General features: G+C 60.6%; 62 protein-coding genes (2 of these 62 running past the window's edge). 24 read left to right on the top strand and 38 right to left on the bottom strand.

Features of this window, described 5'->3' with window-relative positions; translation table 11 throughout:
• Nucleotides 1–628 carry the 3' portion of a CaiB/BaiF CoA transferase family protein gene (locus V7756_RS07810; RefSeq protein ID WP_335609591.1) on the top strand. 569 nt of this gene lie to the left of the window's left edge, so only the last 628 of its 1,197 coding nucleotides appear in the window; the start codon falls outside the window, past its left edge; it ends in the stop codon at nt 626–628.
• A gap of 432 nt (nt 629–1,060) precedes the next feature.
• Here V7756_RS07810 and V7756_RS07815 read toward each other — a convergent pair whose 3' ends face one another.
• The 6 genes from V7756_RS07815 to V7756_RS07840 all read right to left on the bottom strand — a co-directional run bounded on the left by V7756_RS07815 (nt 1,061) and on the right by V7756_RS07840 (nt 8,644).
• Entirely contained in the window at nt 1,061–2,266 is a 1,206-nt protein-coding gene (locus tag V7756_RS07815) for a pyridoxal phosphate-dependent aminotransferase (RefSeq protein ID WP_335609592.1), read from the bottom strand.
• A 16-nt stretch (nt 2,267–2,282) separates the two neighbouring features.
• Complete coding sequence (locus tag V7756_RS07820) at nt 2,283–3,692, bottom strand: amidase (RefSeq protein ID WP_335609593.1); 1,410 nt, start codon at nt 3,690–3,692, stop codon at nt 2,283–2,285.
• A 59-nt stretch (nt 3,693–3,751) separates the two neighbouring features.
• Nucleotides 3,752–4,702 carry a D-2-hydroxyacid dehydrogenase gene (locus tag V7756_RS07825; RefSeq protein ID WP_335609594.1) on the bottom strand — a complete coding sequence of 317 codons (951 nt, stop codon included), beginning with the start codon at nt 4,700–4,702 and terminating at the stop codon, nt 3,752–3,754.
• Entirely contained in the window at nt 4,699–5,952 is a 1,254-nt protein-coding gene (locus V7756_RS07830; RefSeq protein ID WP_335609595.1) for an aspartate aminotransferase family protein, read from the bottom strand. Before V7756_RS07830 ends, V7756_RS07825 begins: the two co-directional genes overlap by 4 nt.
• Nucleotides 5,953–6,042: 90 nt before the next feature.
• Nucleotides 6,043–7,179, bottom strand: coding sequence for an isocitrate/isopropylmalate dehydrogenase family protein (locus tag V7756_RS07835; protein WP_335609596.1), 1,137 nt, complete (start codon nt 7,177–7,179; stop codon nt 6,043–6,045).
• Between the two features lie 4 nt (nt 7,180–7,183).
• On the bottom strand, nt 7,184–8,644 hold the full coding sequence (locus V7756_RS07840; RefSeq protein ID WP_335609597.1) for an NAD-dependent succinate-semialdehyde dehydrogenase: 1,461 nt from the start codon (nt 8,642–8,644) through the stop codon (nt 7,184–7,186).
• A 482-nt stretch (nt 8,645–9,126) separates the two neighbouring features.
• Between V7756_RS07840 and V7756_RS07845 the strand changes: the two genes are divergently transcribed.
• The 6 genes from V7756_RS07845 (at nt 9,127) to V7756_RS07870 (ending at nt 15,778) form a co-directional block, all read left to right on the top strand.
• Nucleotides 9,127–10,671, top strand: coding sequence for a glucan biosynthesis protein (locus tag V7756_RS07845; RefSeq protein ID WP_335609598.1), 1,545 nt, complete (start codon nt 9,127–9,129; stop codon nt 10,669–10,671).
• 10 nt (nt 10,672–10,681) lie between these two features.
• Nucleotides 10,682–10,930 carry a hypothetical protein gene (locus V7756_RS07850; RefSeq protein ID WP_335609599.1) on the top strand — a complete coding sequence of 83 codons (249 nt, stop codon included), beginning with the start codon at nt 10,682–10,684 and terminating at the stop codon, nt 10,928–10,930.
• Nucleotides 10,930–13,053 (top strand): glucans biosynthesis glucosyltransferase MdoH, encoded by a 2,124-nt coding sequence (mdoH, locus tag V7756_RS07855; RefSeq protein WP_335609600.1) that lies wholly within the window; start codon nt 10,930–10,932, stop codon nt 13,051–13,053. The genes V7756_RS07850 and mdoH overlap by 1 nt, the downstream gene beginning before the upstream one ends.
• A 188-nt stretch (nt 13,054–13,241) precedes the next feature.
• On the top strand, nt 13,242–13,571 hold the full coding sequence (locus tag V7756_RS07860) for a hypothetical protein (RefSeq protein WP_335609601.1): 330 nt from the start codon (nt 13,242–13,244) through the stop codon (nt 13,569–13,571).
• A gap of 305 nt (nt 13,572–13,876) precedes the next feature.
• Nucleotides 13,877–14,206 carry a hypothetical protein gene (locus tag V7756_RS07865; RefSeq protein ID WP_335609602.1) on the top strand — a complete coding sequence of 110 codons (330 nt, stop codon included), beginning with the start codon at nt 13,877–13,879 and terminating at the stop codon, nt 14,204–14,206.
• Between the two features lie 258 nt (nt 14,207–14,464).
• Nucleotides 14,465–15,778, top strand: a complete 1,314-nt coding sequence (locus V7756_RS07870) for a sensor histidine kinase (protein WP_335609603.1) — start codon at nt 14,465–14,467, stop codon at nt 15,776–15,778.
• A 1-nt stretch (nt 15,779) separates the two neighbouring features.
• On the opposite strand, the gene V7756_RS07875 is transcribed toward V7756_RS07870, so the two are convergent.
• Nucleotides 15,780–16,436 (bottom strand): YoaK family protein, encoded by a 657-nt coding sequence (locus tag V7756_RS07875; protein ID WP_335609604.1) that lies wholly within the window; start codon nt 16,434–16,436, stop codon nt 15,780–15,782.
• A 143-nt stretch (nt 16,437–16,579) separates the two neighbouring features.
• Here V7756_RS07875 and V7756_RS07880 point away from each other — a divergent pair, with 143 nt between their 5' ends.
• Nucleotides 16,580–17,296 (top strand): YebC/PmpR family DNA-binding transcriptional regulator, encoded by a 717-nt coding sequence (locus tag V7756_RS07880; protein WP_335609605.1) that lies wholly within the window; start codon nt 16,580–16,582, stop codon nt 17,294–17,296.
• A 64-nt stretch (nt 17,297–17,360) separates the two neighbouring features.
• On the opposite strand, the gene V7756_RS07885 is transcribed toward V7756_RS07880, so the two are convergent.
• From V7756_RS07885 to V7756_RS07895, 3 genes are read right to left on the bottom strand one after another with little or no spacing between them, the layout of a single operon-like run.
• Nucleotides 17,361–17,981 carry a rod shape-determining protein gene (locus V7756_RS07885; protein WP_335609606.1) on the bottom strand — a complete coding sequence of 207 codons (621 nt, stop codon included), beginning with the start codon at nt 17,979–17,981 and terminating at the stop codon, nt 17,361–17,363.
• Between the two features lie 7 nt (nt 17,982–17,988).
• Nucleotides 17,989–19,065, bottom strand: a complete 1,077-nt coding sequence (locus V7756_RS07890) for a mechanosensitive ion channel domain-containing protein (protein ID WP_335609607.1) — start codon at nt 19,063–19,065, stop codon at nt 17,989–17,991.
• Nucleotides 19,066–19,075: 10 nt separating this feature from the next.
• Nucleotides 19,076–19,861, bottom strand: a complete 786-nt coding sequence (locus V7756_RS07895) for a helix-turn-helix domain-containing protein (protein WP_335609672.1) — start codon at nt 19,859–19,861, stop codon at nt 19,076–19,078.
• Nucleotides 19,862–20,019: 158 nt separating this feature from the next.
• Between V7756_RS07895 and V7756_RS07900 the strand changes: the two genes are divergently transcribed.
• From V7756_RS07900 to ypfJ, 5 genes are all read left to right on the top strand, one after another.
• A complete protein-coding gene (locus V7756_RS07900; protein WP_335609608.1) occupies nt 20,020–20,289 on the top strand; it encodes a YiaA/YiaB family inner membrane protein in 270 nt (89 codons plus the stop codon).
• A gap of 5 nt (nt 20,290–20,294) precedes the next feature.
• Nucleotides 20,295–20,993, top strand: coding sequence for a PspA/IM30 family protein (locus tag V7756_RS07905; protein ID WP_335609609.1), 699 nt, complete (start codon nt 20,295–20,297; stop codon nt 20,991–20,993).
• 133 nt (nt 20,994–21,126) lie between these two features.
• Nucleotides 21,127–22,548, top strand: a complete 1,422-nt coding sequence (locus tag V7756_RS07910; RefSeq protein WP_335609610.1) for an MATE family efflux transporter — start codon at nt 21,127–21,129, stop codon at nt 22,546–22,548.
• A 43-nt stretch (nt 22,549–22,591) separates the two neighbouring features.
• Nucleotides 22,592–23,428, top strand: coding sequence for a CHAD domain-containing protein (locus tag V7756_RS07915; protein ID WP_335609611.1), 837 nt, complete (start codon nt 22,592–22,594; stop codon nt 23,426–23,428).
• A 92-nt stretch (nt 23,429–23,520) separates the two neighbouring features.
• The gene (gene ypfJ, locus V7756_RS07920; RefSeq protein WP_335609612.1) at nt 23,521–24,429 is read left to right on the top strand and encodes a KPN_02809 family neutral zinc metallopeptidase; all 909 of its coding nucleotides are present in this window, start codon (nt 23,521–23,523) and stop codon (nt 24,427–24,429) included.
• 3 nt (nt 24,430–24,432) lie between these two features.
• Here ypfJ and V7756_RS07925 read toward each other — a convergent pair whose 3' ends face one another.
• The gene (locus tag V7756_RS07925; RefSeq protein WP_335609613.1) at nt 24,433–25,308 is read right to left on the bottom strand and encodes an EamA family transporter; all 876 of its coding nucleotides are present in this window, start codon (nt 25,306–25,308) and stop codon (nt 24,433–24,435) included.
• 149 nt (nt 25,309–25,457) lie between these two features.
• Between V7756_RS07925 and V7756_RS07930 the strand changes: the two genes are divergently transcribed.
• Both V7756_RS07930 and V7756_RS07935 read left to right on the top strand, forming a co-directional pair.
• Complete coding sequence (locus V7756_RS07930; protein ID WP_335609614.1) at nt 25,458–25,925, top strand: MarR family winged helix-turn-helix transcriptional regulator; 468 nt, start codon at nt 25,458–25,460, stop codon at nt 25,923–25,925.
• A 156-nt stretch (nt 25,926–26,081) separates the two neighbouring features.
• On the top strand, nt 26,082–26,507 hold the full coding sequence (locus V7756_RS07935) for an organic hydroperoxide resistance protein (protein WP_335609615.1): 426 nt from the start codon (nt 26,082–26,084) through the stop codon (nt 26,505–26,507).
• Nucleotides 26,508–26,596: 89 nt separating this feature from the next.
• On the opposite strand, the gene V7756_RS07940 is transcribed toward V7756_RS07935, so the two are convergent.
• The 3 genes from V7756_RS07940 to coxB are packed head-to-tail and all read right to left on the bottom strand — an operon-like array spanning nt 26,597 to nt 30,094.
• Nucleotides 26,597–26,950 carry a hypothetical protein gene (locus tag V7756_RS07940; protein ID WP_335609616.1) on the bottom strand — a complete coding sequence of 118 codons (354 nt, stop codon included), beginning with the start codon at nt 26,948–26,950 and terminating at the stop codon, nt 26,597–26,599.
• Nucleotides 26,950–29,466: a cytochrome c oxidase subunit I gene (gene ctaD / locus V7756_RS07945; protein WP_335609617.1), complete on the bottom strand. Its 2,517-nt coding sequence runs from the start codon at nt 29,464–29,466 to the stop codon at nt 26,950–26,952. Before ctaD ends, V7756_RS07940 begins: the two co-directional genes overlap by 1 nt.
• Entirely contained in the window at nt 29,459–30,094 is a 636-nt protein-coding gene (coxB, locus tag V7756_RS07950) for a cytochrome c oxidase subunit II (RefSeq protein ID WP_335609618.1), read from the bottom strand. Before coxB ends, ctaD begins: the two co-directional genes overlap by 8 nt.
• A 106-nt stretch (nt 30,095–30,200) precedes the next feature.
• Here coxB and V7756_RS07955 point away from each other — a divergent pair, with 106 nt between their 5' ends.
• Entirely contained in the window at nt 30,201–30,707 is a 507-nt protein-coding gene (locus V7756_RS07955; protein WP_335609619.1) for a DUF2231 domain-containing protein, read from the top strand.
• 5 nt (nt 30,708–30,712) lie between these two features.
• On the opposite strand, the gene V7756_RS07960 is transcribed toward V7756_RS07955, so the two are convergent.
• From V7756_RS07960 to ffh, 11 genes are all read right to left on the bottom strand, one after another.
• A complete protein-coding gene (locus V7756_RS07960; protein WP_335609620.1) occupies nt 30,713–31,147 on the bottom strand; it encodes a CopD family protein in 435 nt (144 codons plus the stop codon).
• 66 nt (nt 31,148–31,213) lie between these two features.
• Nucleotides 31,214–31,798 (bottom strand): exopolysaccharide biosynthesis protein, encoded by a 585-nt coding sequence (locus V7756_RS07965; protein WP_335609621.1) that lies wholly within the window; start codon nt 31,796–31,798, stop codon nt 31,214–31,216.
• Nucleotides 31,799–31,840: 42 nt separating this feature from the next.
• On the bottom strand, nt 31,841–33,250 hold the full coding sequence (gene thrC / locus V7756_RS07970; protein ID WP_335609622.1) for a threonine synthase: 1,410 nt from the start codon (nt 33,248–33,250) through the stop codon (nt 31,841–31,843).
• Between the two features lie 102 nt (nt 33,251–33,352).
• Nucleotides 33,353–34,657, bottom strand: coding sequence for a homoserine dehydrogenase (locus V7756_RS07975; RefSeq protein ID WP_335609623.1), 1,305 nt, complete (start codon nt 34,655–34,657; stop codon nt 33,353–33,355).
• A 98-nt stretch (nt 34,658–34,755) separates the two neighbouring features.
• On the bottom strand, nt 34,756–35,478 hold the full coding sequence (dsbC, locus tag V7756_RS07980; RefSeq protein WP_335609624.1) for a bifunctional protein-disulfide isomerase/oxidoreductase DsbC: 723 nt from the start codon (nt 35,476–35,478) through the stop codon (nt 34,756–34,758).
• Between the two features lie 312 nt (nt 35,479–35,790).
• Nucleotides 35,791–36,711, bottom strand: coding sequence for a site-specific tyrosine recombinase XerD (gene xerD, locus V7756_RS07985; protein ID WP_335609625.1), 921 nt, complete (start codon nt 36,709–36,711; stop codon nt 35,791–35,793).
• 93 nt (nt 36,712–36,804) lie between these two features.
• The gene (gene rplS, locus V7756_RS07990) at nt 36,805–37,152 is read right to left on the bottom strand and encodes a 50S ribosomal protein L19 (RefSeq protein WP_088273285.1); all 348 of its coding nucleotides are present in this window, start codon (nt 37,150–37,152) and stop codon (nt 36,805–36,807) included.
• 34 nt (nt 37,153–37,186) lie between these two features.
• Complete coding sequence (gene trmD, locus V7756_RS07995) at nt 37,187–37,936, bottom strand: tRNA (guanosine(37)-N1)-methyltransferase TrmD (protein WP_335609626.1); 750 nt, start codon at nt 37,934–37,936, stop codon at nt 37,187–37,189.
• Nucleotides 37,937–37,939: 3 nt separating this feature from the next.
• Entirely contained in the window at nt 37,940–38,482 is a 543-nt protein-coding gene (rimM, locus tag V7756_RS08000) for a ribosome maturation factor RimM (protein ID WP_335609627.1), read from the bottom strand.
• A gap of 2 nt (nt 38,483–38,484) precedes the next feature.
• Nucleotides 38,485–38,733: a 30S ribosomal protein S16 gene (rpsP, locus tag V7756_RS08005; RefSeq protein ID WP_092287943.1), complete on the bottom strand. Its 249-nt coding sequence runs from the start codon at nt 38,731–38,733 to the stop codon at nt 38,485–38,487.
• 150 nt (nt 38,734–38,883) lie between these two features.
• Nucleotides 38,884–40,296 (bottom strand): signal recognition particle protein, encoded by a 1,413-nt coding sequence (gene ffh / locus V7756_RS08010; protein WP_335609628.1) that lies wholly within the window; start codon nt 40,294–40,296, stop codon nt 38,884–38,886.
• A gap of 152 nt (nt 40,297–40,448) precedes the next feature.
• Here ffh and V7756_RS08015 point away from each other — a divergent pair, with 152 nt between their 5' ends.
• Together V7756_RS08015 and V7756_RS08020 are read left to right on the top strand one after the other, a co-directional pair.
• Entirely contained in the window at nt 40,449–41,249 is an 801-nt protein-coding gene (locus V7756_RS08015) for a cytochrome C assembly family protein (RefSeq protein ID WP_442908973.1), read from the top strand.
• A gap of 35 nt (nt 41,250–41,284) precedes the next feature.
• Nucleotides 41,285–42,610: an HlyC/CorC family transporter gene (locus V7756_RS08020; RefSeq protein WP_335609629.1), complete on the top strand. Its 1,326-nt coding sequence runs from the start codon at nt 41,285–41,287 to the stop codon at nt 42,608–42,610.
• Here the strand turns inward: V7756_RS08020 and V7756_RS08025 are convergent.
• From V7756_RS08025 to V7756_RS08045, 5 genes are read right to left on the bottom strand one after another with little or no spacing between them, the layout of a single operon-like run.
• Nucleotides 42,544–43,266 carry an SGNH/GDSL hydrolase family protein gene (locus V7756_RS08025; RefSeq protein WP_335609630.1) on the bottom strand — a complete coding sequence of 241 codons (723 nt, stop codon included), beginning with the start codon at nt 43,264–43,266 and terminating at the stop codon, nt 42,544–42,546. The two genes, V7756_RS08020 and V7756_RS08025, sit on opposite strands and share 67 nt — an antisense overlap.
• A gap of 35 nt (nt 43,267–43,301) precedes the next feature.
• Nucleotides 43,302–44,486 carry a formate-dependent phosphoribosylglycinamide formyltransferase gene (gene purT / locus V7756_RS08030; protein ID WP_335609631.1) on the bottom strand — a complete coding sequence of 395 codons (1,185 nt, stop codon included), beginning with the start codon at nt 44,484–44,486 and terminating at the stop codon, nt 43,302–43,304.
• Entirely contained in the window at nt 44,483–44,701 is a 219-nt protein-coding gene (locus V7756_RS08035; protein WP_335609632.1) for a DUF1289 domain-containing protein, read from the bottom strand. Before V7756_RS08035 ends, purT begins: the two co-directional genes overlap by 4 nt.
• Nucleotides 44,701–45,225: a gamma carbonic anhydrase family protein gene (locus V7756_RS08040; protein ID WP_335609633.1), complete on the bottom strand. Its 525-nt coding sequence runs from the start codon at nt 45,223–45,225 to the stop codon at nt 44,701–44,703. Before V7756_RS08040 ends, V7756_RS08035 begins: the two co-directional genes overlap by 1 nt.
• A gap of 11 nt (nt 45,226–45,236) precedes the next feature.
• Entirely contained in the window at nt 45,237–45,830 is a 594-nt protein-coding gene (locus V7756_RS08045) for an NUDIX hydrolase (protein WP_335609634.1), read from the bottom strand.
• Between the two features lie 222 nt (nt 45,831–46,052).
• Here V7756_RS08045 and V7756_RS08050 point away from each other — a divergent pair, with 222 nt between their 5' ends.
• The gene (locus tag V7756_RS08050) at nt 46,053–46,604 is read left to right on the top strand and encodes an NUDIX hydrolase (protein ID WP_335609635.1); all 552 of its coding nucleotides are present in this window, start codon (nt 46,053–46,055) and stop codon (nt 46,602–46,604) included.
• Nucleotides 46,601–47,089 carry a L,D-transpeptidase family protein gene (locus V7756_RS08055; protein ID WP_335609636.1) on the top strand — a complete coding sequence of 163 codons (489 nt, stop codon included), beginning with the start codon at nt 46,601–46,603 and terminating at the stop codon, nt 47,087–47,089. Before V7756_RS08050 ends, V7756_RS08055 begins: the two co-directional genes overlap by 4 nt.
• Nucleotides 47,090–47,114: 25 nt before the next feature.
• Here V7756_RS08055 and V7756_RS08060 read toward each other — a convergent pair whose 3' ends face one another.
• Complete coding sequence (locus tag V7756_RS08060; RefSeq protein ID WP_335609637.1) at nt 47,115–47,438, bottom strand: YqfO family protein; 324 nt, start codon at nt 47,436–47,438, stop codon at nt 47,115–47,117.
• 110 nt (nt 47,439–47,548) lie between these two features.
• Here V7756_RS08060 and V7756_RS08065 point away from each other — a divergent pair, with 110 nt between their 5' ends.
• The gene (locus tag V7756_RS08065) at nt 47,549–47,875 is read left to right on the top strand and encodes a hypothetical protein (RefSeq protein WP_335609638.1); all 327 of its coding nucleotides are present in this window, start codon (nt 47,549–47,551) and stop codon (nt 47,873–47,875) included.
• A gap of 15 nt (nt 47,876–47,890) precedes the next feature.
• On the opposite strand, the gene V7756_RS08070 is transcribed toward V7756_RS08065, so the two are convergent.
• The gene (locus V7756_RS08070; protein ID WP_335609639.1) at nt 47,891–48,526 is read right to left on the bottom strand and encodes a TetR/AcrR family transcriptional regulator; all 636 of its coding nucleotides are present in this window, start codon (nt 48,524–48,526) and stop codon (nt 47,891–47,893) included.
• 75 nt (nt 48,527–48,601) lie between these two features.
• Here V7756_RS08070 and V7756_RS08075 point away from each other — a divergent pair, with 75 nt between their 5' ends.
• The 3 genes from V7756_RS08075 (at nt 48,602) to V7756_RS08085 (ending at nt 51,124) form a co-directional block, all read left to right on the top strand.
• The gene (locus tag V7756_RS08075; protein ID WP_335609640.1) at nt 48,602–49,708 is read left to right on the top strand and encodes a DUF2855 family protein; all 1,107 of its coding nucleotides are present in this window, start codon (nt 48,602–48,604) and stop codon (nt 49,706–49,708) included.
• Between the two features lie 156 nt (nt 49,709–49,864).
• On the top strand, nt 49,865–50,863 hold the full coding sequence (locus V7756_RS08080) for a hypothetical protein (RefSeq protein ID WP_335609641.1): 999 nt from the start codon (nt 49,865–49,867) through the stop codon (nt 50,861–50,863).
• 39 nt (nt 50,864–50,902) lie between these two features.
• Nucleotides 50,903–51,124, top strand: coding sequence for a putative hemolysin (locus tag V7756_RS08085; RefSeq protein ID WP_335609642.1), 222 nt, complete (start codon nt 50,903–50,905; stop codon nt 51,122–51,124).
• A gap of 7 nt (nt 51,125–51,131) precedes the next feature.
• Here V7756_RS08085 and V7756_RS08090 read toward each other — a convergent pair whose 3' ends face one another.
• The 6 genes from V7756_RS08090 to V7756_RS08115 all read right to left on the bottom strand — a co-directional run.
• Entirely contained in the window at nt 51,132–52,328 is a 1,197-nt protein-coding gene (locus tag V7756_RS08090; protein ID WP_335609643.1) for a BamA/TamA family outer membrane protein, read from the bottom strand.
• 100 nt (nt 52,329–52,428) lie between these two features.
• Complete coding sequence (locus V7756_RS08095; RefSeq protein ID WP_335609644.1) at nt 52,429–52,785, bottom strand: DMT family protein; 357 nt, start codon at nt 52,783–52,785, stop codon at nt 52,429–52,431.
• Between the two features lie 152 nt (nt 52,786–52,937).
• A complete protein-coding gene (locus tag V7756_RS08100) occupies nt 52,938–53,387 on the bottom strand; it encodes an SRPBCC family protein (protein ID WP_335609645.1) in 450 nt (149 codons plus the stop codon).
• A 111-nt stretch (nt 53,388–53,498) separates the two neighbouring features.
• Complete coding sequence (locus V7756_RS08105; protein ID WP_335609646.1) at nt 53,499–53,831, bottom strand: YnfA family protein; 333 nt, start codon at nt 53,829–53,831, stop codon at nt 53,499–53,501.
• 91 nt (nt 53,832–53,922) lie between these two features.
• Nucleotides 53,923–54,807 (bottom strand): DNA ligase, encoded by an 885-nt coding sequence (locus V7756_RS08110; protein WP_335609647.1) that lies wholly within the window; start codon nt 54,805–54,807, stop codon nt 53,923–53,925.
• 139 nt (nt 54,808–54,946) lie between these two features.
• On the bottom strand, nt 54,947–55,139 hold the end of the coding sequence (locus V7756_RS08115) for a helix-turn-helix domain-containing protein (protein ID WP_335609648.1). 278 nt of this gene lie beyond the right edge of the window; 193 of the gene's 471 nt are visible here — the last part of the coding sequence; its start codon lies off the right edge, out of view; the stop codon is at nt 54,947–54,949.

The raw sequence follows: 55,139 nt of genomic DNA on the forward strand, positions 1-55,139 counted from the left end.
CAATCAGGGCAAGGGCCAGGTAGTGGATGTAGCCTTGTACGAAGCAGTGTTCGCGATAATGGAAAGCATGGTGCCGGAGTTCGACGTCATGGGCTTTGTACGCGAGCGCAGCGGCAACATCATGCCAGGCATTACCCCCTCTTCCATTCACACCTGCAACGACGGCAAGGCGGTGCAGATCGGCGCCAACGGCGATGCCATTTTCCAACGCTTCATGCGCGCTATCGGACGCGATGATCTGGCCGAGGATCCGAGCCTTGCCGACAATGCCGGGCGCGATGCGAGGCGTGACGAACTCTATGCATTGATCGACAGCTGGGCTGCGCGTCGCACCCAAGCCCAGGTGCTGGCGACACTCAACAGCGCCGAGGTCCCGGCCAGCAAGATCTACTCGGCCGCCGATATGTTCAGCGACCCACAATATCTGGCCCGAGAGATGTTCTTGAACGCTACACTACCCGACGGCAAGCCTTTCAAGATGCCAGGCATAGTACCCAAACTGACCGAAACCCCCGGCGACGTGAAATGGACAGGGCCAGCACTGGGAGAGCACACGCAAGCGCTGCTGACGCAGCTTGGCTATGGCAGCGAGGCGATTGAGAAATTACGAAAACAGGGGGTCGTTTAACGGCAACTTATCGCATTGTCTGCAATAAAACATGGCGACCAAAGAGGGGGAAAACAAGACATCATATAAGGCAGCCAAAACCTGCCTGGGGCAAAAGCACGAAAAACTCTTTGATAGATTATCGGCTTGATCAATTATTGGCGGTAACGTCGCACAAGCGCGGCGCACCGCCAATTTAACCTGCACTGGAGCTGATATCAGCCCCTGCCAGGCTTAACGAAAGCCGAGAAATGACAGAATAGCCAAAACGATTACAACGGCACCTACGATATACACAATATTGTTCATCAGGTTTCCTCCTTTGGATGAAGTAGCCGCGATCTATCAAGTATCACGGCCACACTCTTGGGACCCCCGGATATACAAAAGGTTAACTTTTTATCAGCACTTTTATTAAACAGCGCACAAAACTACCTTTGAAAATGGCCGGCATCAGCCGAAGTCCTGCTTCGCCATCCAGGGAATAATGCGCTCGAACGCCTCTTCGATGTTCGCCAGCGAGGTGGAATAACTCAGGCGCAGTGCGTTATTGCAGCTGTTGCCAAAGGTTTCGCCCGGGATGGTGCAAACTCCGGTTTCCTTCAACAGACGCAGCGCCACGTTGGTTCCATTGACCCCTTCGGGCAAGGCAGGGAAAAGGTAGAAGGCGCCCTCCGGCTTGTAGCCGGTGAGGTGCGGCGTCTGTTCCACCAGCTCCACCAGCCGGTCCCGCCGCCGCGTGTATTCGGCCAGCATATGGTCGGTAAACTCGGTGCCGCCGCGCAGCGCCGCCACCCCGGCCCACTGGAAGGGCGTGTTGGCCACCGTGGTGGTGAACATGTGATAACGCCGCAGCTTCTTGATCGCCGCCTGACTGGCAATCAGCCAGCCGATACGCATGCCGGCCATGCTGTAGGTCTTGGAGAAGCTGCTGACCACCATGACGTGATCCAGGTCGCTGCAGCACGACAGCACCGAGGGGTACTCCTTGCCGTCGTAGATCAGGTGATCGTACACCTCGTCGCTGATCACATGAATGCCGCGATAGGCCGCCTCCTCCAGAATGGCTTCCAGGGTTTCGCGCGGATACAGGGTGCCGGTCGGGTTACTGGGTGAGTTGAGCACGATGGCATGGGTATGCGGCTCGATAGCGTCTATCACTTCTTGCGGGTCGAGCTGGTGGTTGTTCTCCGCTCGCGTTGGTATCTCGGTTACCTCGCCGCCGTTCATGCGAATCAAAGGCGCATACAGCATGAAGGCAGGGTCCGGCACTATGAAGTGCCGGCCTGGCGCGGCTACTGCCGTCAGTGCCAGATAGATCGCCTCGGTGGCGCCCGTGGTGACGAGAATGTTCTCGGTGCTGAGCGGGCGCTGATAACGGTTGCTGTAATAGGTAGCCAACGACTCCAGCAGCTCCGGCAAGCCGGCATCCATGGTGTAGCCGGTTTGTCCGGCCTGCAGCGCCTCGACGGCGGCATCCACCACATTGTTGGGCGCTGGCAGATCGGGCTGGCCGATCGACAGGTGAATCACATCTTCCAGGCTCGAGGCCAGGTTGACCATCTTGCGAATACCAGGAATCGGGATGGTCAGCAGCGCCGGATTCCAGATCGGATCCTCGGATTCATACAGATCTACATCACTTGTTCCAAGTGCCATGACGACTCTCCCCTGCTCAGGCGGTAAACAGCTCCGGACGGCGCTCGGTCAGTGGCGCGGCCTGCTGATAGGCATACCCGGCCTGCAACACCAGGGCATCGTTGAAGCGTGCGCCCACCAGTTGCACGCCAATCGGCAGCCCCTTGCTGTCAAATCCGCAGGGCACCGACAGGCCCGGCTGGCCGGTCATGTTGAAGGGGTAGGTGAAAGGCGTCCAGGTGGGCCAGCGGGTGCTGGGCCAGTCTTCCGGCACCTCGCGCCCGGTCTTGAAGGCGGTAATCGGCAGCGTTGGCGTGAGCAGCAGGTCGTACTTCTGGTGAAAGCCCGCCATACGCTCGCGCAGCGCCATCGACTCGTTCACCGCGCCCATGTAATCGAGCATGCTCAGGCGCGATGCTTTTTCCGCCACCTTGATCAGCTCCGGGTCCATCTGCGCACGCTTCTTCGCACCCAGATCGCGAATGGCATTGGCCGCGCCGCCGTAGAACAGATGCCCGAAAGCCGCCAGTGGATCGCTGAATCCGGGATCAACCCGCACCACCTCAGCACCAAGCGACTCGAAAACCCGCGCCGCTTCTGCCACCGCCGCCTCCACTTCCTTGTCCACGTCCACATAGCCCAGGTTGGGGCTGTAGGCGATTTTCAGGCCCTTCACGCCATCCTTGAGCTTGGCCAGATAGTCGATATTGCGCCGTGGCACAGCATTGGTGTCACGGTGATCGGCTTCACAAAGCACGTTCATCATCAAGGCGCAGTCTTCTACCGTCCAGGTCATGGGACCGGCGTGGGCCAGTGTGCCGAAGGGGCTGGAGGGCCAATGCGGTACTTCACCGAATGACGGCTTGAGGCCAACGATGCCGCAGAAAGCAGCAGGAATACGGATAGAGCCGCCAGCATCGGTACCCAGCGCGATGGGCGCCATGCCCAGAGCCACGGCCACACCACTGCCACCGCTGGAGCCACCCGAGGTGGTTTCAGGATTCCAGGGGTTATTGGTCACACCGGTGACCGGGTTGTCGGTTACACCTTTCCAGCCAAGTTCGGGAGTGGTGGTCTTGCCGATAGGCACATAACCGTGACGTGCGAGTGCGGCGGTACAGGGGGCAGATTTGCCCATAGTGCTTTGCGGGTCGACGGTGTGCGAGCCCTTGATGGTGGGCCACATGGGCGTGAGGAAGACATCCTTGACCGCCACCGGCACGCCATCAAGCAGGCCATTTGCTTCACCGCGCTGATAACGCTGTTCCGCCTCGCGGGCAAACTCCAGCGTGGTATCACGATCCACCAGGCAAAAACCGTTGGTCTGTTTATCCACCCTGTCGATCTGATCCAGCATCGCCGTGGCGACCTCAACCGGAGACAACTGCTTGTCGGCAAAATGTTCCCTGAGTTGTACTGCTGTCATTTTTAGAATGTCCTGGGACATGTCCGCCTCCTTAGGTGGAAGAACGACTGTAGATAAATGAAATTCCCGCTAACGCCCTGTCAGCCTCTCTTCTTCTCAACCTGATTAAACAGGCTCTGATCAGCCAGCCAACGCTCGAGATTGGCCCTGAACTGTTCTCCCAGCGCCCGACGCCAGCCGATAAAGTCGCCCGACATGTGCGCCGAAATCATTACATTGGGCATGGCCCATAACGGGTGGCCTTCAGGCAAAGGTTCCGGGTCGACCACGTCCAGCGCGGCCCCGGCCAGCTCGCCGCTGTTGAGCGCGCTGACCAGATCATCGGTCACCACCACCGCGCCGCGCCCCACATTGATCAACACCGCGTGGCGTGGCATCAGCGCCAGCCGCTTGGCATTGATCAGTTGTTCGGTTGCCGGGGTGAGAGGCGCGGTGATGATTACGAAATCGGCATGCGGCAGCTCTGCGTCCAACGCTTCATTGGCGACGATCTGCTTGAAATGCGGCGCTTGGCGGGCGCTACGGGCCACGCCGGTGACCTCCAGCCCCAGGGCGTCGAGTAGTCGCGCCACCTCACCGCCAATGGAACCGGCGCCGATGATCAGCGCCCGCTTGCCCTTGATCAGCTCGGTCTCGCGGTGCTGCCATTGTTGCGCCCGCTGGTGCCGCAGATTGCCGAGGGTATCCTTGGCAAACAGCAGCACAGCGCCGAGCACGTACTCGGCAATACCCAGATCGAAGACGCCACGGGCGTTGGTCAATAGCACCTCGCTGTCGACCAGAGCCGGAAACAGGAGTGCATCCACGCCGGCACTGGTCGCGTGCACCCATTTGATCTGGTGCTGCGCGGGCCAACAGCGCTCCAGTAGGCCGGTACGAAAATCGGTGACCACCAGAATATCGGTGTGCGGCAGGTACTCACGCAGCTCGGCTTCCGCACTGACCGTGGTCAGTTCCACACCGTCAGGCAGGGCTTCCAGGCCTGGCAAGGGCGACTCACCCGGTGCCACCAGCACCAGTATCCTGGTCACCCTGCTACCTCCTGCAACGCATTGGCGAAGCGCGACACGGCGTCGTCAATTTCGCTCTCCGAGACCGTCAGCGGCGGCAACCAGCGCACTATCTGGCCATCGGTGCCGCAGCGCAGCAGCAACAAGCCATGGGCTTCAGCGGCCTCACTCAACTGCGCTGCCAGATCGGCGCGCGGGGTGCGATAGTCATCGGCGATCTCCATCCCCAGCATCAAGCCCTTGCCGCGAATGGTGTCGATGCAGCTGTAACGCTGTTGCAGTTCACTGAGTTGATTGAGCAGGCGCTCGCCCTGCTGCGCCGCATTAGCCACCAGGTGCTGCTCGTCGATCACCTTGAGCGTGGCGAGCGCCGCGGCACAGGCCACTGCATTGGCCCCGTAGGTGCCGCCCTGGGAGCCCGGCATGCCCTTGCCCATCAGCTCCGCCGAAGCGGCAATGGCCGAGAGCGGAAAACCGCTGGCCAGGCCCTTGGCGGTGATCACAACGTCGGGCTGCACAGCGAAGTGATCGTGGCTCCAGAACTTGCCGGTACGCCCGTAACCGGCCTGAATCTCGTCGCAGATCAGCAGAATGCCGTGCTGCTTGCAGCGTTCGGCCAGCCCTTGCATGAAAGTTTTATTGGCTGGGTAATAGCCAAACTCGCCCTGTACCGGCTCGATGATCATGGCCGCAGTATCACTGGGGGCCGATTGGGTCTTGAAGATGTGATCCAGCTCGCGCAGGGCAAACTCGGTCGCCTCTTCCTCGCTCCAGCCATAGCGATAGCCGTGCGGGAACGGCGACACTACCACCCCCGCCATCATCGGATGAAAGCCGGTGCGTACCTTGGTGCCCGAGGTGGTGAGCGAGGCCGCGGCCATGGTACGACCATGAAAGCCGCCGTCAAAGACGATGATATTGGCTCGACCGGTCGCATGCCGGGCCAGGCGCAGCGCGGTTTCTACTGCCTCGGAGCCGGAGTTGGCAAAAGCCACGGAATCGATGGGGCCGGGCATGCGCTCGGCGAGCTTGTCAGAGAGTTCGAGCATGGGTTGGTGCGCGACCGTGGTGTACTGGGCATGCACAATCTTGCCCACTTGCTCGCGCGCGGCGGCCACCACCTGCGGGTGACAGTGACCGGTACTGGTAACGCCAATACCGGAGGTGAAGTCGAGGTAGCGCTTGCCATTCACATCAAACAACCAGCTGCCTTCGCCGCGTTCTACCAATACCTTGCTGGCCTGTTTCAGCAGCGGTGACAAATGACTCATAGCCTGTCTCCTGTCCTTTCAGCGGGCGTCGCGCCCGTCACGTGATAGGTCAGCGGCTCGCGGGCGAGCCGTGACACTGCAGAAGGGGGGTTACAGCCCGGAAATAATTCCGGCAGTAACCGCCTGACAAGTTCGCTGAGCCCCTGCGGCGGTCACCAGATCCTTGGCAACCGCCATGCGCAGGCGCTCGGCAGCTTGTGCGCAACCCACCCAGTCCAACATCATGGCTGTGGTGAGCAACATGGCAGCAGGATTCGCTTTCCCCTGGCCGGCGATATCCGGCGCGCTACCATGCGTTGGTTCAAACAGCGCGGGCATGTCCCGGCTGTCTGGATTGATATTGCAGGACGGTGCCAGCCCGAGCCCACCCGAGAGTACGGCGGCCAGATCCGTCAGTATGTCGCCATGCAAGTTGCTCGCCACCACCACGTCGAAGGTCCAGGGCGCCTGTACAAACTTCATACAGGCGGCATCAACCAGCTCATGCTGTACGCCTATTTCCGGGAACTCGCTGGCCACCTCGGCAAACACCTCGGTGTACATATCGCCCCAGAATGGCTGCGCGTTGCGCTTGGTGATCAGGCAAACCTGTGCACCAGCAGAGCCCTTCTGGGCGCAGAAAAATGCCTTACTGCCTTGCGGGCGGGCATCCAGTCGGGCCTGGGCGCGGCGGAAGGCGTGGCGAATCAACCGCTCGGTGCCGTGGCGGGTGAAGACCTCAAGCTGAGTGGCCACTTCCTGCGGCGTGCCGCGGTTCAAGCGGCCACCCTGATTGACGTATTCGCCCTCGCTGTTCTCGCGAATCACCAGCATATCGACCTCGGCCGCGCGCGGGTCGGCCAGATACTGCGGCGCCCCCGGCAGCAACCGCGCAGGGCGCTCGCAGGCCCACAGCTGCAGGCCCTTGCGGAAGGACAGCAGCGGCGCCAGCGAGACGCTGTCGGGCAGGCGATAGCGCTGCGCGTCGCTGATTGGCCCGGGGTCGCCCAGAGCGCCAAGCAGTAGCGCGTCGTAACGCTGTACCTGCTCAAGCGCGTCGGCCGGCATCATTTCGCCGTGTTCTTGATGCCAGGCGGTGCTGGGCCACTCAAGGGTTTCCCACTCCAGCGGCAACGGTTCGATGTCATGCAGCGCCTGCAGCACCGATTCCGCGGCTGCCATGACTTCATGGCCGATGCCGTCACCGGGCATCAACGCGATTTTTCTGGTTGCGGCCTGTTCAGCCATCAGATTACTCCGCGCCCATGCAGAGATACTTGATCTCCATGTATTCTTCGATGCCGTGGCTGGAACCCTCGCGGCCCAGACCGGATTCCTTCACTCCGCCAAAGGGCGCGGCAGCGTTGGAGACCGCGCCCTCGTTGACGCCGATAATGCCGGCCTCCAGCTCGTCGGCCACGCGCCACACGCGATGGATATTGGTGCTGTAGAAATAAGCCGCCAGACCGAAGGGCGTGTCGTTGGCAATCTCGATGGCCTCTTCCTCGGTTTCGAACTTGATCACCGCCGCCAGAGGGCCAAAGGTTTCGTCTTCACACAGCTGCATGTCGCGGGTGACGCCAGTGATCAGCACCGGCTCGACAAAGTTGCCGTGGTCGCCTTCTGGCGCAGCACCGGCCACATGCTTGGCGCCCTTGCTCAGCGCGTCGTTGAAATGTTCCTGCACCTTCTTCACCGCCGCGCGGTTGATCAGCGCAGACTGGGTCACACCCTCCTCGAAGCCGTCCCCCAACTTGAGCTTGCCCATGGCCTCGGCCAGCTTCTCGACAAAGCGGTCGTGAATGCCGGCCTGCACCAGAAAGCGGTTGGCGCACACGCAGGTCTGCCCGGTGTTGCGGAACTTGCAGATCATCGCGCCTTCCACCGCGCGCTCCACATCGGCATCGTCAAAGACGATAAAGGGCGCGTTGCCGCCCAGCTCCAGCGAGACCTTCTGAATGTGCTCGGCGCACTGCGCCATCAACTGACTACCAACGCTGGTCGAGCCGGTAAAGCTCAGTTTGCGCACCGTGGCACTGCCGGTCAGCACGTCGCTGATCACCGAAGCCTTGCCCGTCACCACGTTGAACACGCCTGCGGGTATGCCGGCCTCGTCTGCCAGTTCTGCCAATGCCAGCGCGGTATAAGGCGTGGCGCTGGCCGGCTTGACGATCATCGAGCAGCCGGCGGCCAAGGCCGCGCCCGCCTTGCGAGTAATCATCGCGGCGGGGAAATTCCACGGCGTGATGGCGGCGGTAACACCAATCGGCTGCTTGGTCACGACGATATGCTGGCCGGGCTTGGCGCCGGGAATGGTCTCGCCATACACGCGGCGTGCCTCTTCGGCGAACCAGCGAATGAAGGACGCGGCATAATCCACCTCACCACGCGATTCGGTGAGCGGTTTGCCCTGCTCCAGCGTCATCAGGCTGGCGATGTCTTCCTTGTGCTCCAGCATCAAGTCATGCCAGCGCATCAGCAAATCGGCCCGCTCCAGTGCGGTCTTCTTGCGCCACAGCTTGAAGCCGGCATCGGCCTGCCTGATGGCATCCTGCAGCTCGGCCTCACTCAATACCGGCACAGTACCCAGAATCTCGCCATTGGCCGGGTTATCAACCTCGATGCTGCTGCCATCGCTGGCGCCTACCCACTGGCCGCCGACATAGCATTGCTGACGAAACAAACGTGAGGTTTTCAGACGAGATACCGACATGGACTAACTCCTCGAAACAGTCTTTGGCAGGGTCCAGACTGCAGCGCTTGTTGCGAAGCGGCATTGGCAGGTCTGAACCCGAATTGATCAACAGGGCGCCGTCTCGCAGCGCAGAGCACGCCCGCCAGGGGCATCGAACATTGTTACCACACCAGCCTAGGCAGATTTGCCTGGGGAAGCAAACCCTTGCCCGATGCCGGCAACCCTGCCAAGGCCCCGCGCCCCTGAGACGGCGGTGGCCCTCCGTTCGCCAATGGACAGCACTGACTGGCTGGATGGCTGGATGGCTGGATGGCTGGCGTGAAAGATGACGCGCGCGCACCCCGCTTGTCTGCGAACTACCGCACGGATAGCGTCATGGCGCACTTACAGAGCAGTGCCTCAGGGAACTGTCGTCAGGTTTCAGAGCCTAAGCAGGAAGTTACTCATCGCAAGCCGTAATAACCCGCACGGCCAACAATTCATCCGCAAGGAGTTATTAGATGATCAAAGGGATTTCACTGTGCGCCGGCTTGCTCGGCCTGTGGCTGCCCCTGCACGCCAGCGCCGCCACTTTCGGCTTCGCTGACGTTGTCGACAAGGCCAAAACCCTGGCCGAAACCCCCTATCAGGCGCCACGCCCGGTGCCAAAGTTTCTCCAGGACCTGAGCTTTCACGACTACCAGGGGATACGCTTCAAACCGGAAAACAGCCTCTGGCATGAGAGCAACTCGTCATTCCAGGTAATGCCAGTGCCGCCGGGGCTGTTTTACAAGCACCCGGTGCAGGTTCACATCATTGATGCCCAGGGTGTACACCCGCTCAAGTTCGAAAAGAACCAGTTCACCTATCCCAATAGCGAGGTCGAGCGTCTGGTACCGGCTGACCTGGGCTACGCTGGCTTCAAGCTGACCTTCCCGCTGAAGCAGGATGACGTACAGAACCAGTTTCTGGTGTTTGCCGGCGCCAGCTATTTCCGCGCGGTCGGCCGTGACAACAACTTTGGCATTTCCGGCCGCGGCCTGGCCGTCAACACTGGCTTGCCGGGTGGTGAAGAGTTTCCTGATTTCGTCGAATTCTGGCTGGAACGACCCAAACCCGATGCCAAGAGTCTGACCTTTTACGGCCTGCTCAACGGCAAGAGTCTCGCCGGCGCTTACCGCTTTACCGTGGTACCTGGCGAGGAAACCGTGCTGCAGGTGCAGTCGCAACTGTTCCCGCGTCAGTCAGTGGAGCTGCTCGGCGTAGCGCCGCTTACCAGCATGTTCTACTACGGCGAGAACACCAATCGCCCCGAGGGCGAATGGCGCCCGCAGGTGCACGACTCCGATGGACTGCTGATTCACGACGCCCCCTCCGATGAGTGGCTCTGGCGCCCTTTGCGCAATCCCGAAGCACTGCAGATGGACTATTTCGCCACCGAGAACGTACGCGGCTTTGGGCTGTTGCAGCGCGATACCAGCTTCGACAACTACATGGATCTGGAAGCGCGCTATGACGGCCGCCCCAGTGCCTGGGTCGCCCCTGAAGGCGACTGGGGTAAAGGCAACGTGGTGCTGGTGCAGATTCCTACCCCGGATGAAACCAACGACAACATAGTGGCGTTCTGGAAGCCAGAGGCCCCGGTCAATGAGAGGCAGCCGCTCAAGTATGACTACAAGGTACATTTCGGTGGCCCCGACATTGCCCGCTCGCCTCTGGGGCGCACGCAGGCAAGCTATCTGGGTGACGGCATGCGCATCGGCGGCGGCAACGAAGAAGGCGCGGTGCGGCTGATCATCGACTTTGCCGGCGGCCCGCTGGACGGCCTCAAACCCGATGCAGCGGTGTTGGGAGAGGTAAGCATGCAGCAGGACGGCGAGCTGATCGAACACTTTGTCGAGTACGTGGCGCCGCTCAAGCGCTGGCGCCTGTCGATACTGGCGCGTCCAGCCGCAGACCGACCACTGAGTCTGCGGGCCTTCCTCAAGGACGAACAGCAGACCCTGACCGAAACCTGGCAGTATGAACTTCCGCCGAGCCATCACCTGCTCGGCCGGGCCAGGTAGGCCGGCGCACATGCAACAGCCCGCCAGCGAGATCCTCCTGCAGCGCATCCTGGCCTATTGGGCCTGGAGCGGCGAGCAGCTCGACCCAGTCACTGAAGAAAAGGCGCTGCGCATAGTGGCGCAAGCACTGCACCAGCCAGCGGCGGAACGACTGGCGTTCTGCCTGCAGGCGCTGCAAGCGGAGCTGCCCGGACGGGCACCGCTGGCACCCGCTGGCCCGGCGCTGCAGCGCGGCAGCATGCATTACGGGGACTACTGATGAATCGTCCCGTTACCCTGCCCCCTGAGATGCTCGGCCTACGGCGGCCGCGCTGGCGTCTTGCGGCAACACTGCGCCGCGCCTTGCTGGCTGCTGTGGTGCTGCTACAAACTCTGGTGGCTACCTATTTCATGTTGTCGGTTCTGCCCTATCACGGTGGCAACCTGGTGGAGGCCGGCATGGCTGCGGTCTTTGCGCTGCTGTTTGCCTGGATCACGGTGGGCTTCTGGATCGGGGTGACGGGTTTTGTGCTGCGCCGTTTCGGCGGCGACCGGCTGAGCCTGATGCGCCAACAAGATGAGGTCAGCCTGCAGTCCACTCCACTCGCCCGCACAGCGGTGGTAATGCCGATCTACCATGAACCGGTCGGGCGCAGTCTGCAGGGCCTCAAAAGCGTCATTCTAAGCCTGCAGGGCACCGGCAAGCTGGCGTACTTCGACTTTTTCATTCTCTCCGATAGCCGTGACCCCGACGTGTGGCTGGCGGAACAGGCTGCCTGGGATGCGCTGCGCGATGAGCTGGGTCTGCAAGGCCAGCTTTTCTATCGCCGTCGTCCCCTTAACCTGAATCATAAAAGCGGCAACATTGCCGACTTTCTGCGCCGTTGGGGCCGGGCCTACGATTACATGGTGGTACTCGATGCCGACAGCCTGATGGCGGGCGAGACCTTGGTGCGCATGGTGCAGTTGATGCAGCGGCATCCACAGGTCGGGATTCTGCAATCCAGCCCAAGCCTGGTTAACGCTCGCTCGCTGTTCGCTCGTCTGCAGCAGTTTTCCAACCAGCTTTATGGCCCGCTGTTCACTACCGGGCTGGCGGCCATCCAACTTGGGCATGCGGCCTTCTGGGGGCACAACGCCATATTGCGCGTGCAGCCCTTCATGCAGCATTGCGGTTTGCGCAAGCTGCCGGGCTGGGGCCTGTTCAAGGGGCCGGTACTCAGCCACGACTTTGCCGAAGCCGCTTATATGGGCCGCGCTGGACTGGAAGTCTGGCTGGAGCCGGAGCTGACGCACAGTTATGAAGAGTCGCCGCCCACCCTGTCTGACGAGCTTACCCGTGACCGACGCTGGGCCAAGGGCAATCTCCAGCATCTGTGGCTGATGCTGTTCAGCCGACGTCTGCGCCTGGCCCACCGCATGGCCTTTCTCAACGGTATCATGGGTTACGTCGCGTCACCGCTGTGGTTCACCTTTCTGGTGCTGACCACCATCGAAGTGGCGCGACTGATCCTCTGGCCGATCAATTATTTCCCCGAGCAGAACCAATTGGTCCCGCTATGGCCTGAATGGCATCCGCAGCGCGCCGTGTGGATGGTGAGCATCACCCTTGCGCTGCTGTTTCTACCCAAGTTTCTGGCCATCCTTGACGTACTCTTGCGTGGTCGACGCCAGGAATACGGCGGCGCTATCCGCTTGTTCTTCAGTGTGCTGCTGGAAATGTTCATCTCGGCTCTGCTGGCTCCCATTCGCATGCTGGCGCACTGTCGCTACGTATTGGAGGCGCTGTTCAACGTCAACTTGCGTTGGGCTGGGCAGAATCGCAGCGGTGAAACCAGTTGGCTGGTCGCCGTACTCAATCAGGGCATAGGCAGCCTGTTGGCGCTTGGCTGGGCAGGTTTTGCCCTGTGGCTGGAGCCGATGTTCTTTTTCTGGTCGCTGCCCGTCGCCATTCCCCTGATTCTCGCTGCGCCCATCTTCGTACTGTTGAGCAAGGTGGGCTGGGGCGAAACTCTGATGCGGCGGCGCTGGCTGCAGATCCCCGAGGAGACCCGGAGCTCGACCTTGCTGGATGATGTAGAGCGTCCCAGCCGGGTCACGGCCATCGAACAGCACAGCGCCTTCAATGACGCCATCGTTCATCCCTATACCAACCGGCTGCAGGTACAGCTGGCGCACGCGCCGCGCGCGCGGCGCCAACAACGCGAACTGCAGCAACTCGCCCGGCGTTGTCTGCAGGAAGGCCCAGAGTCGCTTTCTGCGGCCGAGCGCAACCTGCTGGCCGGTGATGCGGTCAGCCTGCAGTGGCTGCATGCGCAGGTGTGGCAGGCGGAACCGCAGAGCATCTGGGGGCGCCTGTTGCACCAGCGCATTGGCGCCGACAGGACGTCCGCCACGCGGTAAGACCTGCACCGATTGCCAAGCAAAACGGGCTTTTCCTATAATCCTCGTCAGCCTCGTATTCGAGGCTTGCTACCTCGTCCTGAACCGCCCGCGCCTGACGCGGCACCGGTGAGGGTCTGGGTGTCCCGCCACATTTCGGCAATTACGATGGATTATGGCAGCGCACCGACGCCGCCAAGGAGAAAAGCATGATCAAACGCGTAATGGCGTTGTTCGCAGTCAGCTTTCTGTTCAGCACCACTGCGGCCGCATTCAACGGCTATGTTGAAGTCACCAACGATACGGGATTCGACATTCACTATCTGTACGTCAGCCCGGCTCACGCCGGCGACTGGGAAGAAGATGTGCTGGATGAAGACATACTTCCCGATGGCCATACCGTGCGGGTAACCGTGCGCAAGGCCAAAGGCTCGGTCTACGACATCCGCGCCGAAGACGAAGACGGCGACACCTACACGCTCTGGGATGTGGATATTGCCAAGCGAGACGTGACTTTCACCCTCGACGACATCGACTGAGCCAACCCGCCGAGCCCGACCCTGGCTCGGCGGGCCTACCCGTGATCGCGCACACTGAACAGCTGTGCTCCACTCATCCAACCAGCGCTAATGTATGGAAGCTGCGCCTTACATTGCGCAGTAAAAACCAATTCCCTATACTTTTCTGGCACCTCGCCATCATGGCTGGTGTGCTTACTCCCTCTTAGCTTGTACGTACTTGTCTATAAAGGAAGGTACCCAAGCCTTGGAAGCAGGCTTTTAAACCCCCATGTACAGTGTGGACTCTAGTTGAGCCCAGTTTTGCTGTCGCCAAGGAGAAAGGCATGATTAAACGTGTATTGGCACTATTTGCAGTTGCCTGTCTGTTCAGCACCACCGCAGCAGCTTTCAACGGCTACGTCGAAGTAACAAACCGCACCGGTTACGATATTCACTACCTCTATGTCAGCCCAGCCAAGGCGGGTGACTGGGAAGAAGACGTACTGGATCAGGATATTCTCTCGAACGGTCAGACAGTGCGGGTTACCGTGCGTCAAGCCGCTGGTTCTGTTTATGACATCCGCGCAGAAGACGAGGACGGCGATACCTATACGCTCTGGAACGTAGATATAGCCAAGCATGACATCGTGTTTAGTGAGCAAGACATGGACTGAAGCACCCGCCGAGCCTTGCCCTGGCTCGGCTCCCTGCACACCGTAATTCAGTTGCGCCACGCAACTCTTCCACTCTCCTCGCCACACTGTTCACCACCGATTTCAACTGTACCCCTGAGTTTTAATCCGACCAGCATCTACCCGCACCGCTGAACTCCAGCGCGGCATTGGCCTCAAATGCTTTATGTTTCATCCGCGCAAGGCGATTTGCACGCTCCATTTCTGAAGCCTTGCTGCCCCCATTGTCAGGACACCGGCTTGCCCCAGAAAAAAGCACCCACCAAACGCCACATCAGCTTGAAACTCTTTATCGTTCTGGCGTTTGTGTCACTCGGCGCGCTGTTGGTGGTGGGGAACGCCATGCTGTCGCTCAGTTATTTTGTTACCGGGATGGACAGCTCCATCGGTAGACAGATGGACAAGGTCGTCGAGAATTATCTACGCGACCCGGCAATGGCCACGCAGCTGTTCGACGACTATCCGATCACCAGCAGCTGGAGCGAGCAGCCTCAGGTAGTGCAGGCGGCCTTTTCCCAGCCACCTGAACGCGAGGGCATGATCCACAAGGCAATGCAGCAGCAAAGCCTTATTCACCGCCCGAGTGCCATCTATTTCGCGCTGCGCTTTACCACTCCCAGCGGAGACCGCTTTATGAGCCACCAGGTGGTTCCTGGCACTGGCCCGCAACTCCTCACCCAACAGCGCAGCAGTCTGCGTACCCTGCTGTGGATCAGTGCCGGCAGCGCCCTGCTGTTGGGTCTGGCCATCTGGCTGGTCATGCGCCGCGTTTCCCGGCCAATTGGCGCGCTGGGCAAATGGGCGCGCGGGCTGAACCAGCATTCTCTGCAAGAGCCAGCGCCCGATTTCAACTACCCCGAACTCAATGACTTTGCCGAGCTGGTGCGTAACAGCCTGACCAGCGCGCAGCGGGGGCTGGAACGCGAACAACGTTTTTTGCGCCACACCAGCCGTGAACTCCGCGGCCCGCTCAACGAAGTACGGGACAATGTCGAGCTGCTGAGCCGCTTGCAGGCCGCCGCTGAACAGCAGGTCGACCTGCGACAGTTGCAGGCGCTCGAACGCATCGAGCGCGCCAGCGAGACCATGCAGCAACTCACCGAAACCCTGCAGTGGCTGAGCCAGGAGCGCATTGATCAGCTGCCCGCCCGCCCCATGCAGCTGGATGAGCTCTTGCATGAGCTGGTGGATCAGATGCGTTATCTGCTGCGCGGCAAGGATGTGGATGTGCAACTCAAGACCGATGTCTACAGCATGATTCTGGCCGAAGCGCCAGCGCGTGTGGTGCTGGGCAATTTGATCCGCAATGCCTTCCAGCACAGCAATGAGGGCGAGGTGAAAATACTGCAGTTGCACAATTGCGTGCGCGTCAGCAGCCGGGCGCCGGATGTGGATGCGCAGGAGGATGCCGGCTATGTACCCGGTTTGCAGTTGACCGCCCAGCTTGCCGGCAAGCTCGGCTGGCGTTACCTGAGCACCCGCAAAGATCGGCGGCACCTGGCCGAACTCTGGTTACAGCCGCCACACGCGGACGCAGCGGCACGCCGCGGATGATTCAGGCGCCGCGCAGGTAACGCTGATACAACAGCGCCATCAGCGCAGTCAGCATGGCCGGCAGCACCAGCGCCTGAAAATGCAGCGCCGCAAAGGCCAGCGCGCCCACACCGCCGCCACTGATGAATCCGCCAATCAATAAGGTAAACAGCAGCAGCTTGCGCCGGTCCAGCGTCTCTCCGCGCAGGCGCGCGCCCAGCATCAGGCCCAGGTCGGTAAACAGACCAGTTACGTGGGTAGTACGAATGATGGCGCCGCTGAAGGTGGTCACCATAGCGTTCTGCAGACCACAGGCGGCGGACGCCAGGTAGTGTCCTGTTACGCTGTTGTACTGCAGCGCCAGCATGGCCAGCAGCAAAAGCGCCGTTTCTACCAGCAAGGCGAGGCCATAGCGACGCCCCGGCTGGAGCGCGCTGCTGGTAATCAAAAAACCGCTGAATATCGCGCCCAGCACAAAGCTGAGCAACACCAGCAGCAGGTGCGTCACCGCGCCAATATTCAGTTGTGCCAGCCCCAAACCCAGCAGGGTCGAGGTACCGCTGAGGTGCGATACCGCCTGATGGCTGAAGCCCAGCAGACCAACGGCGTTGACGCTGCCCGCCGCAAAGGCCAGCGCAAAGGCGCCTCCTTCTACCCAAGGCGGCAATCTGGAAATCATTCACTCCCTCCCCCGCAAAGCCCCATCTTATGCCAGCCTCGCACTTGCCGGCGCTTTCTTTTGCCAACCGTCGCCAGACGTGGATATCTGGCGGCCACTGCGGTTAGAATCGCTGTTTTTCGCCAATCGACAGGATCATAAAAATGGGTCGCGCCTATCAAAACCGCAAAGAGTCCATGGCCAAGACGGCTGATGCCAAAACCAAGGTCTACAGCAAATACGCGCGTGAAATTTATGTCACCGCCAAGTCCGGTGGCTTTGACCCCGACGGCAACCTGGCCCTGCGCGGCCTGATTGACCGGGCCAAGAAGGATCAGGTACCCAGCCACGTGATCGACAAAGCCCTCGATAAAGCCAAGGGCGGCGGCGGTGAAGACTTTTCCAAAGCCCGTTACGAAGGCTTTGGACCCGGCAACTGCATGGTGATTGTCGACTGCCTGACCGACAACCCCAACCGCACCTTCGCCGATGTACGTAACTGCTTCACCAAGACCAAAAGCAAGATCGGTACTGAGGGCAGTGTCAGCCACATGTTCGATCATTGCGCGATCCTGGCATTCAAGGGCGATGATGAAGAAGCCACGCTGGAAGCCCTGATGATGGCCGACGTGGACGTCACCGACATTGAGAACGAAGACGGCCTGATCACCGTATTCACCCCCAGCACCGAGTACTTCAAGGCCAAGCAGGCGCTGACCGATGCCTTTGGTGAAGTGGACTTCGAAGTCGACCTGATTCAGTTCCTGCCGCAGACCACCACCGAGATCAGTGGTGACGACGTGGCCATGTTCGAGAAGTTTACCGACATGCTCAACGAGCTGGACGACGTTCAGAACATCTACCACAACGCCGAGTTCTGAGTTGCCGGGCGCTGCCCTGCAGCGCCCGGATCTGCGGGCAAGCGGGTCGCACGCCAGCCAAGCGCTAGGCCTGCGCCCGCAACCACACCAGCAAGCCCATCACCATCAGCGACATCAGCAGCAACGCCCCGCTCTTCAACCCGCTGTTTCCCGGTGCAGCCTTGGCCACCCCTTCCTGTTGCGCCTTGAGCGCGGCAAAGTCCAGCTGCGTGCCGGTCAAGGTCGGGCCGCTGTAGACGCACACATCGTGTGCGCCAGCGCCGAGCGCCAACTCGCGAAACACTCTGTCTTCCACCTGCGTGAGACCGCCTTCCAGCTTTTCCAACGGATGCATGATCAACCGCGGCGATGCGCTCAGACGCCGTGCGCCAAGCCGCTTTCGCAGCACAGCCTGCAGGTATTTTTCTGCCAGGCTGAAGTCTGCAATCAGCATTCTTGGATGATCGAAAGGATTGACCACCTGCAACCCGACGCTGGGCGCCATGGTCTGGGCCTCGCGGCCGACGGCAATTACCTTTTTTCCGCCTCTGGCATCGGTTTGCAGCGCCAAGACGGGCACGTCATCCCATTGTTCTGCGCTGGCGGCATCGGTAAGGCGCACGCGCTTACTGCTTATCTGCAGGTAGAGAGTGGGCGCGAGCTTGCTCTGCAACTGCCTTAGCATCCGTTCGGTCCTGTTGAGCATAGGGTCATCATTGGTCGGCTGCGCCGCGACTTTTTAGCGGTTCCGCTTCTGCCTTTTCCAGCTGTTTGCGTTGCTCACGCAATTGCTCAAGTTGCTCTTTCAGGCGCTGCTTCTGCTCGCCGTCGGCCTCCTTGGCCCGCAGTTCCAGCTCCTGCGCTTGCTCGGACAGCTCGGCCTTGCGCTGCTGCAACTGGTGCGCCAGCTCAGCCTTGTCGAACAACACTTTTTCGGCGACCTTCTCCGGCTCGGCAGCAGGCCGGGTAGCGGGTCGGCGCGAAGGCTCGGGCACAAAGCTGTAATCTGCCGGTACCGGGCGCTGGTTCATGATAGTGGCCGACATGATTTCGATACCGGCGCCGTGCAGCTGATCCAGAATCGCCTTGTGCAGATTGGAGCGCGCGGTGATAAGACCCTTGGCCTCGGGCAGCACGCCCGACACCCGGTAGGTGATGGCGAAGTTGCCCAACTCGAGTATCTGCACAAAGGCGTCGTCCAGCTTGCTGCCGCGTGCGGCGTTTATCAGCAGCGGCTCCACCTGCGCGTGGCTCACGTCATAACCCAGCGACAGCGACGCCGACACCAGCGCGCCGGCACTGCGCAGCGCCGAGACCGGATTAGTGGTCAGATAGGTGTTCGGCAAGGCGATAAGCTCACCGGTTTCCGATTGTATCTCGGTATCGAACAGGCCCCGCTCGGCGACGCGGCCAAAGTGCGCGCCCACCGAAATGAAGTCGCCAATGACAAAGGGCTTGGTAATGCGCAGCAGAATTCCAGCCGCCAGATTGGCGAAGATGTTGCTGGAGGAGAAGGCGAACACCCCTGAGATGAGCAAGCCGAGCAAGGCGATGATCTGATTGCGCGAGCCCTCGCTGACCGGCAGCGCAAGAATCACCGCCACCATACCGGCAAGCGTCAGGCCCAGCATGACCAACTGACGCGAGAACAGCTTTTCGTTGCCCAGGCCAGCGTGGCGGCGGATCAGCATATAGTGCGCACACCAGAGCACCAACCCCACCACCAGCAGTGTTTCCAGCAGCGGAATCACGCTGGCAAAGGCGCTGAACACATCCTGAAAAATACCCACTATGACTCCATTATCCGTTTGCGGTGTCTGCCACCCTGGCGTGTCCAGGATAGAACTTCAGCGCGTCTGCGCGCCGATACTGCTGGAATACTGCCACTTCCCAGGGTCTGATGGCCAATATCATGCTCACCCCGAAGCGCTGCTCCAGTGGCAAAGCCAGGTCTTCCTGGTGGCTGTGACGGAACTCCAGCGCCAGCCGCCGCAGCTTCTGCTGCATGGCTTCGTTGCTGCGTGGCGACAACATGCCGTTGAGAAACAGGCGTAGTTCGCCCGGCCGATTGAAGTGGCACTGAAAGAAGTCGGCCTGCACCTGCGACTCGAAAAAGCGCTGGATGGGGCCGTTCTTCTGCCAGTTGAAATCATGGGTGATCAGCGGCTTGATGCGGTTGCCCGGCAATAGCTCGATCAAGCCCATGCGATCAAGCCGGGCCAGTTTGCTGATGGCTTCAGGCTCGCTCAGGGCGTAATTTTCCAGCATCTGCGCCAGACTCCAGCGGTTCAGCGCGCAGATGGCGACCAGCAGCAGCTTGCTGTCGGACACCAGCTCCTGCTCCTGTTCGACGGCCAGCGCATCAATGCGCATCTCGTGCTCCAGGCGGCGCACCAGGTCGCTGATCTCGACCCCCAACAAGGCACACACGCGATCCAGGCGCTGCAAGGAAAACTGCCGCTCGGCGAACAGCCGCTTCACGCTGGCCTCCGACAACGCCAGCGCCTGCGCCACCTGCAGGTAAGTCACGCCCTGCTCCTTCAGCAGCTTCTTCAACACATCAACAATTGCCGTGGTCTGCGCCATACCCACCCTGCCCCTCCCGCAAAAAGTATCACTCAGTAATACCCATGGAGCCCGCGAATGCAACTTTTGCGTTTTCCCTCGCCAGCCGGTAGCGAATACCGCAGATTGCGCTGCAACGGCGCTCGCGCCGCAACATCAAACACTGCGAGGTAAACACAATGGAAAACGAGATCAACAGCAACTCCAGCGGCTGGATATTCTTCGTCAAGGTGTCCTTTGCCGTGGCCCTGTTGGCCACCGGCGCCGGAGTGATGTTCTCCCCGACCGATCTGCTGGTTAAAGGCTATATGGCGGTGTGCGCGCTCTTTCTGGTGAGCACCACCATCACCCTGTCCAAGACGCTGCGCGACGAACACGAGGGCAAGCGCATCTACAACCGCATTTCCGACGCCCGTGCCCAACAACTGCTGAAAGAATATACGGAGTAATCACCATGACGATCTGGCGAAAAGTCGGCACTCTGTTCCGTGCCAGCGCGCAAGAACCTTTAGAGCATCTGGTCGATGCCAACGCCCTGCGCATCATGGAGCAGGAGCTACGCGATACCGAACAGGCCATGTTGCGCGCCAAACGCGAGCTGGCCTGCCTGATGGCCACCGGCAAGGAACTGCAGCGCAGCAATCAGCAACTGGGCGAAGAGCTGGCCCAGCGCGAAGAACAGGCCAGTCAGGCACTGGAGAAAGGCGAAGCGGGCCTGGCCTACGAACTCGCCGAGTGGATAGCCGCGCACGAAAACCAGCTGCAGCAGCAGCGCCAGCACGCCGAGCACCTGGCACGTCAGGAAGCCAATCTGCGCCAGCACCTGCGCGACGCCGCGCGCAGTCACCAGCAGTACCGCCGCGAATGGCAACTGGCCCGGGCCAACCGCAACGCCGAACAGGTGCTGCGCAATCTTGGCGGTCATACCCAGGGGCTGCACGCCCAGCTGGGCGACCTGGCCAGCTCGCTGGAGCGCATTCGCCAGCAGCAACACCGCTTCAGCGATGTCGATAGCGCCATGCGCGAATTGCAGCACGAAGACGACGGTAGCGCCCTGGATCAACGGCTGCAGCGGGCCGGTATCAGAAGCGGCGCGAGCGACGCCAGTCAGGTACTGGCCAGACTGCGCAGCCGGCAGCGCACACCGGGATAGCGCCGGCGACTGGGCGGGGCTGTTCGTGCGCTGAGCCAGGCCGGCCGCTGCGCAGTCTGCAACCAAACAGCTATGCTGTAGTCCATCGGTGGCAGGTTTCCATCGCCTGCCTGCAACCCGCCCAGAGGACCGCATGCCCAGCAATCGTCAGCAACTCTTTCTCACCGGCTCGATTCCGCGCGCTCTACTGACGCTGGCCGTGCCGATCATGCTCGCCAACATCCTGCAGTCGGGCTACCAGTTGACCGACGCCTTCTGGGTCGGGCGACTGGGCGCCGATGCTGTGGCAGCGGTGTCCATCAGCATGCCGGTGACCTTTCTGGTGATCGCCATGGGCTCGGGGCTGGCAATGGCTGGCGCCACCCTGACCGCACAATACATGGGTGCCGGGCGCCCCGACCTGGTCAACCATGTGGCGGCGCAGACCATGCTGATGGTCACCATCACCTCGATTGTGCTGGGCGCCATCGGCTTTGCGCTGGCCCCGCATCTGCTGCGTCTGCTGGGGGTGACCGAAGCTGTCTATACCGGTGCGCTGGGCTTCATGCGGGTGTCGTTCATCGGCGTGATCTTCGTGTTCATCTACATCATGTTCCAGTCGCTGATGCGTGGCGTGGGTCAGACCAGAGTGCCGCTGCTGATCGTGCTCGGCACGGTGATTCTCAACTTCGGCCTGGACCCGCTTTTCATCTTTGGCTGGGGCCCGCTAGCGGGCCATGGCGTGATGGGCGCAGCGATGGCGACGCTGACCACCCAGGCGATTGCGGCCGGCATCGGGCTGATCATCTTTCTGCGCGGGCGCCATGGCATTCAATTGGCCTGGCGCGGCCTGAAACCGGACCTGACCTACATTCGCAAGGCGTTTTTTCTGGGTTTTCCCGGTTCGGTCGAGCTCTCCACCCGCGGCCTGGGCCTGATGGTCATGTCGTTTCTGGTTGCCAGCTTCGGCACCCTGACCATTGCCGCCTACGGCATCGGCTCGAATATTCTGCAGGTCATCACCATTCCGGCCATGGGCCTGTCGATGGCGGTTTCTACCCTGGTGGGCCAGAACATGGGCGCCGGCAATGTACAGCGCGCCAGCAAGATCACCCAACTGGCGGCGCTCTATGCCTTCATCGGCCTGAGCCTGGTGGGGCTGCTGGTGTATGCAATAGCGCCACAGATTGTTGCCTTCTTTGTACCGGGCGATGCCGGAGTGATCAGTACCGGCGCGCGCTTCATCCGCATCATGGCGTTGGCCTGGGGCGGTATTGGCATCCAGCTGTGCGTGGTGGCAGCATTCCGCGCTTCGGGCAATATGGTAAGCGCCATGGTGATTGCTCTGGTCGCGCAGTGGATGCTGCAGTTTCCGCTGGCCTACGTGCTGTCCAAGCACAGCTCCCTGGGCGCCGAGGGCATCTGGTGGTCCTTTCCGGTGACCAACATTCTGGTTGCGCTGATTGCCCTGTGCTGGTTCGCTCGCGGCGGCTGGAAAAAAACCCGGTTGACCGAAGACGAGCGCCAGACGGTGAAGGTAACCGAAGAGGCACTCAGCGAAGAGGGCTACCGTTGAGCCAGGTCATCTATTTGCAAGCTGGCTTGTTTAGACTGCGCTGATGAAACAGACAGCGGCCAAACCCGACCCTATCTTCACATCGGCACGCAAGCAGGTGCGCAAGGCACTCAAGGCGCTGCCGGCCGGCGCCACGCCCGGCGATGAAGACATTCACGCCATCCGGGTATGCAGTAAAAAGCTGCGCGCTCTGCTGCAACTGTATCGCCCGGGTTGCGCCAAGGCAGACATCAAGCAGGTGGAGCAGCGCCTAAAGCGCCTGGCGGCCTCCTATGCCGGACTGCGCGACGCCCACGTGCAGGAGAAGACCCTGGCGCGGCTGATTACTCGCCTGCCGCCCCAGGGGCAGAGCGAGATTCAGCCGCTGTTTGCGCACCTTGCTGCAGCGGCCAGCAAGGCCGGCCACCAGGTCGCCCCCGAAGATCCGCATCAGGGCTTTGCCGAAATACTCGCCGACTGGCAAGCCAACCTGAAACTCAAGCATCGCAAGGACCCTGGCAAGGGGCTCGACTACACCTACAGGCGCGCCCGCAGCCTGGCACTGGAAGCTCACGAGAGCGGTGAAGACGAGATCTATCACCAGTGCCGCAAGTGGAGTAAGTACTATCTCTACCAGGCCCAACTGTTGTGCGACCGCAAGATCGCCAAAGCCAGTATTGAGCTGCTCAAGCAGTTGGGCGAGCAACTTGGCCAGTTCCAGGATCACTGCGTGCTGGAAGACAGTCTGCAGGGTGAAGCAGCACAGGTGCCCGAACTGAGCACCAGCGTGACGCAGGTGCTGGCCGTACTCGAAGAGCAGAAACAGGCGGACAAGGAACAGGTGCGCAGGTTGTTTGAGCAGCTGTACCAACAGCCCCACGTGCCGCTGAGCTGCAAATAGCGAGGGCAGCTGGGGCCGATTACAGATTCTGCTTTTCCCAGCGCCAACTATGCTGTGCAATACCCCTCCCGGATAACAGCAGGAGCAACACAATGGATTGGCGCGGCAGAAAGCAGAGCAGCAATGTGGAAGATCGCCGTGGCCAGGACGTGCAACGCGCCAGCGGCGGTGGTGCGGCGTTGCTGCTGGTGCGTTTTCTGCCGATGATGCTGCGCAGCAAGACCGGCCGCGTCGTGCTGATTCTGGGCGTGCTGGTCTTTTTTGGCGCCAGGCTGCTGGGCGTCGACCTGCTGCCCATGCTGCTCGGAGGCGGTAGCCAGAGCGTGAGTCAGAGCCAACGCGAATTCAGCCCGCAAGAGCAGGAGTTGGCACAGTTCGTCGCGGTGGTGCTGGCCGATACCGAAACCACCTGGCACCAGTTGTTCAGCGCGGCAGGGCAGACTTATGAAGAGCCACGGCTGGTACTGTTTTCCAACCGGGTGAACTCGGCCTGCGGCACTGCCAGCTCGGCGGTCGGCCCCTTCTACTGCCCCGGCGACAATCAGGTATATCTCGATCTGTCATTCTTCAACGACATGCGTCAGCAGCTTGGCGCGCCCGGCGATTTTGCCCAGGCCTACGTGATAGCCCACGAGGTGGGTCATCATGTACAGAACCTGCTGGGTATCAGCCAGCAGGTGCGCCAGGCCGGCGCGGGCAAGTCGCCAGCGACAGTAAACGCGCTGTCGGTAAAACAGGAACTGCAAGCCGATTGCTTTGCCGGCGTCTGGGGCCACCACGCCAACAATCAGCGGCAGCTGCTGGATCCGGATGATCTGGAAGAAGCACTCACCGCGGCCTCGGCCATTGGCGACGATCGCCTGCAGCGTCAGGCCGGGCAGGACGTGGTGCCCGACAGCTTTACCCACGGCAGCTCGGCGCAGCGCGTGCGCTGGTTCAAGCGCGGCTTCGAATCTGGGCAGGTAGCCGATTGCGACACCTTTTCGGCCACGGCCAATTAGCCTTCAGGACCGCTGCGGCACGCCCCACCAGCGGTCCCAACGGGCGTTGACCCAAAGCGACAGGCCAATCACCAGCGAGCCGGCGGCCAGACGCGCCAGATCGGCATCGTGGTTCCAGATCAGCAGGTTGACCACCAGCCCTGCGGGTACCAGGGCGTTGTTCATCACCCCCAGGGTGCCGGCATCCACCTGCGCGGCGCCGCGATTCCAGAAAAAGAACCCCAGCCCCGACGCCACCAGTCCCAACCAGCCCAACACGCCCCATTGCACGCTGGTGTGCGGCAGGCGCGCATGATCGCCCAGCAGTAACCAGGCCGGCAGCACTACCATGAAAGCGCCAATGAAAAACAGACCAAAGCCCTGCCATTGCGCCCGCGCCGGCAACTGATAACGACGCACCATATGGGCGTAACCCACCTGCCCGGCGGCGAAGGTGAGATTGGCCAGCTGCATGATCAGAAAACCGCGTACAAAGCTGTCGCTCAGACCGTCGTAGCGGATGATGCCGGCGCCCAACACGGCGATGCTGGCGGCCACCAGCGGCCCCAGGCTGAAACGCCGGCGAATCAGGTTGTCGACCAGGGCGATATGCAGCGGTGTGAAGATGGTGAACAGCAGCACTTCAGGTACCGAGATGTACTCGAAGGAGAGATAAAGGCAAATATAGGTCACCCCGAACTGCAGCGCCCCCACCAGCAACAAGCCGCCAATCATCGGCCGCGGCAGGGCGCTCAGCCGCAACAGCGGCAGAAACAGCAGACTGGCGAGCGCCGTGCGCGTGAGCACGGCAAAGTAGCTGTCGACCTGACCGGCCAGATATTCGCCTATCAGACTGAACGACAGCGCCCACAACAGGGTGACGGCAACAAGAAATGGCATATTGGCTCGCTATAAAAGGCGCGAGTATAACGACAACCGCCCCATCACTCACCTGAACCCTGGCTGATTCGATAAAGTACTCTGGCAGTCAGACTATTTGCGCGCTAAATTAACCCTTGAGACTTATCTGCAGCCCAACAGGATCACCCATGCCCGATCACGACCTCTGCCCGGAACTCATGCTGGACAACCAGTTGTGCTTTGCCCTGCACTCCACTTCGCTGCTGATGACCAAGGTTTACAAGCCGCTGTTGAAAGAACTCTCGCTGACCTATCCGCAGTATCTTGCCATGCTGGTGCTCTGGGAAAGTGACGGTATTACTGTCGGGGAGATCAGCAAGCGTCTGCTCACCGATCCGGGCTCGCTTACCCCCCTACTGAAGCGCCTGGAAGCCGAGGGCCTGCTCAAACGTCAGCGCAGCAAGCACGACGAGCGCGTGGTGGAGCTGCACCTCAGCGCGGCGGGCAAAGCGCTCAAACAACGCGCCAGAGCGGTGCCCCGCTGCATAGTCACCGCAGCCGATCAGTCCCTGGAGGAACTGGTAAGCCTGCGCGATCAATTGCTCAAGCTTCGCCGTTCGCTGCAACACAGCCTGGCCACAGAGGTAGCCGACTGACCCTGCTTCGCCGGCCAGGTCGCACTGACATTCTGACGGCAATGGCAAGAAAAGACATTTTTACCTTGCGCGCTAAACAAATAGCGCGTAGATTCCGCATTTAGTTGGCGCGCAATATATTTGCGCAAATATTAAATGCATTACAGGAGTCATATCATGTCGATTGAAAATGTTGTTTATCGCGCCTATGCAGAGGCTACCGGCGGCCGGGACGGTCGTGCCATTTCTTCCGATGGCGTGCTGGATGTAGAGCTGACTACACCCAGAGAGCTGGGCGGCGCTGGCGGCAAAGGCAGCAATCCGGAACAGCTGTTCGCGGCTGGCTACTCCGCCTGCTTTATCGGAGCAATGAAGTTTGTTGCCGGTCGCGACAAGTTGCCCATGCCGGAAGATGCATCAATCGAAGGTGTGGTGGGTATCGGTCAGATCCCCAACGGTTTTGGTATTGAAGTGGAACTGCGCATCAGCCTGCCGGGGATGGACGACGCTCAGGCGCAACAGCTGATCGACAGCGCGCACCAGGTCTGCCCCTACTCCAACGCCACACGCGGCAATATCGACGTCACCCTGACTCGAGTCTGACCCGCCTGCCACCACCGGGCCCCGTCTCATCCAATGAGACGGGGCCCGGTGATTTCATGTTCTCGAAAAAGTAAATGTCTTCGTCGGCGTTACAGACAAGGTGGCAGGGCCAGGCCTGGCAGGCTCAAAGCCACACCGGCCAGGGCTGCAATCAGATAGGCTGCGGCAGCTACCCGCGCGACAAACCGGCCATTACCATTGGTATCGCCTGCAGAGGGGGCTGCCCGCCAACAGCGTCTGGCGCACCAGAGCAGGAACGCCGCGAGCAGACAGCCCAACAGCAGTATCGCCACATTGGGCCAGCCTGGAGCACTTTGCTGATGCGCCGGCGGTGCAAACTCACAGACCAGCGCCAGCCCACCATAGAGAAAAACGAACCAGCCACTCCATACCATGAGTCCCAATACCAGTTGCGCCGGATGCAAGGGTGATAGCAATGACATCAGCCCGCTCCCCACAGCATCGGCAGCAACATGAAGGCGGCAAAGCTGATCCAGTACGCGCCCAGGGTGTAGGTCCAGAAAGGCTGCACCACAACCGGCTCGTAAGGCAGGCGCAAGCTGACGTAGCCTATCCTTACCCGCAGCGCCTGCAAGGCCGTGAAGATAGTGGCCAGGCCGCCATGCAGCAGCAGGTAATAGAGCATCACCGTAAGTACTGCGTCGTGGGCCAGCTCGCCCGGGTTGAGCTCAGCGGAGTACAGCGTCCAGACCAGCAGCAGAAAATGCAGCAGGCCCAGCGTGGCCGCCAACCACAACAGCCATTGCAACTGCGCATCGCGACCCTCCCGCAGCTGCGCGACCGCACGGCGATACACCACTACGGCAACGCATAGCAGGCCTCCACTTAGCAGCAATGGCAGTAGCGCGATGGGCGCCTGCTCCGGCACCTGCCACTGCGGCGCTGCTGTCCACAGATAGAACCAACCGAACAGCAGCGACACATAGAGAGTGCCGTTGGCCATCAGACTCACCACCATGCCCCACAGACCTGGCCCGTCGAAGGTACGCGAATGCAAGGGCGGATCGACCGGGTCGTCATCGCGCAGAGGCGCGGCAACCGGATGCCCACCATTGTGCCAGCCCCAACGCAGCGCAAAGAAGAGCACGCCAAGGGTGGCAATCAGCGCCAGGTCGTAGACCTTGAGTAACAGGCTGATACAGACCACGGCAATTACCGCCGCCGTCTGCAAGGGCAGCCAGGAGTTGGTAGGCAGATGGATGATCTCCCGCACCTCAGCGGTGATGGCGTCGGAGCCAAAGATATCCCGACGCTCATACATGACTTCACCCAGACCATGCTCACCCTGCTCAATGGTTTTTGGCAGGTCGGGACAGTCCCACATGGGGTGCCGGGTGTGTATGTGCGGCAGACTGGCAAAGTTGTAGGCACTCGCCGGCATGGGCGTAGCCCACTCCAGAGTGTCGGCATCCCAGGGATTGCATTCGGCCTTGCGACCGAAACGGAAATGCAGGGCGATATCTATAATCACCACCGCCACCCCGATAGACATAACGAAGCCACCGATCGACGACAGCAGATTGAGCCAGCCCCAGCCCATCTCGGCATCATAGGTGTAGATGCGCCGCGGCATACCCAGCAGACCGGTCAAATGCATCAACAGAAAGGTCATGTTGAAGCCGCCAAAGAACAACCAGAATCCCCAGCGCCCGAGGCGGTCGGAGGGCATGCGTCCGGACACGTGGGGCAGCCAGTAATAAAAGCCGGCGACCAAGGGAAACAGCATGCCGCCCACCAGGACGTAATGCATGTGGGCTACCACAAAGTGAGTATCGTGCACCTGCCAGTTGAAGGGCACCAGCGCCAGCATCACACCGGTCAGGCCGCCGGCCACAAAGACCACCAGAAAACCGACAATCCATAGCATCGGCAGGCGAAAAACCACCTTGCCGGTCCACAGCGTCGCCAGCCAGGCAAATATCTGAATACCGGTAGGAATCGCCACCAGCATGCTGGCCACTGAAAAGAACGCCAGCGCGAGCTGAGGAATACCCACGGTAAACATATGGTGTACCCAGAGTCCAAAACTGATGAACCCCATCACGATGATCGCCAGCACTATCCAGCGATAACCGATCAGTGGACGCTGGGCGAATACCGGAATCAGCGTGGAGACAATGCCCGCCGCCGGCAGGAAGATGATGTACACCTCGGGATGACCGAACAGCCAGAACAGATGTTGCCACAGCAAGGGATCGCCACCGCCGGCCACCTCGAAGAACACCCACCCCGCGGCACGTTCCAGCTCCAACAGGATGCTGCCGAGGATCAACGGCGGGAAGCCGAACACGATCATCAGTGACATGGCCAGAATGTACCAGCAGAAGATCGGCATCTTGCTCAGGGCCATGCCGTGGGCGCGGGTACGCAGAATCGACACCACCAGTTCGACGCCAGCAGAAATCGCCGAGATTTCGACAAAGGTAATGCCCAGCAACCAGAAGTCCGGCCCCTTGCCAGGCGAATAGGTGGCGTTGCTCAGCGGGGTATACATGAACCAGCCGGCTGCCGGTGCAATCTGTAATACCAGGCTCGACAGTATGATCAGCCCGCCAAACAGGTAACAGTAATAGCCCAGTGCGCTGAGGCGCGGAAACACCAGATCCCGGGTGCCGATCATCTTGGGGATCAGATACATGGCTGCGCCTTCCAGCACCGGAATGGCAAACAGGAACATCATCACGGTGCCGTGCATGGTGAACAGCTGGTTGTAGAGATCAGCGCCGATGATGTCTTGCTCGGGGAGCGCCAACTGGGTGCGCACCAGCATCGCAAGCAAACCGCCGACCAGAAAGAAGCCGAGGCCGGTAATCAGAAAACGCAGCCCCACGGTGGTGTGGTTGACCGCAGACGCGGCGCGCCAGCCGGGCTCGTTGCCCCAGACCCGCTCCAGTTCCTCGTGCAGCTGTTCGGCAGGCTGATTGGTACGCTCAGTCATTGGCTTGCCTCTGCTTCAGCCAGGCCTCGAAGGCCGCTGGTTCATGGGCTTCTACGGTAAAGTGCATATGCGCATGACCCTGGCCGCAGAACTCGCTGCAGCTGCCGTGGTAAATGCCAGGATGATCGGCTTCCAGGCGCAGGGTGTTGGTGCGGCCGGGGAACATGTCCATCTTGCCGCCCAGGCGCGGCACCCAGAAGGAGTGCACCACATCGGCGCTGGTCAACTGCAAATCGACTGGCACGCCCGCTGGGATATGCACTTCATCACGCAGCACGATATCGCTGCCCGGATAACTGATCTCCCACCACCATTGATGCGCGGTAATCTCGATTTGCAGAGGTTCGCCGGTCGCCAGCGGCAGTGCCAGCATGCGCTGCCCCAACGCAATACCAACAATCAACAGCGCGGTGATACTGAGGATCGGCAACACCAGGCCGCCACCGACTATCCAGCGATTCTGACTGCGTTGGGCCTGGCGATCGCTCACCTCGCCCGGGTCACGCCGGATGGCGTACAGCCAGAGCAGCACCACCACCACCAACACCAGTGTGAAAAAGCCGAACATGCCCCACCAGAGCCAGGCACTGGCCTGCGCGCTGGGTCCGGCCGGCTGCAGAGCCGACATGGGGCCTTCGCAACCTGCCAGTAAAAGTAGGGGGATGCCACGCAACCAGCCGGCTGCTAACCTGTCAAACACCTGACTGCTCCCACCCGTGATACTGAGGATCTACATGGCGACTGCCCCCATCATCAGCAAAATGGCCATCCACGGACATCCGCTGCATCCCATGGTCATCCACTTTCCAGTGGCGGCGTTGCTGGGGCTCATCGCTACCGATGTGACCTACGCCTTCACCGGCGATTACTTCTGGGCCCGCGCCGGACTCTGGCTGGCTGGCGTGGGCGTGCTGGGCGGTTGGGTGTCGGGCACCATAGGTTTGCTCGATCTGTTGTTCGTCAAGCAGATACGCCGCCTGGTCACCGCCTGGTGTCACGCCATACTGGCGGTCATGATGCTGTCGCTGGCCACTCTCAACTGGTTGATCCGCTTTGGTCAGCCCGACGCGCTGATTGTTCCCTGGGGTTTGTATCTGTCGTTGCTTGGCGGTCTGTTGATAGCCATGGCCAGCCTGCTCGGCGGGCAATTGGTATACGACCACGCCGTGGGCGTAGCGCCAGAAAAAACCGCCGAGCGAGCCGTGCGCAACCGCAAGATCGAACAGGCAAAAGAAGGCTGAACCGCTCATAGCCAGGCCTCCAGTGGTGGCTTGGCGAGTACCAGCCAAAGGATCGCCCCCATCAGCACGGCCGCCGCCAAGGCCAGCAACAAACACCATAGCTGCACTGGTTTGCCATTGCGTGCCTCCAGGCGCAGCAGTAGCAAACCCTGCATGGTGTGCACAAAAACCAGCCCCACCACCAGGGTGAGCTTGGCCATCAGCCAGAGCGTCACGGTGTGATTGATGAGAAACACCAGGGTACCGGCAATAATCGCGGTCAAGGCCGCAGGGGTGGCAACGCGGGTAAAGATAAAACGGATGATGGAATCGAAAGGGTCGGGCCGTTGCTCGATGGCGTCAGGCTGTCGCGCGATACCGGAAATCAGTGCCGGCAGGTACAGCAGGCAGGCGCCCCAGAACAACAATGCGGCAATGTGCAGAACAAGAATCCAGAGCATCGCTCAAACAACTCCCTGTATGCCATGTGCGAAACCCTGAAATCAGGGATGAGCAGGGGTCTGCGCTTACAACAGCTTGACTGCCAGCAGGCTGCCCGCCGCGACTATGCAGACCACGGCAATCAGCACCAGTAGGCCGTCCCGCGCCACCAGGGCGAGCCCCAGAATCGCCAGCGCCAGGCCGACAATCGAGGACGAAAAAGGCACCAGCTCGAGGAACGGCAAACAGGCCGCGACCGTGACACACAAGCCGGCTATCAAGTAAGTAGATGAAGGGTGCAGCATAAAGTTCAGCCGCGGCTTGATCAGATTATCTATCCGACGCGCGATCGGCTTGACCCAATTGATCGCCTTGCTCAGCTTATCCTGCGGTACCGAGCGGTCGAGAATGAAGGCCGGCAGCCAGAAGCTCTTGCGCCCCAGCAACATCTGCACGGCAATCAGCATGACAAAAAAGCCTGCAAATATCGCCATACCGGGAATGCCACTGAGCGGCGAAAACAGCGTCATGCCGATCAGCAGCAACAGCGGGCCGAAGGAACGACTACCCATGGATTCAACCACCTGACGCATCGACAGACGCTGATCATCGCTGGCCAAGCCATCGATATGCTCGAGCATCTGTTCCAGATCATGCGGCGTGTCCGGCACGGCACCTCCCCTATCGTTCAGCGCCCGCGCACTGGCCGCGGCTCAGAGCGGGTTACCACGGTTGCCGTGCGCCGCGACGAACTGCTGCACTGCCGTCAAGCTGTTCTCCAGCACCGTACAACGTTCCTCGCGTTCGAACAGGTCGCTCAGATGCACCGGCAGATGCAGCTCCCGACCGACCCCGGCCTCGCGCACGGCATCCGGGAACTTGACCGGATGGGCGGTGCCCAGAGTGACCATGGGGATGCTCAGGGAACGGCGGCATTCGCGTGCAGCATGCACGCCAATGGCCGTATGCGGATCCAGCAGCTCGCCGGACTCTTCGAATACCTTGGCAATGGTTGCGCAGGTCTGCTCGTCATCCACCGCAAGGGAATCGAACAGTTTGCGCGCTTCAGTCCAGCGATCCTCGGCGACCGACAACTTGCCGGTCTGCTTGAATTCACCCAGCAGCTCGGCTACCAGGGCACCGTTGCGACCGTGCAAATCGAACAGCAGACGCTCGAAGTTGGACGAGACCATGATGTCCATAGAGGGTGACAGCGAAGGATGCAGCGTATCCTTGTTGTACTGGTTGCCACTCATGAAGCGGTGCAAAATATCGTTACGATTGGTCGCCACAATCAGTTGGCTGATGGGCAGGCCCATGTTGCGCGCCAGATAGCCTGCAAAGATGTCGCCGAAGTTGCCGGTGGGCACGGAGAAGGCGATGGAGCGTGCCGGGCCACCGAGCTGCAGGGCTGCGTGGAAGTAATAGACGATCTGCGCCATGATGCGCGCCCAGTTGATCGAATTGACCGCGACCAGGCGGGTGCCCTTGAGGAAACCCTGATCGGCAAAGCTGGCCTTGACCATTTCCTGGCAATCATCGAAGTTGCCTTCGATGGCGATGTTGTGAATATTTTCGCCCATGATGGTGGTCATCTGGCGACGCTGCACTTCGGACACCCGGTTATGCGGATGCAGAATGAAAATATCCACGTTTTCGCAGCGGCGGCAGCCCTCAATGGCGGCAGAACCGGTATCGCCGGAGGTGGCGCCCATGATCACCACGCGCTCACCGCGTTTCTGCAGGAAGTAATCGAGCAGGCGACCGAGCAGTTGCAGGGCAAAATCCTTGAACGCCAGGGTCGGGCCGTGGAACAGTTCAAGTACCCACTCGTTGCTATCCAACTGCCGCAGCGGTGCCACCGCACTGTGCGCAAAGACGCCGTAGGTTTCCTGCAGAATCTGTTTGAAATCGGCATCCGGAATGCTTTCGGTCACAAACGGACGCATCACCTGGAACGCCAGCTCGTGATAAGGCAGATCAGCCCAGGAGGCTATCTGCTCCTGGGTAAAGCGCGGCAGGTTCTCGGGCACATAAAGACCGCCATCAGAGGCCAGACCGGCCAGCAGAACATCTTCAAAATTCAGGGCCGGAGCCTGGCCGCGAGTGCTGATATAGCGCATTTCTACAAACCTTCGGTTTGAGCTGCAAGCTGCAAGCTACAAGCTACAACGGATCCTTTGCAGGACTCGCTTGCCGCTTGCAGCTTGTCGCTTGCCGCTGATTCAGTTCAGTTGTTCTACCCGCACCCGCATCAGCGGGCCGGCGATGTCATCCAGGCCTTCCAGTGCGGCGATGGCCTCGTTCATGTCCTTCTCACGCACGCGGTGGGTGAGCAGAATGATCGGCACCAGGCCGTCCTGCTCTTCCGCTTCCTTCTGCATGATGGATTCGATATTGATGCCGCGCTCGGACAAGATGGTTGCCACCTTGGCCAGCACGCCCGGACGGTCCTGTGCCTGCAGTCGCAGATAATAGGCAGTCTCTACCTGCTCGACCGGCAGTACCGGCAGATCGGACAGCGCATCAGCCTGGAAAGCCAGGTGCGGTACACGGTTGTGCGGGTCTGTGGTCAGGGTGCGCACCACATCAATAATGTCGGCTACCACGGCAGAGGCCGTAGGCTCAGCGCCAGCCCCGGCGCCGTAGTAGAGCGTCGAGCCCACGGCGTCACCATTGACCATGACGGCGTTCATCACGCCATTGACGTTGGCCAGCAGACGATCCGCCGGGATCAGCGTGGGATGCACGCGCAGCTCGACGCCGTTGCCCGTGCGGCGCGCCACACCCAGGTGCTTGATACGGTAGCCCAGAGCTTCGGCGTAGTTCACATCAGCGGTAGTCAGCTTGGTGATGCCCTCGGTGTAGGCCTTGTCGAACTGCAGCGGAATGCCGAAAGCGATGGACGCCAGAATGGTCAGCTTGTGCGCCGCATCGATGCCTTCCACGTCGAAGGTCGGATCGGCCTCGGCATAACCCAGCGCCTGGGCCTCGGCGAGCACGTCTTCAAAGGTGCGACCCTTGTCGCGCATCTCGGTGAGAATGAAGTTGCCGGTGCCGTTGATGATGCCGGCTACCCAGTCAATCTGGTTGGCCGCCAGACCTTCACGCAGGGCCTTGATGATCGGAATGCCGCCGGCGACAGATGCTTCAAAGGCAACCATCACGCCCTGCTTGCTGGCGGCCGCGAAAATCTCGTTGCCGTGCACGGCAATCAGCGCCTTGTTGGCGGTGACCACGTGCTTGCCGTTGGCAATGGCGCCCATCACGACCTCTTTGGCCAGGGTGTAACCACCGATCAGCTCAACCACGATGTCGATCTCGGGGTTGTTGACCACGTCGAATACATCATCAGTGGTAGGTGTGACCCCAATATTGCAGGCCGGGTTCGGGTGACGGGTCGCAATTTGCGCCACATCAATACCACGCCCCGCGCGGCGGGCAATTTCCGCCGCGTTGCGCTGCAGGACGTTAAAGGTGCCACCGCCAACGGTGCCCAAACCACAGATGCCTACTTTGACCGGTTTCAAACGTTGGTCCCCACTTATTTGTCTGTCGAAAATGTCTAGTCGAATACGTGTATGGCAGCCCGGTAGCAACAAGCGACGGGTACCGCTGTATTCTTCAATTACTCTTTGTTTTCCAATGCCAACGCGGCCAACTGCTCGGCCGGCTGGTAGCCCGGAATCATCACGCCATTGGCGAGAAAGATGGCCGGGGTGCCCTGCACGCCCAGTTGCTGGCCCAGCTGATACTCCTGGGCTACCGGGTTGCTGCAGGTCTTGTCTTCCACTTGCTTGCCCTGCTTGGCCGCAGTCATCGCCTGCTGACGATCATCTGCGCACCAGACCGACTGCATCACCTGCGCCGCTGACGACTGCATGCCGCCACGCGGGAAAGCCATGTAGCGAACCTCGATGCCAAGATCGTTGAGTTGCGCCACTTCGCTATGCAGTTTGCGGCAGTAGCCACAGTCCACATCGGTGAACACCGTTACGTGGGTCTTTGGCTTCTCGGGAGCAAAGACCACCATGTCCTTGGTTTCGATCTTGTCGAGCACCTGACCTACGCCACGGGCTTCAGCGGCAGAGGTGAGGTTGCGCGGCTGTCCGTCATTGACCTCAATCAACGTGCCCTGCATGAAGTACTTGCCGTCAGCAGTGGCATAAAGCACGCGCCCGGTTTCCAGCTGTACCTGATACAGACCATCGACCGGCGTTTCCGCCACGGCCGAAATCGGCACATCAAATTTGAGTTTTGCCAGACCTTCGGTGATCGCGGTCTGGGTGTCTGCCATTGCCTGTGAACCCCACAGGGCGAGCAGGCAGGTCACGCCGTATCTCAGTCGCATAATCCGATCCTCTAGAAGACGGCAAAGCTTAACATGAAATATCCTAGGGTCTGTTGCCGTTTCATCACGTCCGCGCCGGCGCCTGATTTTACGCGGAGCAAGGCGCGAGGAATGTAGTTTGGTCATTCCAAATAAATGACGAGTAACGCAGCGCCGCGAAAAATCCGGCCCGGCCCTTCGGGTTGCGCTTAAAAACTGACCAAGCGTCGTTTCGGGACTTGGAAAGGGGACGCCCTTCCCTGCGTCCCGCGCCTAGCCTGGTCAGTTTTTAAGCAGCAACGCGGCTCGCGATGAAACGGCAACAGACCCTAGTCACCCACGCGGATGGTGCTCTGCGTGCATATCGCGCAGGCGCTGACGGGCGATATGTGTGTAGATTTGTGTAGTCGACAGGTCACTGTGTCCCAACAGCATCTGCACTACCCGCAAATCCGCACCATGGTTGAGCAGGTGCGTGGCAAAGGCATGGCGCAGGGTGTGCGGCGACAACGCAGAACGGATGCCCGCCTGCTGCGCGTGCAGCTTGATCCGGTGCCAGAACGTCTGCCGCGTCATCTCACGACCCAGCCGACTGGGAAACACCACATCGCTGGGCTTGCCGCCCAGCAGCGCCGGGCGCGCCTGCCGCACGTGTCGCTCCAGCCAGAGCATGGCCTCCTCGCCCAGCGGCACCAGACGCTCCTTGTTGCCCTTACCAGTGATACGCACAATGCCCTGGCGCAGATTCACCTGGTCCAGCCGCAACCCGACCAGCTCACTGACCCGCAAGCCGCAGGCGTAAAGCACCTCAAGCATGCAACGATCCCGCAGACCCAGGCTGTCCTCGATGTCCGGCGCGGCAAGCAGTCGTTCGACGTCCTGCTCACTCAGAGCCTTGGGCAGCGGGCGACCCAGTTTGGGCATGGCCACGTCCAGCGTGGGGTCTGCCGACAGCCGGCCCAGCCGCACCAGGTACCGATAGAATCCGCGCAGACAGGACAGCAGTCGCGCACTGGAGCGGGCCTGATAACCCTGCGCAATCCGCCAGCCGAGATGCTCCATCAGATCACCCCGCGAAGCCTGCAGCAGATCACTGCGACGCTGGCCCAACCAACCAGCCAGCAGACTCAGGTCGGTGCGGTAGGCGCTCAGGGTATGCTTCGACAACCCGCGCTCCAGCCACAGACTGTCGAGGAACTCGGCAATCAGCTGTTGATCTGCGACTGTGATCGGTACGCTCTTGTCTGCGGGCATGGCCTGCTCACTGTGCTGGGGTAATCGCCATTAAAAACACTCGCCCACAAAAAAGCAGCCCTGAGGCTGCTTTTTTGTGGGGAAGGCGTCCTATCAGGACAGCTTTTCCTTGATACGTGCTGCCTTGCCAGACAGAGCACGCAGGTAGTACAGCTTGGCTTTGCGCACGTCACCGCGACGCTTGACAGAGATGCTGTCGATCAGCGGCGAGTAGGTCTGGAAAGTACGCTCAACGCCCACACCGCTGGAGATCTTGCGAACGGTGAAAGCAGAGTTCAGACCACGGTTACGCTTACCGATAACCACGCCTTCAAAGGCCTGCAGACGCGAGCGATCGCCTTCCTTCACCTTGACCTGGACGATTACGGTATCACCCGGCGCGAACGCGGGGATTTCCTTGGACATCTGTTCAGCTTCAAGCTGGGCAATAATATTGGACATCGTTGCTACTCCTGCACAGGCCGTCGGACCTGTATCAATGGTTATCGGTTGCCTGCTCGCGGATATATTCCGCCAACAGCTGTTGCTGTTCTTTGCTCAATTCCAGCTCTTCGAGCAACTCTGGCCGACGTTGCCAGGTTCTTCCCAAAGACTGCTTGAGACGCCAGCGCCGGATCAGTTCATGATTACCGCTAAGCAGCACCTCCGGTACGCGCTGCCCGTCAAACTCTTCCGGCCGGGTGTAGTGTGGGCAATCCAGCCAACCCGCCGAAAACGAATCCTCTACCGCTGAATCCGCATGCCCAAGCACGCCGGGAATCAAGCGGGTTACCGCATCCAGAAGCACCATGGCTCCCAGCTCACCACCGGACAGAACATAGTCGCCGATGGAAATCTCTTCATCCACGCAGCGCTCGATAATGCGCTCGTCAATGCCCTCGTAGCGTCCGCACAGCAATACCACGCTGTCCAGTTCCGCCAGCTGCTCGACCCGTTTCTGAGTGAGTGGCTGCCCCTGCGGTGAGAGATAGATCACCCGGGGTGGCGAAGGAGCCTGCTGTTTGATGGCCGCAATGGACTCAAGCAAGGGCTCTACCTTCATCAGCATGCCGGGGCCGCCGCCGAAGGGGCGATCATCTACCGTTCGGTGACGATCATGCGCATGTTCACGCGGATTGCTGAAAGCGACTTCCAACTGCCCGCGCTTGACGGCGCGCCCGGTTACCCCGGACTCGGTCAGCGCAGCAAACATTTCGGGAAACAGGGTTACCACACCGGCCCACACCGGTCAGAACTCCGCGTCCCAATCGACCTGAATCACAGCAGCGTCCAGATCTATATTCAGTACAAACTGGCCAGGCAGGTAAGGCAACACACGTTCACGCTGATCAATACTGCCTGCGCAGGGCTTGACCACCATGACGTCGTTGGAACCGGTTTCCAGCAGGTGATCCACCTTGCCGAACAGCTGGCCTTCCAGGTTGATCACCTGCAAGCCTTCCAACTGATACCAGTAAAACTCGCCTTCTTCGAGCTCTGGCAAGGCCTGGGCCTCAACACTGATCTCGAAATCCACCAGCTCCTCGGCCTGATTGCGGTCGTCCACGCCCTTGAGCTGAACCACCAGCACGCGCCCTTGCAGGCGGCCACCGAGAACGGACACTGTGCGCTGCTCGGAACCCCTGGTGAGGGTCCACTGGGCGTAATCCAGCACATTGTCCAGCGGGTCGGTATGCGAATACACCTTGACCGCCCCGCGCAGCCCTTGAACCGATACGATCTTGCCGAGAATCAGCCGTGGCGATTCACTCGATTCAGGAGCAGCAGTCATATTCAGGCAGCGGCCTGAGCTTCCTTCAGCAGAGCAGCAACGCGCTCGGAAGGCTGTGCGCCTTGACCCAGCCAGTACTGAACACGCTCTTCATTGACCGACAGACGAACTTCGGCACCGGCAGCAACCGGGTTGAAGAAACCAACGCGCTCAACAAAACGACCGTCACGGGCGTTACGGCTGTTGGCAACAGTCAAATGATAGAAGGGGCGCTTCTTGGAGCCACCACGAGCAAGACGAATGGTTACCATGTGGACATAATTTCCTGTGTTTGAGTAACGCTACAAAATTCATCACGGGCGGCGCTGCAAATGATGCATACACCTAGGGCCCGAAAGGTCGCGTATTCTACGGAATATCGCGACCAATGAAAACTCTTTTTTGCTTAAGCCTGCAAGGACTCAGAATCGCGGCATACCGCCGCCAGGGGGCATCATGCCACCGCCGCCGCCCATGCCACCACCGCCCATGCCACCCATACCGCGCATCAGCTTGGCCATGCCGCCCTTGCCGGTGACCTTCTTCATCATCTTCTGCATCTGCTTGTGCTGCTTGAGCACCCGGCCGATGTCCTGAATCTGCGAACCGGAGCCGGCGGCAATGCGGCGTTTGCGCGAGCCGCTGATAATGTCGGGGTTACGCCGTTCGGCCGGCGTCATCGAGTTGATGATCGCCTCCATGCGCTTGAACTGCTTGGTCGCCTCGGTCTGCGCGGTTTCCATCTGCGCGGCGTTGAGCTTGCCGCCCATCATCGGCAGCTTTTCCATCATCGAGCCCAGGCCACCCATACTGTTCATCTGCTGCAGCTGATCACGGAAGTCTTCGAGATCGAAGCCCTTGCCCTTCTTCAGCTTCTTGGCCAGCTTTTCGGCCTTGTCCTTGTCGAGCTTCTGCTCGGCCTGCTCGATCAGGCTGAGCACATCGCCCATACCGAGAATGCGCGAAGCGACACGGTCGGGGTGGAAGACTTCCAGCGCATCGACCTTCTCGCCCATACCGAGAAACTTGATCGGCTTGCCGGTGATGTGACGTACCGAGAGCGCCGCACCGCCACGGGCGTCACCGTCAACCTTGGTGAGAATCACACCGGTCAGCGGCAACGCCTCGTTGAACGCCTGCGCGGTATTGGCGGCGTCCTGGCCGGTCATGGCGTCCACCACAAACAGGGTTTCCGCCGGCTTGGCCGCTGCGTGCACCTGTTTGATCTCGGCCATCATCTCGGCATCAACGTGCAGACGGCCGGCGGTATCGACGATCAGCACATCCATGAAGCGGTTCTTGGCTTCACGCAGGGCCGCCTCGACTATGGCAACCGGCTTCTGCGCGATATCCGAGGGAAAGAAGGTGACATCCACCTCGCCAGCCAACGTCTCCAGCTGCTTGATCGCCGCCGGACGGTAAACGTCGACGCTGACCACCATCACCTTCTTCTTTTCGCGCTCACGCAGCGTCTTGGCCAGCTTGGCCACGCTGGTGGTCTTACCTGCACCCTGCAGGCCGGCCATCAGGATTACTGCCGGCGGCGACACGGCCAGGTTCAGACCTTCGGTCTGACCCATCACCGCTTCGAGCTCGGACTTGACGATCTTGACGAACACCTGCCCCGGCGACAGGCTGCGTGACACCTCATGACCCACGGCGCGCTCACGCACCTGATCGACAAAGGTCTTGACCACGGGCAGCGCCACGTCGGCCTCAAGCAGCGCCATGCGCACTTCGCGCAGGGTATCCTTGATATTGTCTTCTGTGAGTTTGGCCTGACCGGTCACGCCACGCAGGCTGTGCGACAGGCGCTCGGTAAGATTCTCGAACATCTCTAACTCTCCTGGGCTAGGCGGCCACGCAGTTAAGCTGCGCAGTATACCCGCGTGCTTTGGGTGATGATAGGGAAGCCCATCGAAGCGCTTTAACCGGGGCGCGGCTTGTGCCACACTGCGGGTTTGTTGATAACCACTCTCAAGGACGTATGACAGCCCTCACTCCCAGCCTGCTGGCCGCGCTCTTCTACTTTGGCGGCATGCTCTACCAGATGCTTTGCCTGGGCAAGCGCCTGACGGTCAATACCGGGTTGCTGCAAGGCATCGGCCTGATTGCGCTGGTGGCCCATGCCGCCAGCCTTTATCTGCAGCTGATGACAGATCAGGGGTTTGCGCTCGGCCTGTTCAACATCGCCTCGCTGATTGCCTGGCTGATTGTCGCTCTGACCTTGCTCTCCAGCCTGCGCGCGCCGGTCACCAGCCTGCTGCTGGGACTCTATCCGCTGGCTCTGATCACGGCCCTGCTGGCCGGCCTGTTTCCGCACGAGGCTACTACTCTGCCGTCCGGTGAGCGCGGCTTGCTGGTTCATATCCTGCTTTCGGTACTGGCCTACGGCATTCTGACCATCGCAGCCTTCCAGGCCACACTACTGGCGATCCAGGACTATCAGCTCAAGCACAAGCACCCTACCCGCTTCATTCGCACCTTCCCGCCGCTGCAAACCATGGAGCGCCTGCTGTTCCAGTTTCTGCTCTGCGGTGAAGTCCTGCTGACCCTGGCGCTGATATCGGGCTTCGTGTTTCTGGAAAACATGTTTGCCCAGCATCTGGCGCACAAAACGCTGCTGTCCTGCCTGGCCTGGGTAGTCTTCGGCATTCTGCTCTGGGGCCGCCACTTCCGTGGCTGGCGTGGCAGCAATGCGATTCGCTGGACATTGGCCGGCTTTCTGCTGCTGATGCTCGCTTATTTTGGCAGCAAGCTGGTCCGCCAGCTGCTGATCGGCGCCTGATCTCCCTTTCCTACCAACCTGTTTGAGGCACGCTCTTGAACGAATCCCATACTGGCCTGCTGCTGCTGTTACTGGCGCTGCTGATCATTCTGTCTGCGTTTTTCTCCAGTTCGGAGACCAGCATGATGAGCCTGAACCGTTACCGCCTGAAGCACATGAGCAAGGAAGGCCATCGCGCCGCCAAGCGCGCCTCACGGCTGCTCGAGCGCCCGGACCGCCTGCTGGGCACCATTCTGGTGGGCAACAACATCGTCAACATTCTCGCCGCCTCCATTGCCACCGTAGTGGCGGTGGAGCTCTGGGGCGAGGCCGGCATCGCCATCGCAACCATAATGCTGACCGTGGTGATCCTGATTTTCGGCGAAATCACACCCAAGACCCTGGCCGCCCTGCGCCCCGAACTAATCGCCTTCCCAGCCAGCGCTGTGCTGGTTTTTCTGCAGCGCGTGCTTTATCCGGTGGTTTGGGTATGTAGCGCAATAAGCAACATGCTGCTGCGCCTGATCGGCGTCAATCCCAGTGACACCGCTGGCGATCAGCTCACCACCGAAGAGCTGCGCACCGTGGTGCGTGAAGCCGGCCTGGGCATCACCCGCAGCCGCCAGAACATGCTGCTGGGCATCCTCGATCTGGAGAAGATGACGGTCAATGACATCATGATTCCACGCAACGAGGCCGTGGGCATTGATCTGGAAGACAGCATGGCGGTGATCAACCAGCAACTGCGCAGCTGCCATTACACGCGGCTGCCGGTGTACCACGGCGACATCAACAACATTACCGGCCTGGTGCACATGCGCTCCATTGCCCGCCTGCTGAGCCGCGGCGAGCTGACCAAGGAGGCATTGATCGGCGCCTGCAAGGAGCCCTATTTCATCCCCGAAAGCACGCCGCTGCACACTCAGTTGTTCAATTTCCAGAAACAGAAGCGCCGCATTGCCATAGTGGTAGACGAGTATGGCGACGTGATTGGCCTGGTGACGCTGGAAGATATTCTGGAAGAGATTGTCGGCGAGTTCACCACCGACATGCTGATCCCGAGCCAGGACATCCACCCGCAGGAAGACGGCACCTACGTCATCGACGGCGGTGCCGCCATTCGCGACATCAACCGCCACTTGCACTGGAAGCTCCCGGCTGACGGCCCAAAGACGCTCAACGGTCTGATTACCGAGCAACTCGAAAGCATTCCCGAGACCAGCGTTTGCCTGACAACCGGTGCCTACCGCATGGAAATTCTGCAGACCAAGGACAACATGGTGAAGAGCGTGCGAGTCTGGGAAAAAGCCCGAGATCAGTTGCCGTTACCGAGCGACGACAGTGGCGAAACCACGAAGGCGGAGCACGGCGCCAGCAGTTGACGGATTATGCCGCCAGCCCAGATATGATAGCCGGCAGCCGAAGGGTGAAAGCCGTCGCGCGCCAGATACGCCGGCTCGAAGGGCATATCCAGTGCCAGATAGATAGCCTGCTGCTGCGCCGCGACCCGGCGCAAGTCGGCATCCAACAACCCCGAGCGCAGCCCAAACCAGGCTCTCAAGGGCTGTGGCAAGGCGCTGAAGTGCCCCAGCGGTGGCACCGCAGCGACCATTACCTGCGGCGCGCGGCCGGCCAGCCCGGCCACTAGCTGACGCAGGCGCGCGCGCCACTGCTTTCGCGAAGTGAGGTGCGTGGTGTCGTTCACGCCCAACACCAGCAAGGCAATATCCCAGTTCTGACCGACCACTTGCGGTAGCAGGGTGTGCAGGCAGTCGCGCGCATCGGCGCCATTGCGCCCTACTGCCTGCCATTGCACTGAACGCCCGGTGGCGTCTGCCAACTGAGCAGCGAGTTGTCCCGCCAGGCCATCGGCCTGCTGCTCAACCCCCACGCCGCTGACCGTCGATTCCCCCAGGAGCAGCAGTCTCAGCGGCGCGGCTTCAGGTTCTGTGCCCGCTACCAGCCCGCACCAGGGCTGCGCAGCATCAGGCAGGCGCAAGGCAGTGCGCTTGACCCAGAGCGCCTGCGGCAGCAACAACGGCAGCGCAGGCGCGGCCAGATACCACCAACGGCTCAGAGCTTTACCTGCACCGCCGTGGCTGCGCGCACGGCCTTCTCTACCGCCAGCTCGATACTCTCATCCCGCGCCAGGGCCACACCCATGCGCCGCTGCCCATCCACCTCCGGCTTGCCGAACAGACGCAATTGGGTATCCGGCAGGGCCAGCGCTTCCTGCAAGTTACCGAAACTGACATTGGCCGATTGGCCCTCTACCAGAATCACTGCGGAGGCGGCCGGCCCGAGTTGGCGTATGGCCGGAATCGGCAACCCCAGAATCGCCCGGGCGTGCAGGGCAAACTCTGATAGATCCTGGGACACCAGGGTAACCAGGCCGGTGTCATGCGGGCGTGGTGAGACCTCGCTGAACCACACCTGATCGCCCTTTACAAACAACTCCACGCCAAACAGGCCACGTCCGCCCAGCGCTTCGGTGACCTCCCGCGCCACGCGCTGCGCTTCCATCAACGCTGCCTCGGACATCGCCTGCGGCTGCCAGGATTCGCGGTAGTCCCCTGCTTCCTGGCGATGGCCGATGGGCGCGCAGAAACTGGTGCCCTGCATATGACGCACGGTAAGCAGGGTGATCTCGTAGTCGAAATCGATAAACCCTTCGACTATCACCCTGCCCTTGCCAGCACGGCCGCCGGCCTGGGCATACTCCCAGCCGGCGTCTATATCCGCGCTGTCGCGCACCAGACTCTGGCCCTTGCCGGACGAACTCATCACCGGCTTGACCACGCAGGGCAAACCCACGGTGTTAACCGCAGCGCGGTAGTCTTCCAGGGTATCGGCAAAGCGGTAGGCGGAGGTCGGCAGGCTCAGGGTTTCTGCGGCCAGACGGCGAATACCCTCGCGGTCCATGGTCAGGCGCGCGGCTTCTGCGGTGGGTATAACCCGATAGCCTTCGCTTTCCAGCTCGACCAGGGTCGGGGTGGCAATGGCTTCGATCTCCGGCACGATGTAGTCCGGCTGCTCGGCTTCGATCACTTCGCGCAAAGCCTGGCCGTCCAACATGCTTATGACGTGGTTGCGATGTGCGACCTGCATGGCCGGGGCATTGGCATAACGATCCACGGCTATTACTTCACACCCCAGACGCTGCAGCTCGATGGCCAGTTCCTTGCCCAGCTCACCCGAGCCCAGCAACAATACCCGGGTGGCGTCTTCCGCGTGCGGAGTCCCTATGACTACATTCATGCCTGATGTCCTTGTTGGTTAAGGGTGCCCAGCCAGAGACCCTGATTACGCGCCCGCAGCTCGCAGCGCTGCAACACCTCAATGCGTTGTGCGTCGGTCATGCGACCCCAGGTCGCAATTTCCATCCCGCTTCGCTGGCAGCCAGTACAGATGTCGTTTTCGTCCAGTGCACAGATACTCACACAGGGTGAGCGCACCGGCGCCTGCTCGCTCATCAGTCTTCCTGCACTTGCAATTGTTCGCGAAAACGCTTGGCATTCTGCACATAGTGCGCGGCGCTCAGCTCAAGCATCTTCTTCTGCTGCTCGTTCAGGGTCTTGACCACCTTGCCCGGTGAACCCATGACCAACGAGCCATCGGGAATTTCCTTGCCCTCGGGAATCAGTGAATTGGCGCCGATGATGCAGTGCTTGCCGATTTTCGCGCCGTTGAGCACCACGGCATTGATGCCGATCAGGCTGTAATCGCCCACGGTACAACCGTGCAGCATGGCGTTATGGCCCACAGTGATGCCTTTTCCGAGCACCAGGGGTACGCCGTGGTCGGCATGCATCACGGCGCCATCCTGCACATTGCTATGTTCACCCACGGTGATCTGTTCCACATCGCCGCGAATCACCGCACTGAACCAGACATTGGCCCCAGCCTCCAGCTTGACCTTGCCGATCACCGCTGCCGAGTCGGCGATCCAGGCGTCATCCGCCATCTCGACACGGTCATTTCCCAGGCTGTACTTCATGGTGTTACCTCTTATTTGTGTCTATCGTAGGGGGTGTGCAGCGGGATACTGGCACCAAAGCCCGTATTCATGAGTTCGGCCAGCATGAGCGCGGTCAAACCCCATATCTTGAAGCCTTCATAACGATAGCTCGGCACATACCAACTGCGCCCCTCATAATCGATGCGGTGAGTCATTTCGCGCGGGTCATCCATGAAAAACTCCACCGGCACACGGAAAACCTCTTCTATCTCGCCGCTGTTGGGCACTAGATCGAACACATCCGGCACTATGCCCACATAGGGCGTCACCTTGATGCCATAACGTGAAACCAGTGAATCCATGGGGCCAACCACATCGACCAATTCGGGCAGCAGGCCGATTTCCTCATGGGCTTCACGCAGGGCGGTAAAACACAGATCCACGTCACCCGGATCGCGTCGGCCGCCAGGGAAAGCGACTTCGCCGGAATGGGTAGAGAGGCGTTGCGAGCGCAGCGTGAGAATGATCTCTGGGCGGTGATGCACACAGGTAACGGGGATCAGCACTCCCGCTTCCGGGAGACCTGCTGCCTCGACCGTCCGCGGGGAATGTTCCTGTACCCGCATGCGCATTTGATCCAGCATGCAAAGGTCCTCGATTCTTTTCGCAATGATGGCATGATCGCCAGAGCAGGACCAGAAGCACACCGGTGTGAATACCCGCCGATAGCCGCAGGAACATCAGCCATCTCCGCCCCTCGCCGCCCCTCGCCGCCGAGCGAATTTATGCCTGCCTTCTCTTGCCCAAGTGTGCATTGCCCCGCAAGATAGAAGGCATCCAAGAACAGAAACAGCCGGAAAGATCACATGAAGTTCTGTAGTGAGTGCGGCCAGAGCGTGTCCGCACGCATCCCATCGGGCGACACCCGCTCGCGGTTCATTTGCGACCACTGCGAGACCATTCATTACCAGAACCCGCGCATCGTGGCCGGGTGTCTGGCCACCCATGAGCGCCGCGTGCTGCTGTGCCGCCGTGCCATCGAACCGCGCCTGGGATACTGGACGCTACCCGCCGGCTTCATGGAGAACGGCGAAACCACCGAGCAGGCAGCGCTACGGGAAACCTGGGAAGAAGCCCGCGCCAATCTGCAGGCGCAGGAGTTGTACATGCTGTTCAACCTGCCGCATATCAACCAGGTGTACATGTTCTTTCGCGGCGAGCTGGCCGACCTGGACTTTTGCGCCGGCGAAGAGAGCCTGGAAGTACGGCTGTTCAGCGAACACGAGATTCCCTGGCAGGAACTGGCCTTTCCGACCATCGGCAAGACCCTCAAGCAATATTTCATCGACCGGCAGGACAATCACTTCCCGGTGCGCATCCGCGACATCCTCTATCGCCCACAGGCGGTAAGCCAATGATGCGCCTGCTCGCGAGCCTGCTGCTGTGCCTGAGTAGCCTGTACGCGCTTGCCGCTGCACCGGTAATCGACAAGGTGGTGGTGCACAAGGCAGAGCGCCGCCTTGAGCTGATCAGCGAAGGCAAGGTATTGCACGCCTACCAAATTGCCTTGGGTCGTCAACCGGTGGGCCATAAGCGCCAGCAGGGCGATCAGCGCACACCCGAAGGCATCTATACCATCGATTGGCGCCACGAGAGCCCGGCCTACAACCTGAGCATGCACCTGGACTACCCTAACCTGAAGGACAAGATGGCCGCCTACGAAAACGATGTGGACCCAGGCGGCATGATCATGATTCACGGCACCCCCATCGACGAAGACTACCCCGAGTGGTACTTCAAGGGACTGGATTGGACCAACGGCTGCATTGCCCTGGGTAACGCCGAAATGCGCGAAGTCTGGGATCTGGTACCCGACGGCACCCTGGTCGAAATTCTGCCCTGATTCTGCGTGGCCTGCCGGCCAGACGCTAGAGCCTCATCAGCTCGGCGTCCAGACGCCAGACATCAAAGGCGGGCTCCTCGTAGGGGTGCGCCGCACGCAAGGCGCCGATGGCCGCGCGAATGTGCTGTTCGGCGCAGAGCATCTCGACCCGGTATTCCTCCACCCGCTCCAACCGATCCTGCGCGCCCAGGTGCGGATTGCTGCCCGCCAGCGGGCGGAATTGTCCCAGCCCGAGTGTCTGCCAGCTGCAACTGTCGTAATCACCCAGGCGCCCGGCGCCAGCGGCAAACACCGCCTGCTTCACCTGCTCGACGTGGCTGAGCGGAACAAAGAAACACAGCTTGTACATGGCGCTACCTCCTTCACAAATACTGCACACCGCTGCCGGCATATCTCCGCTGGCAAAGGCTTTAAACTAGAATGGCGTTACCAGGCCACAGCGCCGACGAGGAGACACTCATGACCATCGACAGCAACCGCCTGCTGCTGGAGTTTGAAAAGCTGCGCCGCGAGATCAATCACAATGTGCTGAGCCCCGCGCTGCCGGAGCTGAGTCTCACCACCCTGCAACCGATCATCACCTTGGTAGCCGAAGCACGTCGCGATTACCTAAAGACCTTTGTTGAGCTTGCCGAGCAGGCTCGCGGCCAGAAACCCAGCGCAGAGCAGATAGCGCAACTCAAGGCAAGGCGCGAGGCCTTCGATGAACTGATGAGCGCCGCCAATGCCCTGGAAACCGCGATTCAGCGCGACTACCTCAAGGTACGCACCAGCCGCCGCGACTGAGGTTCAGTTGCCGGGTTATCTGGAGCTGCATATGGCCTGCTGGCAGAAGCGCTCCATCTGCTGCGCCCATTCGCCCATAGCGTGCTCATCAAGCTGTACCAGCATGGCATAGCGACGCCCGCCCCAGACCGCCAGATGCAAGGCTTCCAGTGTGGCGTCGTTGGGCTTGTCGGGCAAATCGCCAGCCGCATCGAATACCCGACGCCAGGCGCCGAGCAGCTCGTCATAGGCCCGGCGTTGATGCTTCTGCTCGGCCACCAGTGGTTCCAGCTCAAGCATCTCGTGGTGAAACCAGGACACCTGCCCCTCGGCCCCGCACAGCAGCCGCACCAGGCTCCCCAGGCGCTGCTGCCAGCGCAGGTCTTCCGGCTCTACCGCCTGCTGCTCTATCGCCTGCAGCAGCGCCTCGATGCAGTGGCGCACGTAGCCCGAATGCAGCGCCTGCTTGCTGGGAAAGTAATCGTACAGGGTGCCCACTGCCACACCAGCTTCCAGTGCTATGGCACGGGTAGTGATGCGCTCCCAGCCATCGCGCTGCCAAATCCGAACATAGGTATCAAAAATCGCCTGCACCGTCGCCTTGGCGCGCGACTGCGTTGGCCGCTTGAGCGGCTTGGGACGCGGCTGTGGCGTAGGCAATTTGCTGGTCATGGAATCCGAACCCGAAAGACAGACATACAGGCTACAGTCATTCGCATAGTCTTTCATCACCCAAGGAGCCAACCTATGAGCGACATTTTGCAACTTCAGAACAACAAGTCCGACCTGCAGCAAACCCGCCTGCACAGCGAACCCATGCCGCAACTGCGCGAGGGCGAAGCCCTGCTGCGCATCGGCCGTCTGGCTCTGACTACCAACAATATTACCTACGCCGCCTTCGGCGAAACGCCGCATCTGCGCTACTGGAACTTCTACCCCACTACCGACAAGGCCTGGTTCCACATGCCGGCCTGGGGCTTTGCCGAAATCGTCGAAACCAGTGTTGCAGGCCTGGCCAAGGGCGAGCGCTTCTATGGTTTCTGGCCGATTGCCAGCCACGTGGTAATGAAGCCCGTGCGCGTTGGCGAGCGCGGCTTCTATGACGGCGCCGAGCATCGTCTGGAACTGACTTCCGCCTACAACCAGTATCAGCGCATCAGCACCGACGCCGCCTACCGCGCCGAAGATGAAAACTACCAGATGCTGCTGCGTCCGCTGTTTATCACCTCTTTCATGCTGGCCGACTTTCTGGAAGACAATAACTTCTTCGGCGCCAAGCGCATCGTCATTTCCAGCGCCTCCAGCAAAACCGCCTACGGCACCGCCTTCTGCCTGGAAAACAACCCGAACGTCGAACTGATCGGCCTGACTTCCAGTGGCAACATCGAGTTTGTCGACAACCTCGGCTGCTACGCTCGCGCCATGGCTTATGGCGATGTTGAACAACTGGATGCCAGTGTGCCTACGCTCTATGTCGACTTTTCCGGCAACAACGAGCTGCGCAACCGCATTCACGAGCACTTCAAGGACAATCTGGTGCACAGCTGCTTTGCCGGCTCCTCACAGAACCACGAACACCTGAGCGCGGCCGACGCTCCCGCCTATGGCCCAACGCCGCAGCCCTACTTTGCGCCCTACCAGATCAAGAAACGCAACGCCGACTGGGGCGCCGCCGAGGTCACGCGCAAGTTCAACGAGGCCCAGTTGGCATTCATCCAGCGCACCAAGAACCCGCAGCAACCCTGGATGCTGGTGAACGAACATCAGGGTCTGGAGCAGGCCAAGCAACTGGTCGAAGATCTGGTTGCCGGCCGCATTGATCCCAAGGAAGGACATGCGGTGGTGCTCGCTTAACCTAGTGCTCGTCTGAGCCTGATGGCGGCGCCCCAGGGCGCCGCTTCCTTCACACCTGCACCGTCTTTCTCTGGGCAACTTTCTGCTGATTTCTGGACCCTTGCGCCGTAGCCACTATGCTCGTATCAGACCCCGTGGCGCAAAGAGGAAAAGGACTTGTCAGACACTCGCCGACTGTATGCCAAAGCCCCACGCAAATACGCCGAAACGCGGATTTCACCGCGCCAGCAGAGGCTTGGCTTTGGCTTGGCTCTACTGGCCTGCTTTGCCCCTACGGCCAAGGCAGATCCCGCCTTCATGCAGCGCTGGGTGACGCAATTTGAAGACAGCGAGATCGTCTTTCAGCGTGGCAAGACCAATGTCCCTTTTCAGCCGCTGGCCTTTGTCGAGACCACCCACTACGGTGAAAGCGAGCTGGAACGTGACGACGGCAGTAGCGTCAGCGCGCGGCAAACCACGCTATCGCAGGGGGCGGTACTGCCCTTTCTGATGTCGCCACGCGACGCGCTGCTGATTGGCGACTGGGTCGGCTGGACGCGCTTTGATTCCACCTCCAGCGAACTCGGTTCCTTCAACGTGCTCTCCGCCGGGTTACCGGTAGGCTGGTTTCGTCAGGTAAACAGCCAGTGGCAGGCTGGCGGCTTTGTGATGCCGCTGGGCCACAAGGCCTCTGGTGAGCACTGGAGCTGGGAGACCATGGCCGGCGGTTTTACCCGCTATGTACAGAATGATCGCCTGTGGTGGGCTTTTGGCCTCTATGCCGATTTCAGCCCCGGCGACGATCTTTACCTGCCGTATCTGGGCGCGTCCTACGCCATGACCAAGCATTGGACCCTCAGCGCGGTAATGCCCTGGCCTGCGGTGCTTTACGTGCCCGATGATCACAGCCTCTACAGGCTGGGCGTATCGCCCTCCGGCGCCAGCTGGTCGGTAGATAACGAGCGTGAGAATATTCAATACGAACTCGATACCTGGGATTTCGGCTTCTCGGCCGAGCGCCGCGTGCACGCTAATCTGTGGCTCAAGGGCGAGCTGGGTGTTACCGGCCTGACCGGCATGAGCATTCATGGCGACGACTGGGAGGAGCCCGACTTTTCCGTAAGCAGCAGCCCATACATCAGTATCGGCATCAACTTTCGACCGGCGATCGACTAGCCACCTTCAATCCTCTTTTGCCACAACGGAGAGACCAGCATGAAAATAACCACCCTCTTAGTCGCTGGATTGGCGCTGCTGGCGCTAGCGGCCTGCAGCAGCAAAGAGTCAAAACCGTCCGTACCCGCGATGGGCCTGCCCAACCCCGCCGCCACCTTCTGTGTGCAACAGGGCGGCGAGTACAACACCCAGACTGGCATCTGCCGCCTGGCTGATGGTAGCGAGATGGATGGCTGGGAGTACTACCGGGCAAATCAGTGAAAGATCGCTACCAAACGGAGCCGGCCTGGATATAGAAGGCGGTTTCTTCCGGGCCGCGCGCCACATCGCTGCCCATCCAGAAGCCGTAGCGGCTGGCGATCAGGTAGCGAAAGCCGACGCCCAGGTTGGTGATGGAACTGGCCGAGCCCATGTCGCCAATGCTGTCGGCGGCACGCGCCACCCCGGTAAAGGTATTGAACTTCCAGCGCCGATTGAGCTTGTAGGTCAGCTCCACCTCGGCTGTAGCCACCTGCTCACCCTGATAGCGCGTGGCCGAGACCCCGCGCAAGTCCACAGCGGGCATCACATAGGGCGGCAGCCGCTGGCTGTCGCCCGCATCAACAGCGTCGTACTGCATGCGCAGCGCCAGATCGAACTGCTTTGACAAGGCCCAGTAATTCAGTCCTTCGGCATGATATTCATCGTACTCCACGTCACTGCCAAAGGCCGAGTCGAAGCGCGTGTACTGCAAGGTGTAGTCGTAGCCCAGAGTAGGGCCCATGGGGTTGTTACGCGAATCGTATTCCAGCAGCAGGCCCAGCCCGGAGGTAGTGATCTTGCGGTCCAGGTCGCTGTTCAGAAAAGCCTGTAAACGCTCATTCAGCACCGGGTTGGCCAGGGTCGGGGCATTCTCTCCGCCGGCCAGGCTGGCGTCCACATGCCGGTAAAGCTGCCTGCCGCCGACAAACCAGTTGCTATCCGGCACGCGCCAGGTCAGCTGTTGCAGCAGCAGCGGACCGCTGATATTCAGCTCCACCGGGCGGTCCAAATTCAGATTGCCCAATGAGTAGAAATCGAGGTTGAAGTCGGAATACAGCAGAAAACCCTTGTACCTGAGGCTGTCGTCCTTCCAGAACCCCAGATGTCCCAACCCGCCGCCTTTACTGCCATTATTGGTGGCGCCAAAGCCCACCACGCTGATGTTCTTGGGCAGCACGGGGTTGCCACCCGCAGCGGTCAGACGCTGCTCTTTCTGCTCTGCGGACTCATGAAAGAAAATCCCCATGACGGCCAGCCCCGTACCCACGGCGGGCTCGGTAATAGGTGCAGGCACCGGCAGGAAGCCCAGCGGCACCTGCGACAGATACTGGCTGGCATCGAGCATGCCATCCTCAGGATCTTTCAGGTAGCTGGAATAGAAATCGGCCTGGGCCTGCCCCGCGCCGGCTAGCAGTCCCAATAGCAGAGCAGTGCGTGCTTTCATCGAAAAGCATCCCTGAGTCAGCTTTTGAGCGGTTGCAGTTCACTATAGCCAAGCCGTGGCAATGCGCGCGGGCAACGTCAGAAACAGCGAACACCTCCGCTCAGGCCACGCCCCATTTGCTGCGAAAGATGAAGTAGGCCGCGCCCAGAATGCACAGGCCGGCCCAGAGATAGTCGAGCTTGAGCGGCTCTTTCATGTAGTACACAGCGAAGGGCACAAAAACCGAGAGCGCGATGATCTCCTGCAGTATTTTCAGCTGGCCCAGCGACAGTACCGCGTAGCCAATGCGGTTGGCCGGCACCTGCAGCATGTATTCAAAGAAGGCCACGCCCCAGCTGATGAGGGCTGCAATAATCCACGGCTTGCTGCTCAGCTCCTTGAGGTGGGCGTACCAGGCAAAGGTCATGAAGACGTTGCTGAGCGAGAGCAACAGGATGGTCAAACCGATTTTCTGCATCAGGACCTCCGCCGGACAGGTATGCGAGCGCGGGACTGCGCTGTCAGCCGGCCAGAGCGCGATTTTACCGGCGCTCTCAGGCCGGCGCCAGAGGCTGCCCACCATCATACGGAATCATGGCTCCGCTGCAGCCAACAGGGTGTGATAGTCGCTCAAGCTTCGTCTGGAATCTCCGCTTGTACCAGTTGCGCCAGCAGAGTCAGCGACTCCTGCCACCCCAGGTAGCAGGACTCTGCGGGAATCACATCGGGTACGCCCTCCTGGATGATAGTCAGCTCGGTACCGCAGGCGACGGCGCGCAGCTCTACCGTGTTGCGCATGGTGCCGGGCAGGTTGGGGTCGTCGAAATTGTCATCATTGACGATACGCTCGTTGGGTATCAGCTCAAGATAGGTCCCGCCAAAGCGGTGGCTGCTGCCAGTAGTGAAGTTGGTGAAGGACATACGATAGCGGCCACCCACGCGGGCGTCGTGCTCGTGCACCTTGCCGGTAAAGCCGTGCGGCGGCAGCCATTTAACCATGGCGTCGGGGTCAAGAAAGGCGCGGTAGACGCGCTCAGGTGGCGCCATCAGGACGCGGTGCAGACGTAGGGTGCTGGGCATGGGCTGCCTCCTCGTAGAACCTTGGTGACCACGCAAGACTGCAGTGGTGCTTACAGGTCGCTTGAACGCGGCGGCTTTCGACAAGACCCGGAAAAATGCATGGCCAGGCCGTCAGGCCGTACGCGGCGCGAACATGATGATCGCCATGCCCAGCAGTGCTATCGCTGAGCCCAGCAAATCCCAGCCGCTGGGACGAATTCCGTCAACCGCCCACAACCAGAGGATCGCGGTAAAGATATACACGCCACCGTAAGCAGCATAGACCCTGCCAGCCGCAGTGGGGTGCAGTGTCAGCAGCCAGGCAAAAAGCGCCAGACTGAGCGCAGCCGGCAGCAGCAGCCAGACCGTCTTGCCCTCGCGCAGCCAAAGATAAGGCAGGTAGCAGCCGATGATTTCCGCCAGTGCGGTCAGCAGAAACAGGCCCAGGGTTTTCAGTTCAGGCACAGCGACAACTCCAGAAAAACGGCGGCAGAAGCGCGTCATCATGCCCGATGATCTCTGCGCAGCTCAATCAGCCATATCACCACCAGGCGTCTTAGCCATCGTGCCCAGGATGATCAGAGGGTCTCTGGGGCCCAGCGATCGCCTGACGCACGCGCAGAAAACGCGCAAACCGCGGCAGCCCGGTAGAGGTAAGCCCGTTATAGCGATAGGTGACCCAACTGCCAATCGCCGGCGGACTGGCCCGCTGCGCATCGCTCAGACCGCTACCCAGACGAAAACGACGCCCGGCGGCGTCTGTTACCTCCAGCGCACCCACCAGCCCCTGGTACTTGCCCTTGCCCGGTGTATAGCCGGTCACCTGCGCTTCGGCATCATCATAGGCTTTGTATTTCAACAGCGCCGCGCTGCGGCCAGGCAGATAGCGGGCATCCTGATGATGCAGCATCAGCCCCTCCGCGCCAGCCGCCACCAGGCTGGCGAGACGCGCATCCAATTCATCGGCGCTGGCTACCCGAAACTGCGGAACCGGCTGCAGCGTTGCCAGCTTCAACGCAGACAATTGCCGCATTTCCGCCACCCGCTCGGTAAAGGAGCCACCCTGCTGCGGCAGGTCAAACACCATCATGCGCACCTGCCGCCAATGCGCCTCGTCAGGTTCGGCGCGACGCACTATGCCGCTGAGCTGATCAAAGGTGCCGCGCCCCAGCCACAGCTCGCCGTCCATGGCCGTGGTGGGCCAGCCGCGAGTGAACCAGGCGGGGGCTGCGATGGGGTATCCGCCGCGACTCCACAAGGTCTTGCCGTCCCAGTGGGCGCGCACGCCATCGAGCTTTTCACTGACCCAATACTGGCTAACCTCCGCTTCGCCGGCATACACGCTCGCCAGCATGGGTTGATGCGCAGAGCTCTGCGCCAGAGTGAGCGGCGAAACACCGCTCAGGAGTAAAACGATGAAAAAAACACGCAGGTGCAACATGCAACGTCCCTGTGGTTCCGCCGCAGATCAGCCAGTTGGCTACGCCACGCTCGAAAAAATTGCCGAATGAAAGGATCCCTGCATTGTTCACGCGATGCTCAGCCACACCAAAAACTGGCGGCCCGAACTGCTGCGCAGATCACTCTTGGCGGGATGATCTGTCACGCCCGGCCCGCAAACCAGAGTCAACACGCGCTTTGATCGAAGGTTTGCGTGCCGATTTGGCGGCGCCTGCGGCGGCCAACCCCAACAAGCGGCGAAAGGTAGGACATTCCATGTGGCTGGGCGCAGAGCAGATCGCCGCATGCCGCAGGCCATCGCGCATCGCTGCC

It is taken from the genome of Halopseudomonas sp., from assembly GCF_036961105.1.
GTDB lineage: Bacteria > Pseudomonadota > Gammaproteobacteria > Pseudomonadales > Pseudomonadaceae > Halopseudomonas.

Bases quoted from the DNA above. Each gene is read 5' to 3' on its own strand.
- V7756_RS07815 (WP_335609592.1), bottom strand. From the start codon at position 2,266: ATGGCACTTGGAACAAGTGATGTAGATCTGTATGAATCCGAGGATCCG.
- V7756_RS07820 (WP_335609593.1), bottom strand. From the start codon at position 3,692: ATGTCCCAGGACATTCTAAAAATGACAGCAGTACAACTCAGGGAACAT.
- V7756_RS07830 (WP_335609595.1), bottom strand. From the start codon at position 5,952: ATGAGTCATTTGTCACCGCTGCTGAAACAGGCCAGCAAGGTATTGGTA.
- V7756_RS07835 (WP_335609596.1), bottom strand. From the start codon at position 7,179: ATGGCTGAACAGGCCGCAACCAGAAAAATCGCGTTGATGCCCGGTGAC.
- V7756_RS07840 (WP_335609597.1), bottom strand. From the start codon at position 8,644: ATGTCGGTATCTCGTCTGAAAACCTCACGTTTGTTTCGTCAGCAATGC.
- V7756_RS07845 (WP_335609598.1), top strand. From the start codon at position 9,127: ATGATCAAAGGGATTTCACTGTGCGCCGGCTTGCTCGGCCTGTGGCTG.
- V7756_RS07850 (WP_335609599.1), top strand. From the start codon at position 10,682: ATGCAACAGCCCGCCAGCGAGATCCTCCTGCAGCGCATCCTGGCCTAT.
- mdoH (WP_335609600.1), top strand. From the start codon at position 10,930: ATGAATCGTCCCGTTACCCTGCCCCCTGAGATGCTCGGCCTACGGCGG.
- V7756_RS07860 (WP_335609601.1), top strand. From the start codon at position 13,242: ATGATCAAACGCGTAATGGCGTTGTTCGCAGTCAGCTTTCTGTTCAGC.
- V7756_RS07865 (WP_335609602.1), top strand. From the start codon at position 13,877: ATGATTAAACGTGTATTGGCACTATTTGCAGTTGCCTGTCTGTTCAGC.
- V7756_RS07875 (WP_335609604.1), bottom strand. From the start codon at position 16,436: ATGATTTCCAGATTGCCGCCTTGGGTAGAAGGAGGCGCCTTTGCGCTG.
- V7756_RS07880 (WP_335609605.1), top strand. From the start codon at position 16,580: ATGGGTCGCGCCTATCAAAACCGCAAAGAGTCCATGGCCAAGACGGCT.
- V7756_RS07885 (WP_335609606.1), bottom strand. From the start codon at position 17,981: ATGCTCAACAGGACCGAACGGATGCTAAGGCAGTTGCAGAGCAAGCTC.
- V7756_RS07895 (WP_335609672.1), bottom strand. From the start codon at position 19,861: ATGGCGCAGACCACGGCAATTGTTGATGTGTTGAAGAAGCTGCTGAAG.
- V7756_RS07900 (WP_335609608.1), top strand. From the start codon at position 20,020: ATGGAAAACGAGATCAACAGCAACTCCAGCGGCTGGATATTCTTCGTC.
- V7756_RS07905 (WP_335609609.1), top strand. From the start codon at position 20,295: ATGACGATCTGGCGAAAAGTCGGCACTCTGTTCCGTGCCAGCGCGCAA.
- V7756_RS07910 (WP_335609610.1), top strand. From the start codon at position 21,127: ATGCCCAGCAATCGTCAGCAACTCTTTCTCACCGGCTCGATTCCGCGC.
- V7756_RS07915 (WP_335609611.1), top strand. From the start codon at position 22,592: ATGAAACAGACAGCGGCCAAACCCGACCCTATCTTCACATCGGCACGC.
- ypfJ (WP_335609612.1), top strand. From the start codon at position 23,521: ATGGATTGGCGCGGCAGAAAGCAGAGCAGCAATGTGGAAGATCGCCGT.
- V7756_RS07925 (WP_335609613.1), bottom strand. From the start codon at position 25,308: ATGCCATTTCTTGTTGCCGTCACCCTGTTGTGGGCGCTGTCGTTCAGT.
- V7756_RS07930 (WP_335609614.1), top strand. From the start codon at position 25,458: ATGCCCGATCACGACCTCTGCCCGGAACTCATGCTGGACAACCAGTTG.
- V7756_RS07935 (WP_335609615.1), top strand. From the start codon at position 26,082: ATGTCGATTGAAAATGTTGTTTATCGCGCCTATGCAGAGGCTACCGGC.
- V7756_RS07940 (WP_335609616.1), bottom strand. From the start codon at position 26,950: ATGTCATTGCTATCACCCTTGCATCCGGCGCAACTGGTATTGGGACTC.
- ctaD (WP_335609617.1), bottom strand. From the start codon at position 29,466: ATGACTGAGCGTACCAATCAGCCTGCCGAACAGCTGCACGAGGAACTG.
- coxB (WP_335609618.1), bottom strand. From the start codon at position 30,094: ATGTCGGCTCTGCAGCCGGCCGGACCCAGCGCGCAGGCCAGTGCCTGG.
- V7756_RS07955 (WP_335609619.1), top strand. From the start codon at position 30,201: ATGGCGACTGCCCCCATCATCAGCAAAATGGCCATCCACGGACATCCG.
- V7756_RS07960 (WP_335609620.1), bottom strand. From the start codon at position 31,147: ATGCTCTGGATTCTTGTTCTGCACATTGCCGCATTGTTGTTCTGGGGC.
- thrC (WP_335609622.1), bottom strand. From the start codon at position 33,250: ATGCGCTATATCAGCACTCGCGGCCAGGCTCCGGCCCTGAATTTTGAA.
- dsbC (WP_335609624.1), bottom strand. From the start codon at position 35,478: ATGCGACTGAGATACGGCGTGACCTGCCTGCTCGCCCTGTGGGGTTCA.
- xerD (WP_335609625.1), bottom strand. From the start codon at position 36,711: ATGCCCGCAGACAAGAGCGTACCGATCACAGTCGCAGATCAACAGCTG.
- rplS (WP_088273285.1), bottom strand. From the start codon at position 37,152: ATGTCCAATATTATTGCCCAGCTTGAAGCTGAACAGATGTCCAAGGAA.
- rimM (WP_335609627.1), bottom strand. From the start codon at position 38,482: ATGACTGCTGCTCCTGAATCGAGTGAATCGCCACGGCTGATTCTCGGC.
- rpsP (WP_092287943.1), bottom strand. From the start codon at position 38,733: ATGGTAACCATTCGTCTTGCTCGTGGTGGCTCCAAGAAGCGCCCCTTC.
- ffh (WP_335609628.1), bottom strand. From the start codon at position 40,296: ATGTTCGAGAATCTTACCGAGCGCCTGTCGCACAGCCTGCGTGGCGTG.
- V7756_RS08015 (WP_442908973.1), top strand. From the start codon at position 40,449: ATGACAGCCCTCACTCCCAGCCTGCTGGCCGCGCTCTTCTACTTTGGC.
- purT (WP_335609631.1), bottom strand. From the start codon at position 44,486: ATGAATGTAGTCATAGGGACTCCGCACGCGGAAGACGCCACCCGGGTA.
- V7756_RS08035 (WP_335609632.1), bottom strand. From the start codon at position 44,701: ATGAGCGAGCAGGCGCCGGTGCGCTCACCCTGTGTGAGTATCTGTGCA.
- V7756_RS08040 (WP_335609633.1), bottom strand. From the start codon at position 45,225: ATGAAGTACAGCCTGGGAAATGACCGTGTCGAGATGGCGGATGACGCC.
- V7756_RS08045 (WP_335609634.1), bottom strand. From the start codon at position 45,830: ATGCTGGATCAAATGCGCATGCGGGTACAGGAACATTCCCCGCGGACG.
- V7756_RS08050 (WP_335609635.1), top strand. From the start codon at position 46,053: ATGAAGTTCTGTAGTGAGTGCGGCCAGAGCGTGTCCGCACGCATCCCA.
- V7756_RS08055 (WP_335609636.1), top strand. From the start codon at position 46,601: ATGATGCGCCTGCTCGCGAGCCTGCTGCTGTGCCTGAGTAGCCTGTAC.
- V7756_RS08060 (WP_335609637.1), bottom strand. From the start codon at position 47,438: ATGTACAAGCTGTGTTTCTTTGTTCCGCTCAGCCACGTCGAGCAGGTG.
- V7756_RS08065 (WP_335609638.1), top strand. From the start codon at position 47,549: ATGACCATCGACAGCAACCGCCTGCTGCTGGAGTTTGAAAAGCTGCGC.
- V7756_RS08070 (WP_335609639.1), bottom strand. From the start codon at position 48,526: ATGACCAGCAAATTGCCTACGCCACAGCCGCGTCCCAAGCCGCTCAAG.
- V7756_RS08075 (WP_335609640.1), top strand. From the start codon at position 48,602: ATGAGCGACATTTTGCAACTTCAGAACAACAAGTCCGACCTGCAGCAA.
- V7756_RS08085 (WP_335609642.1), top strand. From the start codon at position 50,903: ATGAAAATAACCACCCTCTTAGTCGCTGGATTGGCGCTGCTGGCGCTA.
- V7756_RS08090 (WP_335609643.1), bottom strand. From the start codon at position 52,328: ATGAAAGCACGCACTGCTCTGCTATTGGGACTGCTAGCCGGCGCGGGG.
- V7756_RS08095 (WP_335609644.1), bottom strand. From the start codon at position 52,785: ATGCAGAAAATCGGTTTGACCATCCTGTTGCTCTCGCTCAGCAACGTC.
- V7756_RS08100 (WP_335609645.1), bottom strand. From the start codon at position 53,387: ATGCCCAGCACCCTACGTCTGCACCGCGTCCTGATGGCGCCACCTGAG.
- V7756_RS08110 (WP_335609647.1), bottom strand. From the start codon at position 54,807: ATGTTGCACCTGCGTGTTTTTTTCATCGTTTTACTCCTGAGCGGTGTT.